This is a genomic window from Nonomuraea coxensis DSM 45129, assembly GCF_019397265.1.
GTDB classification, from domain to species: Bacteria; Actinomycetota; Actinomycetes; order Streptosporangiales; family Streptosporangiaceae; genus Nonomuraea; species Nonomuraea coxensis.
This window is the reverse complement of sequence record NZ_CP068985.1, coordinates 3,096,348-3,150,995: the sequence shown is the minus strand read 5'-3', so window position 1 is coordinate 3,150,995 and position 54,648 is coordinate 3,096,348. Positions and strand designations below refer to the sequence as shown.

Sequence of the window (54,648 nt, the reverse complement as noted above, 5' to 3'; positions counted from 1 at the left end):
GGCCATCGGCAGGCGGCCCGCGGCGGACGTCCCCCTGGTCGAGATCGTGGAGTGCGCCACCGAGCCGAAGGTCCACCAGTGGCTGGGGTCCGGGGAGATCGACGTGGCCGTCCTCGACGGCGAGACCCAGCCCGCCGGCGGCATGGGCGTCTCCCGCCAGGCCAAGGACGAGGTCTACGACTGCCCGCCGATCTGCCTGCTCATCGCCCGCCGCGACGACCGCTGGCTGGCCGAGTGGTCCAAGGCCGACGCCGTCGTCCCCCAGCCCCTGGAGCCCATGGTGCTGGCCGACACGGTGGCCGACCTCATGCGCCGTCGCAACTCCACCCGACTCAACGCTAAGTAGGTGCCCATGGACTCCCGGACGACCTGGCCCGCCCTGCTGTCGGCTCTTCTCGCGGGAGAGCACCTCACCTCGGACGAGACGGCCTGGGCGATGCGGGAGATCATGTCCGGCACCGCGACGCCCTCGCAGATCGCGGGGTTCGTGACCGCCCTGCGCGCGAAGGGCGAGTCGGTGTCGGAGGTGGTGGGCCTGGCCCGCACCATGCTGGAGTTCGCCACGCCGCTGCGGGTCGAGGGGCCCGTGGTCGACATCGTCGGCACCGGCGGCGACCGCGCCCACACCGTCAACGTCTCGACGATGGCCGCCATCGTCACCGCGGCGGCCGGCGCGCGCGTGGTCAAGCACGGCAACCGGGCCGCCTCCTCCTCGTGCGGGGCCGCCGACGTCCTGGAGCACCTGGGCATCCGCCTGGATCTCACGCCCGAGCAGACGGCGCGGGTGGCGAGCGAGGCGGGCATCGCGTTCTGCTTCGCGCCCGTCTACCACCCCGCGCTGCGCTTCGCCGGTCCCACCCGCAAGGAGATCGGCATCCCGACGATCTTCAACTTCCTCGGCCCGCTCACCAACCCGGCCCGGCCCACCGCCCAGGCCATCGGCGTCTACGACGCCCGCATGCTGCCCGTGCTGGCCGGCGTCTTCGCCGAGCGCGGCGTCACCGCCCTCGTCTTCCGCGGCGACGACGGCCTCGACGAGCTGACCATCGCCGGCACCTCCACCGTCTGGGTGGTCAGGGACGGCGCGGCCACGCAGACCACGTTCGACCCCCGGGTCCTCGGCATCCCGCGCGCCGACGTGGGCGCGCTGCGCGGCGGCGACGTCGCCTTCAACGCCCAGGCCGTGCACGACGTGCTGGGCGGCGCGAGCGGCCCCGTGCGCGACGCCGTGCTGCTCAACGCCGCCGCGGCCCTGGTGGCCCACGAGGGCCCCGGGGACGACCTGGACGCCTCCATGAAGGCCGGCTACGAGCGCGCGGCCCAGGCGGTCGACTCAGGGGCGGCCAAGGCCGTCCTGGAGCGCTGGGTCGAGGTCAGCGGCTCGTTCTGAGCCCCCGGCTCGCTCTGAGCCCCCGCACGACCGGGCCGCGGGCTGAGCCCGCACCTGAGCCCGCACGGCGAAGGCGCGCCCCCGCGCGAAGGAGGGCGCGCCTTTCTCGTGCTCAGAACGTGATGGTCGGGCCCGCCTTGAGCGTGCTCCACTTCAGCCACTCGTGCCACTTCTCCTGCCAGTGGCCCCAGCCGTTCGTCGGCTCCAGCTTGCGCGGCGTGCCGGTGATGATGATCGGATCGCCGATCAGGGTGTTCTTGATGAACCAGGCGGCGTTCTCCGGGCTGACGTTCACGCAGCCGTGGCTGACGTTGGAGTTGCCCTGGGAGCCGACCGACCATGGGGCGCTGTGCACGTACTCGCCGCTGTTGGAGATGCGCACGGTGTTGTAGACGGTGAGCTGGTAGTAGCCGGACTGGCCGGGTCCGATGCCCGGCGAGGTCATGACGGTGACCGGCTCACGGGACATCGCCAGGTGGATGCCGGAGGTGGTGTAGTACTTCCACTGGCCGCCCTGGCCGGCGCTCATCGGCATGGTCCTGACGCGCTTGCCGTCGCGGCGGACGTACAGCACGTGCTCGTCGGTGCTGCCCTTGGTGATCTGCGAGCGGCCGATCTTGAAGTCGAGCTTCACGTCGCGCTTGCCGTACAGGCCGGGGGCGCCGCGCACGCCGGCCAGCTTGGCCTCCAGGCGGACCTTCGTGTGGGCCGGCCAGTACTCCTTGGGCCGGAAGTCCACGTGCGAGGAGTCGAACCAGTGCCAGGCGCCCTCGACCGGCTTGCTGCTGCGCACGATGAGGTTGCGCTCGATCGAGACGCGGTCGGTGACCGGCTTGTCGAAGGTGATCATGATGGGCATGCCGACGCCGACCGTCAGCCCCGTGTCGTTCTTGTTCGGGGTGATGTTCGCGATGTCGAAGGTGCCCTTGGCCTTCACCGTCGTGAACGTGCTGGTGGCCTCGCTCCGCTTGCCCGACGGGTCCACGGAGACCGCGGTGACCGTGTAGGCGGTGCCGGGGCGGGCGGTGGCGGTGCTGCGCCAGCGGGTGCCGTCGGAGCTCAGGACGCCCGGCAGCTTGCCCGCCTTGCCGCCGTCCACGCGCACGCCGGTCAGCTTGCCGCCGGTGGCCGAGACGACCACGGGCTGGTCGGTCGGCACCTCCGCGCTCTTGTCACGCGGGGAGAACGCCACCGAGGCCGTACGAGCCCCACCGGCCATGGCGGTCGTGTCCTTCCCGCCGTCGCCCGCCGAGCACGCCGAGCAGGCCGCCAGCAGGGCCACGGCCAGCAGGCCGGCCGTTCCATACGCTCCGCGCTCCACGAATGACTCCCTCGCCCAAGGTCGGTCCGCTTCTGCCTCCTTTATTACCCTGAGTGACCGAATAGGCGCATCCGGACACTGGTAAAGAACGCCAAAAAGCGGACGCCATCCCCCAAGAGGGAGGGCGCCCGCTCAGCGGCCGGGCCCCGCTCAGTGCGAGAAGTTGCCCCGGTAGTACTGGAAGACGAACCCGATCATGGCCAGGATGACCAGGAAGACGCCGATCAGGAACATCCAGAAGCCGATCACGAACCCGGCGAAGGCGAAGGCCGCCGCCAGGCACAGGAACAGCGGCCACCAGCTGCTCGGGCTGAAGAAGCCGATCTCGCCCGCGCCGTCGCTGATGTCGGCCTGCTTGTTGTCCTCCGGCTGGGCGCCGATGCGCCGCGCGGTGAACATCAGGTAGTAGCCGACCATGAACGCGAAGCCGACCGAGATGGCCATCGCGGTGGTGCCGACCGGCTCACCCTCGCCCGTCGCCGCCTTGGTCCAGAACCAGTAGGCGACGTCGACGCCGGCGAAGAACAGGCCGCACAGCAGGAACAGCCAACCCTGGACCTTCATCAGGCCTCGACCTCCCCGGCCGGCTTGTCAGCCTTGGCGTCGCTCTTGTGGGACGAGTTTGCGGACGTGTGCGGGAAGCGCAGGTCGAACGCGGGACGCTCGGACCTGATGGGCGGCAGCGAGGTGAAGTTGTGCCGCGGCGGCGGGCAGGAGGTGGCCCACTCCAGCGAGCCGCCGTAGCCCCACGGGTCGTCCACGGTGACCTTGGGCGCGCTGCGCCAGGTCTGCCAGACGTTGTAGAGGAACGGCAGCGTGGACAGGCCGAGGACGAACGCGCCCACCGACGAGATCATGTTGAGGTCGGTGAACTTGTCGGCCGCGCTGTAGTCGGCGTAGCGGCGCGGGAAGCCCGCCACACCGAGCCAGTGCTGCACCAGGAACGTGGCGTGGAAGCCGATGAACAGCAGCCAGAAGTGCAGCTTGCCCAGCTTGTCGTTGAGCATCCTGCCGGTGAACTTGGGCCACCAGAAGTAGAAGCCCGCGAACATGGCGAACACGACGGTGCCGAAGACCACGTAGTGGAAGTGGGCGACGACGAAGTAGGTGTCGCTGATGTGGAAGTCGAGCGGCGGCGAGGCCAGGATGACGCCCGTCAGGCCGCCCAGGAGGAACGTGATGAGGAAGCCGACCGAGAACAGCATCGGCGACTCGAAGCTCAGGTGCCCCCGCCACATCGTGCCGATCCAGTTGAAGAACTTCACGCCCGTCGGCACCGCGATGAGGAACGTCATGAACGAGAAGAACGGCAACAGGACCTGTCCGGTCGGGAACATGTGGTGCGCCCAGACCGTGATGGACAGACCCGCGATCGCGATGGTCGCGCCGACGAGGCTGATGTAACCGAAGATCGGCTTACGGCTGAAGACCGGCAGGATCTCGGTGACGATGCCGAAGAACGGCAGCGCGATGATGTAGACCTCGGGATGCCCGAAGAACCAGAACAGGTGCTGCCACAGCAGCGCCCCGCCGTTCTCGGAGTCGAAGATGTGCGTGCCGAGCTTGCGGTCGGCCTCCAGCGCGAGCAGCGCGGCGGCCAGCACCGGGAAGGCCATCAGCACGAGCATGCTGGTGAGCAGGATGTTCCAGGTGAAGATCGGCATCCGGAACATCGTCATGCCGGGGGCGCGCATGCAGATGATCGTGGTGATGAAGTTGACCGCGCCGAGGATCGTGCCGAGACCGGACAGCGCGAGGCCCATGAGCCACAGGTCGCCGCCGATGCCGGGCGAGTTGATCGCGTTGGAGAGCGGCGTGTAGGCGAACCAGCCGAAGGAGGCCGCGCCGCCGGGGGTGAAGAAGCCGCTCACCGCGATGATGCTGCCGAACAGGTAGAGCCAGTAGCTCACCATGTTGAGGCGCGGGAAGGCCACGTCGGGGGCGCCGATCTGCAGCGGCATGAGCTCGTTGGCGAAGCCGGCGAACAGCGGCGTCGCGAACATGAGCAGCATGATCGTGCCGTGCATGGTGAACAGCTGGTTGAACTGCTCGTTGCTGGTGAACTGCAGCCCCGGCTGCGCCAGCTCCGCCCGCATGATCAGCGCCATCACGCCGCCGATCAGGAAGAACACGAACGACGTGATGAGGTACATGTGCCCAATGATCTTGTGATCAGTGGACGACATCCACTTCGCGATGATCTGGCCCTTGGTGACGGGCCGGATGACCGGTGTGCGGACCGGTGGATCTTGGATGGCGGTCACTGGGCGCTCCCAGCCTGGTTTGTCGCGATGTACTGGTCGAACTCTTGCTGCGAGACGAGCTTGACGGAGAACAGCATGCGGCTGTGGTCGACACCGCACAGCTCGGCGCAGCGCCCGGCGTAGACGCCCGGCTTGTTCAGGGTCGTGATCTGGAACTTCCGGCCCGGGTTGCCCTCGGGGATGCCGGGGATGACGTCACGCTTGAACAGGAACTCCGGCACCCAGAAGGAGTGGATGACGTCGTCCGTCGACAGGTCGAACTCGACCTTCTGGTTGACCGGAAGGACGAGCTGCGGGCCCTGGTTGTAGTCGTGCACCGGCGTGCCGGCGACCGGCTTCGACTCCTTGCCGTTGAACGTCGTCGTGAAGCGCCAGCTCCACTGGAACGCCTCCACCTTGACCTTGACCGGCGCGTCGCCGTCCACCTTGGTCAGGGCCTCGCTGTCGCGCGCGGTGAAGAAGAAGAACACCGACACCATGACCAGCGGGATCAAGGTGTAGAGCATCTCGATCGGCAGGTTGTAGCGCACCTGCGGCGGCAGGTCGGCCTTGGCCCGGCGCTTCCGGTGGAAGAAGGAGGCCCACAGAATCAGGACGATGACGACGGCGCCCGTGGCGAGCGCGGCGATCCAGGCCCCGTTCCACAGGGACTGGACTATGCCGCCCTGCACGGTGACGTGGTCGGGAAGCAAGCCACGAGACCAGTCGGCCTCGGGCACGTCATTAGCACACGCCGTAGCAGTGGCCAGCAGCAACGCCAGAGCGGCGGCGCGTGGCACCCTGCGCCGGGCCAACGAACGCCGCGTACGGCGAGTCGGACTCACGGATCGCCTACCCCACAGATGAAGCCCAAGGGTCTTTCCCTCGGGTGCTCGTATTTCCCATGCACAACTGAATGCAGAACACATTAGCGTGCAGGTGGCCCGCCCCCCCGCGCGACCCCTCGGTGGGGTCGCAAGTGGGACGATTGGTCTCGTGGCGTATTTCGACGCGGCCTCGAGCGAGCCGCTCCACCCGCAGGCGCGCGAGGCGCTGCTGGCGGCGATCGACGTCGGCTGGGCCGATCCCGCGAGACTGTACGGCCAGGCCCGCCGCGCGCACCTGCTGCTGGAGCAGGCCCGCACGGAGGTCGCCGAGGCGCTCGGCGCGCGCGCGGACGAGGTGTCGTTCACCGCGTCCGGCACGCAGGCCGTGCATCTCGGCGTCCTCGGCACCCTACACGGAAGGCGCAGGGCCGGACGCCACCTGGTGGTCTCGGCGGTCGAGCACTCCAGCGTGCTGCACGCGGCCCAGCTGCACGAACGCGAGGGCGGCACGGTCGAGACCGTGGGCGTCGGAATCACCGGCAGGGTCGATCCCGCCCGGTTCGCCGAGGCCGTGGCGGGGCCGGGCACCGCCCTCGCCTGCCTGCAGACGGCAAACCACGAGGTGGGCACGACGCAGCCGGTGGCCGAGGCCGCCGCGGCCTGCCGCGAGCACGGCGTGCCCCTGCTGGTGGACGCCGCCCAGACGGCGGGCCGCATGCCGGTCCCCGCGGGCTGGTCGGTGCTCACCGCCAGCGCCCACAAGTGGGGCGGCCCGGCCGGGGTGGGCGTGCTGGTGGTGCGCAAGGGCACCAGGTTCCGCTCGTTCCTGCCGGAGGACGAGCGGGAGCGGCGGCGGGTGCCGGGCTTCGAGAACGTCCCCGCGATCGTGGCCGCGGCGGCGGCGCTGCGCGCGACGGCCGCCGAGGCGGCGGAGGAGCAGGCGCGGCTGTCCGCGCTGGTGGACAGGATCAGGGAGACGGTGCCGGGGATCGTCCCCGACGTGGAGGTGATCGGCGACCCGGTGGACCGGGCGCCGCACATCGTCACCTTCTCCTGTCTCTACGTCGACGGCGAGGCCCTGCTCACCGAGCTCGACCGGGCGGGCTTCGCCGTGTCGTCCGGGAGTTCGTGCACCGCTAGTACGCTTCGTCCATCGCACGTCCTCGAAGCGATGGGCGTGCTCACGCATGGCAATGTCCGGGTGTCACTGCCCAGGGGCGCTTCGGCGGCCGAGGTCGACAGGTTCCTCGGCGTGCTGCCCGAGCTGGTGCGCCGCATCCGCCAGGACGCAGGAGTCGCATGACCGAGGTTACGCAGCCGGCTTTGACGATCGACGCGCTCGGCAAGAAGTGCCCGATCCCGATCATCATGCTCGCCGAGCAGATCAACGCCGTGCCGCTGAACGCGGTGGTGGCGGTGCTGGCCGACGATCCGGCGGCCTACAACGACGTGCCGGCCTGGTGCCGGCTGAAGTCGCACCGCCATGTGGGGTCGTACGAGCTGCCGGGGGGCGGCTGGGCGATACACGTGAGGCGAAATTACTGATTTATCCGGTTTGGCTGGGTAGGGGCTCCTGGTACGCAAGCCGATCGACCGGGGGTGAGCCATGACCGGCGGACACGAGACCGCCCGCGACGTGATGAGCACGGGAGCCGAGTGCATCGGCGCGCACGAGACGCTGGACCGGGCGGCGCAGATGATGCGCTCCCATGGCGTGGGCGCGCTGCCGGTGTGCGGGCCGGACGAGCGCGTGACGGGCATCATCACCGACCGCGACATCGTGGTGAAGTGCGTCGCGGCCGGCCACGACCCCGCCCGGGTGACGGCCGGCGAGCTGGCCACGGGCCTGGTGTGGGTGACGGCGGACACCAGCGTCCAGGAGGCGCTGACGCGCATGGAGGAGCACCGCATCAAGCGGCTGCCCGTGATGGACGGCGACCGGATCGTCGGCATGATCAGCGAGGCCGACCTGGCCAAGCACCTGCCGGACGACCAGCTCGCCGAGTTCGTGCACCGGGTGTACGGGCACGACTGAGCGGGCGCGCGACGACGCCCCCGCCCTCGGGCGGGGGCGTCTCTCGTGTCCGGGGGGCTGTAGCGCGGCTACGGGTGGTGGCAGCGCACGTGCGCGCCGACCTCGGCCGCGGCGTCGGCGCCGTACGCGGCGGCGAAGCGCTCCAGGAAGGCCGTCTGGCCGAGCTCGTACTCCTGGCCGCCGACCCGCTCCAGCACGTGCGTGGCGGTGAGGTTGCCCACCTGGCCGCAGCGCTCCAGCGACAGGCCCCAGGCCAGCGCGGCCAGGAACCCGGCGCGGAAGGCGTCGCCGACGCCCGTGGGGTCGGCCTTGCCGCGCTCGGGCGAGGGCGCGACCTGGATGGAGGGCTCACCCCGGCGGTCGATGACGGCGCCCTTGGGGCCGAGCGTGGTGATCCGGACGCCGACCCTGGCCAGGACCTCCTCGTCGGACCAGCCGGTCTTCTGCTCGATCAGGCCCTTCTCGTAGTCGTTGGAGAACAGGTAGGCCGCGCCGTCGACGAGCTGGCGGATCTGGTCGTCCTCCATGCGGGCGAGCTGCTGGGAGATGTCGGCCGCGAACGGGATGCCGCGCTGGCGGCACTCGTCGGTGTGCCGCAGCATCGCGTCGGGGTCGTTGGGGCTGATGAGCACGAGGTCGAGCCCTCCGACGCGGTCGGCGACCGGCTTGAGCTCGATGAGGCGCGCCTCGGCCATCGCCCCGGTGTAGAACGAGGCGATCTGGTTGTGGTGCTCGTCGGTGGTGCACAGGAAGCGCGCGGTGTGCTGGGTCTCGGAGATGTGCACGGAGTCGCAGTCGACCCCGTGGCGCTCCAGCCAGGACCGGTAGTCGGCGAAGTCGTTGCCGACGGCTCCCACCAGGACGGGCCGCAGACCGAGGCAGCCCATGCCGAAGGCGATGTTCGCGGCGCAGCCGCCGCGCCGGATCTGCAGATCGTCGACCAGGAACGACAGCGACACCCGGTCGAGCTGCTCGGCGATGAGCTGCTCGCCGAAACTGCCGGGGAATGTCATCAGATGGTCTGTCGCGATGGAGCCGGTTACGGCGATGCGCACGGGATTCTTCTTCCTCGTTGTCAGCAGGCCAATGAGCCCCCCGAGAATACGCGAAGGTCCCGCCCGCACAAAGGCGGACGGGACCTGGGCGGCGCAGGCTAGTTGAACGAGTCGCCGCAGGCGCAGGAGCCGGTGGCGTTGGGGTTGTCGATGGTGAACCCCTGCTTCTCGATCGTGTCGACGAAGTCGATGGTGGCGCCCATGAGATAAGGAGCGCTCATCCGGTCGGTGACCACGCTGACGCCGCCGAACTCCGACACGACGTCGCCGTCCATGGAACGATCGTCGAAGAAGAGCTGGTAGCGCAGTCCGGAGCAACCGCCCGGCTGCACCGCGACCCGAAGCTGCAGCCCTTCCTCACCCTGCTGCTCCAGCAGGCTCTTGACCTTCGCGGCGGCCGCGTCGGTCAGGTGCAGGCCCTGCGTCGTGGTCTCGCTGCTCTCAACCGTCATCTCGCTGACTCCCTAACTGGGCTGTCTGTTCTCGACGTCCTATGTATGACGCTACCAACACCCGGCCCATGCCACACATTCCCGGGTCCCTCACCTCCGGGAACAACGGGCTTCCCCGGTGTGTCATAGTGAGTATCGTCTTTCTGACGATAAGTGCCTCATGAGGGGAGTGTGGCCATGACCACCGAGACTGGGCTTCCGCTCTTCGTGCTCGGCCGGGGCGCCGATCCGCACAGTGAGCAGGGCGTCGACTGCCCCGGCGAGCTGCCGCCCGCCTCGGACCCGGGACTGGTGGAGCGCGCCCGCAAGGCCAAGGAGGCGCTGGGCGAGCGGCTGTTCGTGCTCGGCCACCACTACCAGCGCGACGAGGTCATCCAGTTCGCCGACGTGACGGGCGACTCCTTCAAGCTCGCCCAGCAGGCGGCGGCGCGGCCGGAGGCCGAGTACATCGTCTTCTGCGGCGTGCACTTCATGGCCGAGTCGGCCGACATCCTCACCGGCGACGCCCAGAAGGTCGTCCTGCCGGACCTGGCGGCCGGCTGCTCGATGGCCGACATGGCCACCTTCGACCAGGTCGAGGAGTGCTGGGAGGCGCTGGAGGACGCCGGCCTCGCCGGCCGGGTGGTGCCGGTCACGTACATGAACTCCAGCGCCGACATCAAGGCCTTCTGCGGCCGCAACGGCGGCGTCGTCTGCACCTCCTCCAACGCCCGCCGGGCCCTCGACTGGGCCTTCGAGCGGGGCGAGAAGGTGCTGTTCCTGCCCGACCAGCACCTCGGCCGCAACACCGCCGTGCTGGAGATGGGCATGACGCTCGACGACTGCGTGGTGTGGAACCCGCACCGGCCGGACGGCGGCCTGACCCGCGAGCAGCTCGAACGGGCCAGGATGATCCTGTGGCGCGGCCACTGCTCGGTGCACGGCCGCTTCACCGCCGAGTCGGTGGACGACGTCCGCGCCCGCATCCCGGGCGTGAACGTCCTGGTGCACCCCGAGTGCCGGCACGAGGTCGTGCTCAAGGCCGACCAGGTCGGCTCGACCGAGTACATCATCAAGACGCTGGAGGCCGCCCCCGCCGGGTCGAGCTGGGCCGTCGGCACCGAGCTCAACCTGGTCAAGCGGCTGGCGCAGATGTTCCCCGACAAGAACGTCTCGTTCCTGGACCGGACCGTCTGCTACTGCTCGACCATGAACCGCATCGACCTGCCCCACCTCGTGTGGGCGCTGGAGTCGCTGGCGCTGGGCGAGGTCGTCAACCGGATCACCGTCGACCCCGCCACCGCCCACTGGGCGCGGGTCGCCCTGGACCGGATGCTCGCCCTTCCGTAAGGCCGCGCCGGTCCGTCACCCTGCGAAGTCGTAGCCGACCCTGACCGTCACCGCGAGGCTCTGCCGGCCGGGGGCGAACGAGGCCCGGTCCTCGGCGACGGTCGCGGCGGCGAGCGCCAGCGGCTGCGGGCCGCCCCTGACGTCCTCGGCGACCGACACCACCCGGCCGAGCGGACGGCCCGCCAGCTCGGCGTAGCGGGCGGCCTTGGCGGCCGCGTCGCGGAAGGCCCGCGTCCTCGCCTCGGCGAGGGCGGCGGCCGGGTCCGACACCTCGAACGCCACCCCGTTCAGCCGGGCCTCCTCGCCGATCCCGGCGACCGTGTCGATCACCCGGTCGGCCCGCGCCAGGTCGCGTACGACGACCTCGACGCCCTGCGCCGCCCGGTAGGCCGACACCGTCGGGTAGGACTCGTACTCAGGGCCGAGCGACAGCTCGACGGTGCGCACGTCCTCGTCCGCGACGCCCTCCTCGCGCAGCGCCCCGGCCAGGCGGGCGGCGGCGGAGCGGGCCGCGGTGAACGCCTCCGCGGCCGATCGCCTGCGGGCCTCCACGCCCGCGTACAGGCGCAGGACGTCCGGCGCGGCCAGGACCACGCCCTCCCCGACGACGGTGATGTCCACGATGGCGCCCTCCCAAGGACTCCGGCTCCCCCTCATCATCGCGCGCCGCTCATCCCGTCGCCAGGACCGCGTCCACGATCATCCGGGGGTCGCGGAGCTGGAGCCGGCGGCCGGCATGCGGCGCGCGGACCAGCCGGCCGCTCAGCTCCGCCGCCAGCCGCCCGGCGCAGCCGTCGTCGCGGCCCGTGGCGAGGACGGTCACCGGCACCTCGGGCAGCGGCTTGTCCGCGCGGAGCCGGCGCAGGTCGGCGGCCATGCCGCGGCGGGCCAGCCACTCCCCCGCCACCGCGGCCGGCACCTTGCCCATGCGGTAGACGTCGTGCGGGTCCGGCACCCCCGCCAGCCGCCGGTGCGCGGCCGGGCCGGTCAGGCGGGCCAGCACCGCCGCCCCCCACGTGCCGCCGAGCGCGGGCAGGACCCGGCCGAGCGCGTGCGCGCCCGCGGGCGGCTGCCGCCCGTCCGGGCAGACCGGCTCGACGAGCACGAGCGCCGCCACGCACAACGGGTGCAGCCGCGCGAACGCCTCCGCGTGCCAGCACGCCACTCCCTGGGCGACGACGGTGACCCGTTCCGGGTGCGCGGGCGCGAGCGCGGCCAGGCGGGCGGCCTCCGCGTACAGGCTGGGCGGGGCCGGCGAGCGGGGGCTCAGCCCGAGCCCCGGCCGGTCGAAGCGGATGACCCGGCGGGCGCCGGCCAGCCCGCGCGCCACCGCGTCCCAGTGGAACCAGGCGCCGCCCGGCCCTCCCGTGACGAGCACCGCGGGCCCCTCCCCCTCCTCGACCACGTGCGGGGGGCCGTGCCCGGTGACCGGTCCGTCGGCGACGAGCAGGCGCAGCGCCACGTACACCAGCCAGACGGCGACGAGCGTGAGCAACAGGCGGTCGGCGAGGCCCGCGCCGCGCCCCGCGGCCAGCGCGACGCCGACCAGCGCCGTGGCGGCGACCGCCAGCCCGGTCATCACCCAGGCCGCGCCCGCCCGCCACCGCGCCGCGAGCAACGCCATGGCGGCCAGGGCCGACGCCGTGCACAGCGCTCCGGCCGTGAGGTGCGCGAGCCGGCCCGGCGACGGCCCCGTCTCGCCGCAGACGGGATCGCTGAGCACCGCGCAGTCCAGCGGCAGCGCCGCCCCCACCGCGACGAGCAGCCCGTACGCGGCCAGCGCCGCCCACCCCGGCCCCTCCCCCGGCACGCGCGGCACCAGCGCCACGCCGAACAGGCAGGTCACCCCCGCGAGCGCGTCGCTCATCCGGAACAGGCGCGTCCATGGCTGGTCGAGGGCGGCGAGCTCGCTGACGTAGCCGTTGGCACGGTCCACGGCCGGCGTGGTGAACTGGCCGGTGATCCAGGCGCTGCCCAGCACGGCCGCGACGATGAAGGCCGCGGCCGCGAGCACGCACAATCGTCGCTCCACGTGACGATTAGACCACTTAGTGCGATTACAGCCCGGGGGCACCCCATACCGGGAACCATCGGCCGAGATCGGACTCCAGCGGCAACTCGCCGTCCAGCACCCCTCTGACCTGGAGTTCGAGCGCGTTGTCGCGTTTCTGGCCGGGCAGCGGGGCGAACGGGTAGAACGTCCCGCGCTTGTAGAGGTAGACCACGGCGAGCCGGCGCCCCTCGGGGTCGGCGAAGGACACCAGCGAGCACAGCAGCGACGCGCCGAACCCGGCCCCCTCCAGCGAGGAGTTGACCGCGTGCAGCTCGGTGACCAGGTCGGCGACCGCCTCCGGCGGCCGGTCGACCAGCAGCCACGTGTAGCCGTAACCGTCGTCGCTCTGCGCCACGCGCTCGCCGAGCAGCGCCTTGACGTCGCGTTCGAGCGTGGCGAAGGCGCCGCCCTCGGCGGCGCGGAACGCCACCGAACCGAGGCCGGTGGGCGCCAGCCCGGTCGCCGCCTGCAGCGTCACGGCCGCGGACGGCAGCGCGAACAGCGCGTCGAGATCGGGCTTGGCCGGCTTCGACCGGCCGAGCAGCGCGTCGAGCCAGCCCATGCGGCTCAACCCCTTCCAAGCTGCGCGGAGATGCCGGCGAGCTGCTCCAGCCGGCGCTCCAGCGATGGGTGGGTGGAGAACAGGGCCGCGATCGACTGGCCGCCGGACAGCGCCGGGGCGAAGTAGAAGGCGTTGAACGCCGACGCCTCGCGCAGGTCGCGCGTCGGGATCCTGGCCATCTCACCGCTGATCTTCGTCAGCGCGCTGGCCAGCTCGGACGGGCGCTGGGTGAGCAGCGCGCCCGCGCGGTCGGCGGCCAGTTCGCGGTAGCGCGACAGGGCGCGGGTGAGCAGGAAGCTGACGGCGTAGACGAGGACCGAGACGAGCAGGATGATCGCGCCGACCGGGACGCCGCCCTGGCCGTTGTTGCGCCGGCCGCCGAGCCCGCTGTAGAGCGCGAAGCGGGTCATGAGGCCGGCCACGATGCCGAGGAACGACGCGATCGTCATGACCGCCACGTCGCGGTGCGCGACGTGCGACAGCTCGTGCGCGAGCACCCCTTCGAGCTCCCGCGGCTCCAGGCGCCGCAGGATGCCGGTCGTCACGCAGACGACCGCGTTCTTCTGGTTGCGCCCGGTGGCGAACGCGTTGGGGACGTCGGAATCCGCGATCGCCACTCTCGGCTTGGGCATGTCGGCCAGCGCGCACAGCCGGTCGATCATGCCGTGCAGCTCGGGGGCCTCCTCCGGCGAGACCTCCCGTCCGTGCATCGCGAACAGGGCGATGCGGTCGGACAGGAAGTACTGCGCCAGCAGCAGGAGGCCGGCCACCACCAGCACGGTCAGCGCCTGGACGCCCAGGGCGATCAGGACACCGACGAACACCACGTAGAGCAGCCCGAGCAGGAACATCGTCACGACCATCCGGCGGGTGAGGCCGCGGTCGGCCGCGAAGCGCGTGCGCATGGCGCTCAGCCCGGGATGAGGCCTTGGTCGCCCAGCATCTCCCGGACCTCCTCGATCGAGGCGTCCGCGGGGGGAAGGATCAGCTCTGACGGCTCAAGGCTGTCGTCCGGCAGGGACTTGCCCACGTGGCGCACCTTGTCGAGCAGCGCGTGCAGCTTGACGCGGAACGCCTTCTCGTCGCCGGTCTCGATCGCGGCTTCGAGCTCGCTGTCGAGCTCGTTGAGCACGGCGATGTCGTCCGCCGAGATCTCGATCTGGCCCTCGCCCATGATTCTGACGATCATGCGTTCTCCCCCGGCTGACGCAGGTGCTGGGTCTGGCCCTGGCCCTGCTGGTGCGGCGCAGCCTGCTGGTGCGGCTGGGCCTGCTGCTGGGGCTGACCCTGCTCGATCGCCGACTGCGGGGCCGAGCCCTGCCCGAGCTCGGCCTTCATCCGGGCCAGCTCCAGCTCGACGTCCATGCCGCCGCCCATGCGGTCGAGCTCGGCCTGGATGTCGTCGCCACGGGTGCCGGTGACGTCGTCGAGCGCGCCGCTGGCCAGCAGCTCGTCGATCGCGCCCGCGCGGGCCTGCATCTGCGCCGTCTTGTCCTCGGCGCGCTGGATCGCGAGGCCGACGTCGCCCATCTCCTCGGAGATGCCGGAGAACGCCTCGTTGATGCGGGTCTGGGCCTCGGCGGCGGTGTAGGTGGCCTTGATGGTCTCCTTCTTGGTGCGGAAGGCGTCCACCTTGGCCTGCAGGCGCTGGGAAGCCGTGGTCAGCTTCTCCTCCTCCGCCTGAAGGTTGTCGTGCTGGACCTTGAGGTCGGCCATCTGGCTCTGGATGCCGGAACGCCGCTGCAGCGCCTCGCGCGCGAGGTCCTCGCGCCCGACCGACAGCGCCTTGCGCCCCTGCTCCTCAAGCTTCCTGGCGGACTGCTCAAGGCCGTTGAGCTGCAGCTCAACCCGCTTGCGCGACGTGGCGACGTCGGCCACACCCCTGCGCACCTTCTGCAGCAGCTCCAGTTGCCGCTGGTAGGAGTAGTCAAGGGTCTCGCGCGGATCCTCCATCTTGTCCAAGGCCTTGTTGGCCTTGGACTTGAAGATCATCGAAAGTCTCTTCATCACGCTCATGCGCGTCGGCCGTCCCCTTCTAGGTCGTGCTGGTGTTCACCCAATGCAGCGCAGCCGCCTTGGGATTACCCTACGCATAACGCACGAGGGCGTCACTAAGTTGCAGTCCAGGTAGGGTTGAGGTCGTGTTGCGACGCCGTTCCCAGACCTCAGTGGACGACACCCCCGTCCCCGTTGACGATCCTAAGCCCCAGGGTAAAGGACGTCCCACACCCAAGCGCCGCGATCAGGAGAGCCGCAGGCGCCAGCCCGTGCACGCGCCGAAGGATCGCAAAGAGGCCTACCGGCAGATGCGGGCCAAGCAGGCCGCCGAGCGCGACCGCGCCCGCAAGGGCATGCTCGCGGGCGACGAGCGCTACCTCCCGGCCAGGGACAAGGGCCCGGCGCGCAAGTTCGCGCGCGACTGGGTCGACTCGCGGCGGCTGCCCAGCCAGTACTTCCTGCCGTTCTCGCTCCTGATCCTGCTGGCCACCTGGGTGCCGTGGCCCATCGAGATCCGCGCGGCGGTGCTCAACATCGTGATCGCCGTCGGCTGGCCGATCATGATGATCGGCGTGGTGGTCACCGGCGTCTACGTCGCCTGGAAGGTGAAGCGGGAGGTCGCGAGCAAGCTGCCCGGGGAGAGCGTCAAGGGCGTCGGCTTCTACGCGGCCATGCGGGCGCTGCAGATCCGCAAGCTGCGCTTCCCGCCGCCCACGGTGCGGCCCGGCGGCAAGCCGGTCCCCCCGAAGAAGTAGCGGTCCGCACAGGGGCCGCCCCTCGTCGGGGCCGCCTCCTGGGCGTGCACACCCCATCGCGCCTCATCCTGGGCACGGCCCTTCGGCCTGCCTCGTCCAGGGCACACCCCCTCGGCGTGCCTCATGGTGAGCATGCCCGCCATCGGGGCACCTCAACGTGGCCGCTCAGAGGGCGCGCTCCGGCCGCCGCGCGACGTGCCGGGCTCTTCCCTGTCGCCTCGGGCGCTAGCCCCGCGGGGTGCTCCCGGTCTCCCAGCGCAGGACGCCCCGCGCCACGACCGGTCGCCGGCCGTCGAGCGGCGTGCCCTGTTCCAGGGCGTCGGCGACGGCTCGTACCAGCGCGTAGTAGGACGGCATGCGCGGCGTCATGACGCCGTCCTCGCCCTGCCAGGAGAGACCGCCGCCGGCCGAGTCGGCCACGGCGTACGACGACGCGGGCGTGACGGGGTCCGTCGTGACGAGGAACGGGATCCACGTGCTCGCCCAGCCGCCCGCGGCGGGCGGGCGGCACAGCAGCCGCCACGAGTCCCTGATCTGCCGGACGCCGAGGTTGGCGGACCCCTCCGCCCAGAACCCGAACCCGAACGCCCACCTGCCCCGCGAGCCGTTGTGGCGCAGGAGGGAGGCGCGCAGGTCGTCGGGGAAGTCGACGCCCATCTGGGCCTCGGCGACGGCGATCGTCCGCGCCCGGCCCGGGGCGCCGAGCGTCCGGTAGGTGCGGGGGGCGTTCGCCCTGAGCCAGCGCTCGACGCGCCGCCACTGCCGGTTCACGGCCCGCCGGACGTCCGGGTCGATCGGCCGGACGGCGACCGGCCGGGAGGCGGGCGAGCACGCGCTCCCGCCGCCCTGCGGCGTCGGCGTGCCCGGCGGAGAGGCGGGGACGGCCGTGACGTCGGGAGCGCCGGGCGCGCCCGGGGCGGCCGTGGCGGCGAGAGGGGTCTGCGGGACCGACGTGACGGCCGGCGGAGTCCGCGGGGGCGATGTGATGGCCGGCGGGGTCTGCGGGGACGATGGGGCGGCCGGCGGGGTCTGCCGGGACGACGCCGCGCCCAGGGGCGCTCCGGGGATCAGGGCGAGGGCCAGGACCAGTGTCACGAGCGCCGCGATGCCCGCCCAGACCAGGCCCATCCGCGCGCTCCGCACGGACCCGGCCCCGGGCGTGACCGAAGGCTCCGTCCGCCGTCCGGGCAGGCGGGCCCGGCGGCGCAGCCGGATCGCGATCGCGGTCAGGACTGCCGCCGTCAGCGCCAGGCGTACGAGCTTCAGCACGTCGCGCACCCTATCCCGAAACCGATCACCCCATGCGCCGGGATTAAGGTCGGACCTATGGAATTCCGACACCTCGGTCGCAGCGGTCTCAAGGTCAGTGAGATCAGCTACGGCAACTGGCTCACGCACGGCTCCCAGGTCGAGGAGGACGCCGCCAAGCAGTGCGTGCAGGCGGCTCTCGACGAGGGCATCACCACGTTCGACACCGCTGACGTCTACGCCGCCACCAAGGCGGAGGAGGTGCTCGGCCGGGCGCTGAAGGGCGTGCGCAGGGAGTCGCTGGAGATCTTCACGAAGGTCTACTGGCCGACCGGCCCCGGCCAGAACGACCGCGGCCTGTCCCGCAAGCACATCACCGAGTCCGTCAACGCCTCACTGCGCCGCCTCCAGACGGACTACGTCGACCTCTACCAGGCGCACCGCTTCGACTACGAGACGCCTCTGGAGGAGACGCTCAAGACGTTCGACGACCTCGTCCGCCAGGGCAAGGTGCTCTACGTCGGCGTCAGCGAGTGGACCGCCGACCAGATCGCCCAGGCGCTGAAGATCGCGGACGAGATGGGCTTCGACCGCATCGTCTCCAACCAGCCCCAGTACTCGATGCTCTGGCGGGTCATCGAGAGCGAGATCGTGCCCCTGAGCGAGAAGGAGGGCGTGGGCCAGATCGTCTGGTCGCCGATCGCGCAGGGCGTGCTGACCGGGAAGTACCGGCCAGGTCAGCAGCCGCCGGCGGGCTCCCGGGCCACCGACTCGGCGGGCGGCAGCGCGATGATCGCCCGGTTCATGAACGACGACGTGCTGACCCGCGTACAGGATCTCCAGCCGATCGCCGCCGACCTGGGCCTCAGCATGGCGCAGCTGGCGATCGCCTGGGTGCTGCAGAACCCGAACGTCTCCAGCGCGATCGTCGGCGCGACCCGTCCCGAGCAGGTACGCGACAACGTCAAGGCGGCGGGCGTCAAGCTGGACCAGGACGTGCTGCGGCGCATCGACGACGCGCTCGGCCCGATCGTCGAGCGCGACCCGGCCAAGACGACGAGCCCGAACCCGCGGGCGTGACCTCCGTCACACGCTGAGTCCGTCACACGCTGAGAACGACGAGAACCCCTTGGGCCGCGGCCGGGCCCAGGGGGTTCTCGTGTCAGGTCGGCGCTCACTCCTGGCGCAAGGACAGTCCTGTGTACTCGACGCGGTCCTCGTCGAGCAGGGCCACCTGTTCGACGCCCGACTCGAGCAGGTCACGCCAGTTCTCGCCGAGCCAGGACTCCGCGTCCGCCTGGCTGGGGAACACCTCTCGCGGCAAAGGGCGGTCGGTCACCTCATCACCGCTCGCGTTCTCGTAACGCCACCGCCATGTCATGCCACACGCTCCTTATCCGCACGTTCGCCGGCGCGCCTTCCGACGGCAATGGAACCCTACTCCGAGGCCGGGTCGCGGAGGGTGACCCGGCGCGGGCGGCGCCGGGCGGGCTCTCTGTACGCTCGGGCGGTGCAAGTGCTTCTCTCCGGCACGGCGGGCGGGACGGGCCGGCCCGAGCCCGGCTGCCGCTGTGCCTCCTGCGTCTCGTGCTCCGGGCCGTCCGCGGGCCGCCGCCGCCCGTTCGGGGTCGTGGTGGACGGGCGCGTCCCCTTCCTCTTCGCCGACGTGCCGGCCGGTTACCTGGCCTGGGGCGGCGGGCTCGGGCTGAGCGGCCCGGACGGCGGGACGCTGCTGTGCGTGCCTCCGGGGCGGGAGCCTCCCGCGGACCTGCCGGACCGGCTCGACCTCGTCCTCATCGACCTGCTGGACCGGCCGGAACGCCTCGGCCGGCTGCGGCGTACGCATCCGGAGACCGTGGCGGTCGCCGTCGGGCTCGACCACCGGATCCGGTCGGAGGCGGAGCTGGACAGGCGGCTGCGCCTGTGGGGCGCCCTGGCCGTGCCGGACGGGACCGTGCTGCGGACGTCGGCCCCGGGGGCGGGCGGCGGCGCGGGGAGCGGGGGGCGGCGGGCGCTGCTGCTGGGCGGGTCGCGTTCGGGCAAGTCCGCCGAGGCCGAGCTGCGGCTGGCGGCGGAGCCGTACGTGACCTACGTCGCGACCGGTCCCAGCGGCGCGGGGGACGGCGAGTGGGCGGCCCGCGTACGGGCGCATCGGGAGCGCCGCCCCGCGCACTGGGACACCGTCGAGACCACGGACCTGGCCGCGGCCGTCTCCGGGGCCACCATGCCGCTGCTCGTCGACGGTCTCGGCACGTGGCTGGCGGCGGTGTTCGACGAGCACGGGGCCTGGGAGGGCGACCGGGAGCCGGTCCTGCGGCGGTGCGACGAGCTGGTGGCCGCCTGGCGGCAGGCGCCGCGGCCGGTGGTGGCGGTGTCGGACGAGGTGGGGATGGGGGTGGTGCCGGCCACGGCCAGCGGGCGTGCCTTCCGCGACGCGCTCGGGCGGCTGAACGAGCGGCTCGCCGCCGAGTCGGAGTACGTCGCCCTCGTCGTCGCGGGCCGCGTCCTGGAGCTCTGAGCCCTGCCGGAGCCCGGGAGCGCGGGAGCCCGGGAGCGCGGGCCGGGGTCAGGGGCGGAGGGCGCGGGCGTACCAGCGGCCGTCGAGCCGGTCCACCTGCAGGGGCCGGCCGAAGCACTCGGAGAGGTTGGCCGAGGTGAGCACGCCGGCCACCGGCCCGGCGGCCAGCACCCTGGCGTCGCGCATGAGCATGGCGTGGGTGGTCGTCGCCGGCACCTCCTCCAGGTGGTGGGTGACGGTGATGGTGGTGAGGACGGGCCGGGTGGCGGCGAGGTCCTCGACGGCGGTGATGAGGTCCTCGCGGGCCGGCAGGTCGAGCCCCGCGAACGGCTCGTCGAGCAGCAGCACCGCCGGATCGGCCATGAGCGCCCTGGCCACCCGGATCCTGGCCCGCTCGCCCTGGGAGCACACCCGGAAAGGCCGGTCGGCGAGGTCCTTGCAGCCCAGGTCGGCGAGCAGCCGGTGGGCCCGGTCGCGCTCGGAGTCGCCGTACTTGTCCCACAAAGGAACGCTCGTCCCCGTGTGGCCGGTGAGCACCACGGTGAGGGCGGTCGCGCCCTCCTCCTCCATCAGCTCCTCGTCGACGAGCCGCTGGCTGGCCGCGACCAGGCCGAGGTGACGGCGCAGCTCGCGCAGGTCGACCCGGCCGAGCCGGTGCCCGAGCACCTTCACCGTGCCCGCGCTGGGGTGCCGTACGGCGCCGGCCAGCGAGAGCAGCGTCGTCTTGCCCGCTCCGTTGGGGCCGAGGACCACCCAGTGGTCGCCGTAGTCCACCTGCCAGTCCACACCGTCCAGCAGCGTCTTGCCGGTGACCCGGACCGCTACGCCTTCGAGTTCAACCACGTGCATCCCGCCACCCTAGTGGCCCTAGGATCGTCCGTTATGCGGCGCCTCACGGACGGACTGCGGTTCGCGGCCGGCACGCTCAGCGTCTTCCCCGTGCGTGTCGAGCGGGTCGACCGGCAGGTCGCGGGGCAGGCGATGACGCTGGCGCCGGTCGTCGGGCTGGTGCTCGGCGCGGTCGCCGGGCTGCCGCTGTTCCTGCCCGTTCCCCCGCTGCTCGGCGCGGGCCTGGCGGTGGGCCTGCTCGCGCTGCTGACCCGTGGCCTGCACCTGGACGGGCTGGCCGACCTGGCCGACGGCCTGGGCAGCGGCAAGCCCGCCGACGAGGCACTCGGGATCATGAAAAAGTCGGACATCGGGCCGTTCGGTGTGATGACGCTGCTGCTCGTGCTGCTCGTGGACGTGGCGGCGCTCGCGGGCACCGGGTACGCGGCGCTGGTGACCGCCTGCGTGGCGGGGCGGCTGACGCTGACCTGGGCCTGCCGTCCGGGCGTGCCCGCCGCCCGGCCCGAGGGGCTGGGGGCGGCGGTCGCCGGGTCGGTACGCCCGGCCGCCCCCTGGCTCGTCACCCTGGCCGCCCTGCTCGCCTGCGCCGGCCTCGGGCTGAGCATCGACGCCGGCACGTGGGACGGGGCGCCACGGACGTGGGCGTCGGCCGCCGCCGAGTGGCTGACCGGCGCCGACGAGCGGGCACCCGAGCCCGGCCTGGCCTACACGAGGCTCCACGACTACGCCGAGAGCGTCATGGGGACAGGGAACGGCTCCAGGTGGGATCTCTGGTGGCAGCACGGGGCGATGTCGTCCGACGGGATCGTCCTCGCCGAGGCGACCGTGGGATACGGGCTGGGCATGCCGGCGTTCCTCGCCCTGCCGATCGCCCTGCTCGCCGGTCTGCTGGCCGCCCTGGCGCTGCTCCGGCAGGCCCGCCGCCGCCTCGGCGGGATCACCGGCGACGTCCTGGGCGCACTGGTCGAGACCGCCACGGCGGCGACGCTGGTGGCGTACGCCGTCGCGGGCTGAGCAGCCGGCTCGCACGGCGCGCCGAGGCCGCGGCCCTGGACAGAGGGCTCGGGCAGGGCTCGGGCAGGGCTCAGACGGCGGGCTCGGTCGTGGGGGCGGGTTCGCGTGGCGCGGGCGGGGCGGGCGGGCGGGCCGGGGCGAAGCGGAGCAGCAGGGCGCCGACCACCGCGAGCAGCACCCATCCCACCAGCCCGGTGATCCCGACCAGCACCTCGTTCGGCGGCGAGGCGGGGTCGCCGAGCAGCAGGACGCCGGGGGCGACGGCGTTCAGCGACCCATGGGCGACCACGGCGGGCCACACGCTCCCGGTGCGCAGCCGCAACCAGCCGAACAGCACTCCGGCCAGCACGCAGAACCCGACGAAGTACAGCGCCGCCCAGGACCCGAGCCGCGGGTAGTTGTAGCCGAGCAGGGTGAGCGGCGCGTGCCAGAGCCCCCAGATCACGCCCGACAGCAGGAGCCCGGGCAGGACCCCCTTGGCGGCGACGAGCCGGGGCAGCAGCCAGCCGCGCCAGCCCCACTCCTCGCCGAGCGCGGGGATGGCGTTGAGCAGGGGGCCGGCCACCGCGCCGAGCACGAACTGCAGCGTGAGCACCTGCCCGAGGTCGCCGGGCACGGGCGCGCCGCGCGACTCGTACGCCTCGCGCAGCAGGCCCAGCCCGTCGAGGTCGAGGGTCATGAGCCCGGCCGCGACGCTGAGCACCAGCGCCGCGAGGATCAGCAGGGGCACCCCGATCCAGGTGCCGAGGACGTACCGGCCGGTGCGGCCCTTGCGCTCGCCGAGGGTGAGCCCGGTCTCCCTGGCCCACTGCCGGAACGGCGCGCGCGTGAGCGCCCACGCCCCCAGCACGCCTGCGGTGGGCGTGAACATCATCAGCGTGGCCATCCCGGTGGTCAGCGGCGAGCCGAGCCCGCCGCCGAACCAGAGGGGCAGCGCGACCGCCCAGGACAGCCCGAAGGCGAGGACGAGGAAGACGACGAGTGGTTTTTTCATGAGTCGACCCGCTCCGCGATGAGGGCGTTGATGAGGGAGGCGCCGCGCGCCGCGTCGTCGACGCTGACGGCCAGCCGGCCTCCCGACCGGTAGCCGATGACCAGGCACTCGCCGCCGCGCAACATGATGGTGGCCCCGCCGGGCAGCCCGCGGAAACCCCATCCGCCGACCTGGCTGGGGTAGCGCTCCTCCGACCAGGCCGACTCGATCTTCGACAGCGGGATCCGGCGGGCCGGCACCCTCAGCACCCCGATGCCGATGACGACCCGGTCGCCGCCGACGCGCACCGACGCCTGGGTGGTCAGCAGCCCGACCACCAGGACGATGAGCAGGCCGGGCAGGATCGGGCCTGCCACGCTCCCGTCGGTCACGCCGAGCAGGTGAAGGACGCCGAGCACGAGGAGCGCGGCGGCGGCGGCCACGGTGATCATGGTCAGCCAGGGGTTGGAGACGTGGCCGACCCAGACGGCCCGCTGGCCGGGACGCAGGCGCAGGCGCGGCGGCTCCCGGCGCTCGTCGCCGGCGTCGTCCGGCTCTCCCCTGCCCAGGTAGCCGGCGAGCAGGGCGGCGGCGAGCGCCGCGGCGATGACCAGGAGCGGGTGCACGAACCCGAGCGCGGCCGTCGTCCAGTCGGTGACGTCGAGGTTGGCCGTGACGGTGGAGACGTTGATGCCGGCGGCGAGCACGCCCAGCCCGAACAGCGCGCCCCACCAGACCATGCGGCCCTGCCTGCGGGCCAGCGTTCGCCCTCCGGCGGCCGTGACCAGCGCCACGATCCAGGGCACCACCCAGAACAGCGTCACGGTGAGCACGTAGGCGGTGAACGACTGGGAGCCGTCGGGGCGGTCGCCGGGGCCCCAGTGCGTGGCCAGGGGGTCGGGCAGCCGGTCGCGCAGCGCGAGGGGCAGCCCGATCTGCGCGGCGGTCACGAGCAGGCCCCAGGCCGTCGCCGTCACTCGGGGGTTCATGGGAGCTCCTCCAGGATCGTGATGAGGTCGTCACGGCCGTAGCCGTATCTCCGGGCCTCCTCCAGCAGCTCGCGGGCGCGCTGGACGAGCAGCGCGCGGCCCGCGACCTGCTCGGAGGCAGGTCCCGCGACGCTGACGCCCCGGCCGCGCCGGAACTCCAGCAGGCCCTCGTCGCGCAGGTCGCGCAGCGCGCGCAGCACGGTGTTGGGGTTGATGCCGAGCGCCTGGGCGAGGTCCCTGGCGGGAGGCAGGCGGTCTCCCGGGAGGCAGGAGCCGTCCCCGATGGCGCGGCGGATGGCGCCGGCGACCTGCTCGTGCAGGGGCCGGGCGTCATTGAGGTCGAGCGTCAGCAACATGATGCTAATGACACTAGCACCATGTCTCAGAAAACGACAGCCGCCACTGATTTGTAGGATGAACCCCTGTTTGTGAGTAGCCAGAAGACGTGGATAGCATCGGTTTACGTGACCACTGTGCGGCTGAACTCAGCAGATCCCGTCTCTCTCGACACCGACGCGTTGATCGTCGGCTTCACGACGGGCCAGGACGGACCGACCCCCGCCGCGGGCGCCGAATCCCTCGACGCGGCCTTCGGCGGCAAGCTGGCCGCCTCGCTCGGCGCGGTCGCCTTCACCGGCAAGAGCGGCGAGCTGGCCAAGCTGCCCACCTTCGGAGCGGTCACCGCCCCGCTGCTGGTCGCGGTCGGCCTCGGCGACTCCTACGACGCCGAGGCCCTGCGCAGGGCCGCGGGTGCCGCCGTCCGCTCGCTGGCCGGCACCGCCCGCGCCGCGCTCGCCCTGCCCGCGGCCACGCCCGAGGAGGCCGAGGCCGTCGCGCTCGGCGGCCTGCTCGGCGCCTACTCCTTCGGCCGCTACCGCACCACCGGCGACCAGAAGGAGCCGGTGGCGGAGCTGACCGTGCTCTCCGGGCAGCCCGGGTCCGCGGTCGAGCGCGCCCAGGTGCTCGCCGCCTCCGTCACGCTCGTCCGCGACCTGGTCAACACGCCGCCCTCCGACCTCTGGCCGGCCAAGTTCGCCGAGATCGCCGAGCAGGTGGGCGGCGAGGCCGGGCTGAGCGTCGAGGTGCTCGACGACAAGCAGCTGCGCGACGGCGGCTACGGCGGCCTCATCGGCGTCGGCCAGGGCTCGGTCAACCCGCCGCGCCTGGTCCGCCTGTCCTACACGCACCCCGAGGCCACCAAGACCCTCACGTACGTCGGCAAGGGCATCACCTTCGACTCGGGCGGCCTGTCGCTCAAGCCGTCCGCGGCCATGGACTGGATGAAGTCCGACATGGGCGGCGCGGGCGCGGTGTTCGGCGCGCTGGTCGGCATCGCCCGCCTCGGCCTGCCGGTCAACGCCGTCGGCTACCTCTGCCTGGCCGAGAACCTCCCGAGCGGCACCGCGCAGCGCCCCTCCGACGTCATCCACAGCTACAGCGGCAAGACCGTCGAGGTGCTCGACACCGACGCCGAGGGCCGCCTGGTGCTGATGGACGGCATCGCCCGCGCCGCCGAGGACGACCCCGACCTGATCGTCGACGTCGCCACCCTCACCGGCGCGCAGATCGTCGCGCTCGGCTGGCGCACGGCCGGCGTCATGTCCAACGACGACGCCGTCAGGGAGCTGGTCGTCGAGGCCGCGGGCGCCGCCGGCGAGAACGCCTGGGGCATGCCGCTGCCCGAGGAGCTGCGCAAGGGCCTCGACTCCCCGATCGCCGACATCGCCAACCTCCACCCCGAGCGTTTCGGCGGCATGCTGACCGCCGGCATCTTCCTCAAGGAGTTCGTGCCGGACGGCGTCCGCTGGGCCCACATCGACATGGCCGGGCCCGCGTTCAACAAGGGCGAGCCGTACGGATACATCCCCAAGGGCGGCACCGGCGCGGTCACCCGCACCCTGATCGGACTCGCCGAGCGGCACGCGAGCATCTGAAACAGATGAAAAGATGAGCCATCACGAACACCCCGACCAAGGAGCCTTCCTGTGGCCTACGACATCGTCGTCCTAGGTGGCGGCAGTGGCGGTTACGCCTGCGCGCTCAGGGCCGCCGAGCTGGGCAAGTCGGTCGCCCTGATCGAGAAGGACAAGATCGGCGGCACCTGCCTCCACCGGGGATGCATCCCCACGAAGGCGCTGCTGCACTCGGCCGAGGTCGCCGACGAGACCCGCGAGAGCGCGTCCTACGGCGTCAGGGCCCGCTTCGAGGGCATCGACGTCCAGGGCGTGCACGCCTTCAAGGACAAGATCGTCACGCGGGCCTGGAAGGGCGTGCAGGGCCTGCTCAAGGGCGCGGGCGTGACGATCGTCGAGGGCGAGGGCCGGCTGGCCGGCGCCAACCGGGTCCAGGTGGGCGAGGAGGTCTACGAGGGCCGCAACCTCGTCCTCGCCACCGGCTCGGCCCCGCGCTCCCTGCCCGGCCTGGAGATCGACGGCGAGCGCGTCATCACCAGCGAGCACACGCTGCGGATGGACCACGTGCCGAGCTCCGTGATCGTCCTCGGCGGTGGCGTGATCGGCGTCGAGCTGGCCAGCGTCTACCGCTCGTTCGGCGCCGAGGTGACGATCGTCGAGGCGCTGCCGCACCTGCTGCCCGCCGAGGAGGAGTCGAGCTCCAAGCTGCTGGAGCGGGCCTTCCGCCGCCGCGGCATCAAATACGAGCTGGGCGTCTTCTTCGACGGCGTCAAGACCACCGAGACGGGCGTCGTGGTCACCCTGGCCAACGGCAAGACGCTCGACGCCGAGCTGCTGCTCGTCGCCGTCGGGCGCGGCCCGGTCTCGGCCGGCATGGGCTTCGAGGAGCAGGGCATAGCCCTCGAGCGCGGCGCGGTCGTCGTCGACGAGCACTGTCGCACCTCGGTGGCCGGCGTCTACGCCATCGGTGACCTGATCCCGACGCCGCAGCTCGCCCACGCCGGCTTCGCGGAGGGCATCATGGTGGCCGAGCACATCGCCGGCCTCAACCCGCCGCCCATCAACTACGACGGCGTGCCGCGCATCACCTACTCCGACCCCGAGGTGGCCTCGGTCGGCATCACCTCGGCGCAGGCCGCCGAGCGCGGCATCGAGATCGTCGAGCAGGTCTACGACCTCGCGGGCAACCCCAAGAGCCAGATCCTCGGCACCTCCGGCGCGGTGAAGGTCATCGCCCAGAAGGACGGCCCGGTCGTCGGTGTCCACATGGTGGGCCGGCGCATCGGCGAGCTCGTCACGGAGGGCCAGCTGATCTACAACTGGGAGGCGCTGCCCTCAGAGGTCGCCCAGCTCATCCACGCACACCCGACCCAGTCCGAGGCGATGGGTGAGGCGATGCTGGCCCTGGCCGGCAAGCCGTTGCACGTACACAACTAGTCCAGCCCTCGAGATCAGAACGCGAGAGAAGAATAACGATGCCGGTCTCCGTACAGATGCCCCAGCTCGGCGAGAGCGTGACCGAGGGCACCGTAACCCGTTGGCTGAAGAAGGAGGGCGAGCGCGTCGAGGCCGACGAGCCGCTCCTCGAGGTGTCCACCGACAAGGTCGACACCGAGATCCCGTCGCCGTCCGCGGGCGTCCTCACGAAGATCGTCGTCGCCGAGGACGAGACGGTCGAGGTCGGCGCGGAGCTGGCCGTCATCGACGAGAACGCCCAGGAGGGCGCGGCCGCCCCGGCCGCCGAGGCCCCGGCGCCGCAGGCCCAGCCCGAGCCGGAGCCCGAGCCCGAGCCGGCCCCGGCTCCGCAGGCCAGCTCCATCCCGCAGCCGGCGCCCGCGCAGGCGACGCCGCCGCCCGCTCCGGCCCCGCAGCCCGCCCCGCAGGCCCAGGCGCCCGCCCCGGCTCCGGCCCAGCCGGCCGCCGAGCCTGCGCCGATCCCGTCGTCCGGCGAGAGCCCCTACGTCACGCCGCTGGTGCGCAAGCTCGCCAACGAGCACGGCGTCGACCTCGACGCGATCAGCGGCACCGGCGTGGGCGGCCGCATCCGCAAGCAGGACGTGCTGGAGGCCGCCAAGGCGCAGCGCGAGAAGGCCGCCCCGGCTCCCGCCGCCGCTCCGGCCGCTCCCGCCGCCCAGGCCCCGGCCGCGCAGGCGCCGGTCGCCGCGGCGCCCGAGCCGGTCGAGGTCGACACCACGCTGCGCGGCCGCACCGAGAAGATGACGCGGCTGCGTCAGACCATCGCCAAGCGCATGGTCGAGTCGCTGCAGACCGCCGCGCAGCTCACCTCGGTCGTCGAGGTCGACGTCACCAAGATCTCGCAGCTCCGGGCGCGGGCGAAGGACGACTTCTTCCGCCGCGAGGGCGTGAAGCTGACCTTCACCCCGTTCTTCGCGATGGCCACGGTCGAGGCGCTCAAGCAGCACCCCAAGCTCAACGCCACGATCAACAACGAGACCAACGAGGTCACCTACTTCGACGTCGAGAACCTCGGCATGGCGGTCGACACCGACCGTGGCCTGCTCGCGGCGGTCGTCAAGAGCGCCGGCGACCTCAACCTCGCCGGTCTGGCCCGTAAGATCACCGACCTCGCCGAGCGCACCCGCAACAACCAGGTGACGCCCGACGAGCTCACCGGCGGCACGTTCACGCTGACCAACACCGGCAGCCGCGGCGCGCTGTTCGACACCCCGATCCTCAACCAGCCGCAGGTCGGCATGCTCGGCACGGGCGCGGTCGTCAAGCGTCCCGTCGTGCTCGACACGCCCGAGGGCGAGGTCATCGCGGTGCGCTCGATGGTCTACCTCGCGCTGACCTACGACCACCGCCTGGTCGACGGCGCCGACGCCGCCCGCTTCCTCACGACGATCAAGCGTCGGCTGGAGGAGGGCCGCTTCGAGGCGCAGCTCGGCCTCGCGTAAGGCTCCGCCCAAGGCTCCGCGCGCGACGGCCGGGCGTTCCCCTCGGGGGCGCCCGGCCGTTCCGTGTCCTATCCGGGGGAGCGGCGCCCGCGGGCGTAGTGTGAGGTCATGGCGATCATCGTGACGGGGGCGTCGGGGCTGCTCGGGACGGCGCTGACCGAGGCGCTGCGCGCGGAGGGGCGCGAGGTCGTGCGCCTGGTGCGCAGGCCGGCCCGCGACCCGGGAGAGGTGTCCTGGCGGCCGGGCGAGCGGCTCTCCTCCCTGGAGGCGCTGGAGGGCGCCGAGGCGGCGGTGCACCTCGCGGGCGCGTCCATCGGCGACCGGCGCTGGAGCGAGGCGTACAAACGCGAGCTGGTCACCAGCAGGGTCGACGGCACCCGCACGCTGGTCGGCGCGCTGCGCGAGCTGTCCAGCCCGCCCGAGGTGCTGCTGTCGGCCTCCGGCGTCGACTTCTACGGCGACACCGGCGACCGGGAGATCGACGAGAGCGCGGGCAAGGGCACCGGCTTCCTGGCCGACCTGTGCGAGCGGTGGGAGGGCGAGGCGCTGCGGGCCGAGGAGGCCGGCGTCCGCACCGTGCTGCTGCGCAGCGGGCTCGTGCTGAGCAAGCGGGGCGGGGCGCTCGGCCGCGTCCTGCCGCTGTTCCGGATGGGCCTCGGGGCGCCGCTCGGCACCGGCCGCCAATACTGGTCGTGGATCACCGTGGCCGACTGGGTGGGCGCGGTGCTCCACCTGATCCGGCAGCGGGAGGTGCGCGGGCCGGTCAACCTCACCTCGCCCTCCCCCGTCACCAACACCGAGTTCACCCGTACGCTGGCGAAGGCGGTCGGCAGGAGCGCGATGCCGATCCCCGTGCCCGCGGTCGCGCTCTCGCTCGGCCTCGGCGAGTTCGCCCGCGCGGGGCTGCTGCCGAGCCACCGGATCGTGCCGGGCAGGCTCGTGGGCAGCGGCTACCGCTTCGCCCATACCCGACTCGACGAGGCGCTGCGCGCCGTACTCTAGTGGCCGTTCGTTTCTCTGCAGGTGGGGAGTTCCCGAGATGACACGGTCAGGCCAGTCGCACATTCTCGCGATCGGGGGCGGCTCGTTCCGCCCGAGCCCGCGCTACTCCTTCGTCGAGGCGAGCGGGCTGCTGCGCTACGGGCTGGACCTGACCGGCCAGGACCGCCCCAAGCTGGGCCTGCTGGCGACCGCGATGGGCGACGACTCCGCGTGGATCCTGAAGATGTACGGCGCGTTCGCCGGCTGGGACGTCGAGGTGAGCCATCTGACGGTGTTCCCGATGCCCAATGTGCCCGATCCGAGAGCCTGGTTGCTGGAACAGGACATGATCTACGTGAGCGGCGGCAGCGTGGCCAACCTGATGGCGCTGTGGCGGCTGCACGGCCTGGACGAGGCGCTGACCGAGGCGTGGCGGGCCGGGGTGGTGCTGTCGGGGCAGAGCGCGGGCGCGCTGTGCTGGCACGTGGGCGGCAACACCGACTCCTTCGGCCCCGAGCTGCGCGTGTGGGCCGACGGCCTGGCCCTGCTCCCCTACTCCTGCGGCGTCCACTACGACTCCGACCCGCAGCGCCGCCCGCTGCTGCAGCAGTCGGTGGCGAGCGGCGAACTGCCCGGCGGCTACGCCGCCGACGAGGGCGTCGGCCTGCACTACGTGGGCGCCGAGTTCATCCAGGCGGTGAGCGTCTCGCCCGGCGGCTACGCCTACAAGCTGGAGCACGACGGGGCGGGCGGGGTCAAGGAGTTGCGGATCGAACCGCGCGTGCTGACCCCCTGAATTACCCTTCAAGGGTGAGGGAACGGCACAATAGGCTCATGCGCCCCATCCCCGGGGACGATCCCCACGCACTGGCCATCGTCCGACTCGGCGTCGACGTCCCCTACGAGCAGGCCTGGTCGCTCCAGCGCTGGGTGCACGGCAAACGGGCGGCGGGCGAGCTGCCCGACACCGTCCTGTTCCTGGAGCACGCGCCCGTCTACACGGCGGGCAGACGCACCGCGCCCGCCGAGCGTCCCTCCGACGGCACCCCGGTCGTCGACGTCGACCGGGGCGGCCGGCTCACCTGGCACGGCCCGGGGCAGCTCGTGGCCTATCCGATCGCCGCCGTCACCGACGTGGTCGCCTTCGTCTGCCGCCTGGAGGAGACGATGATCCAGGTGTGCGCCGACTTCGGCGTCTCGGCCCGGCGGGTGAGCGGGCGGGCCGGGGTGTGGGCGATCGGCGACCCCGCGCTGGGGCTGCCCGACCGGCAGCTCGGCGCGGTCGGCATCAGGGTCGCGGGCGGCGTCAGCATGCACGGCTTCGCGCTCAACTGCGCCAACGACCCCCGCTGGTTCAACCGCATCGCGCCGTGCGGGCTGCCCGACGTGGGCGTCTCCTCGCTGTCGGCCGAGACCGGCCGCCGCATCGTGGTCGAGGAGGTCCTGCCGATCGCGGAGAAGCGGCTGGCCGAGGCGCTCGGCAAGGAGGGCTTCGACCTGCACGAGGAGGACCTGCTCCGGCGGTGACCCGGGCCGGCGTCGCGCCGGTCCCGCGAAGCGGTGACCGAATCGCAGCCGAGGACCGACGAAATCCTGACGTTCCCGGATTTACCATCGCCCATGTGAAGCGCCTCATCGCTCTCGTCCTCGGGCTGCTGGTGCACCTGATGACGCTGACCTTCGCCGCGCTCGGCGTGTGGGCGATCGCCGCCCACGTCACCTCGCCGCTCGCCTGGCTGCTCGGCGGGCTGAGCCTGGCGGTCGCCTGGGTGCTGCGGCCGCGCCTGCGGACCATGGCGGGCGACGCCGAGGTCCTGGAGCGCGCGGCGGCGCCCGAGCTGTACGCGCTGGCCGACCGGGTCGCCGACCGCGTCCGGGTGCCCAGGCCGCGCGAGGTCGCGGTGCGCGACCTCGCGACCGACACCTGGTACGGCCGCGTGGGCCCGCTCCGCCGCCCGGTGCTCGTGGTGGGGCTGCCGCTGTGGCTGGCGCTGCCGGCCAGGCAGCGGGTGACGCTGCTGGCGCTCGCGTACGCGCGGGTGCCGACCCGCGAGGAGCTGGTGGTCGGCGGGGCCTTGGAGACGCTGGAGGCCTGGCGCGACGCGCTGATGGAGGCCGGGCCGCTGCGCGTGCGGGAGGAGGCCCAGACGAAGATCACCGCCTCGTCGCTGGGGATCGCCGACCAGCCGGGCACCGCGTACGAGGTGGCGGGCTTCTTCGGCCGCCTGCTCGGCCGGGTGCTCGGCGGCCCGGTGCTGCTGGCCCGGTACGCGCTGGCGCGGCTGGCCCCCGCCAGCGAGGCGGCGTCCCGGCGACGGCAGCGGGAGCTGGCCCTGCGGGCGGCCTCGCCGAAGGACCTGGCCGAGCTGGAGGAGCTGGCCGCCGGCCGCGGCTACGTGGCGCCGATGCAGGCGGCGGCGCTGCGCGGGGAGAGCGTGGCCGCGATCAGGGAGGGCGCGCTGTCCCGCTTCCTGCTCACCGACGACGGCGTGCTCACCTCCGCGCCCGACGGCGAGCTGCTCGACGGCGCCGCTTCCGGCCGGATCGACGAGGAGCTGCGCGCCCATTACGCGCGGGCGATCCGCGGCTTCGGCCTCATCTCCTGACCCGCGGCCGGGCGAGTCGGGCCGCGGACGTAAGCTGGGGACGTGACCGTTGCTCCTGAAGGCCGAAAGCTCCTCCGCCTGGAGGTGCGCAACGCCGAGACCCCGATCGAGCGCAAGCCCCCGTGGATCAAGACCAAGCTGAAGACGGGCCCCGAATACACCGAGCTGAAATCGCTCGTGCGCCGCGAGGGCCTGCACACGGTCTGTGAAGAGGCGGGCTGTCCCAATATCTACGAGTGCTGGGAAGACCGCGAGGCGACGTTCCTCATCGGCGGCGACCAGTGCACGCGCCGGTGCGACTTCTGCCAGATCGACACCGGCAAGCCGAAGGAGTACGACCGCGACGAGCCGCGCAGGGTCGCCGAGTCCGTCCAGCAGATGGGCCTGAAGTACGCGACCGTGACCGGCGTCGCCCGCGACGACCTGCCCGACGGCGGCGCCTGGCTCTACGCAGAGACCGCCCGCCAGATCCACGCGCTGCTGCCCGGCTGCGGTGTCGAGCTGCTGGTGCCCGACTTCAACGGCGACCGCGGCCAGCTGGAGGAGGTCTTCTCCAGCAAGCCCGAGGTGTTCGCCCACAACGTCGAGACGGTGCCGCGCATCTTCAAGCGCATCCGTCCCGCCTTCCGCTACGAGCGCTCGCTCCAGGTGATCACGATGGCCCGCGAGGCCGGGCTGGTCACCAAGTCCAACCTCATCCTCGGCATGGGCGAGACGCGCGAGGAGGTCGTCGAGGCCATGCGCGACCTCCACGCGGCCGGCACCGACCTGCTGACGATCACCCAATACCTGCGGCCGACGCCGCGCCACCACCCGGTGGAGCGCTGGGTCAAGCCGGAGGAGTTCGTCGAGCTGCAAGCCGAGGCCGAGGCGATCGGCTTCGCCGGGGTGCTGTCCGGGCCGCTGGTCCGCTCGTCCTACCGGGCGGGCAGGCTCTACCAGCAGGCCATCGCGGCGCGTCAGAGCGCCTGAGAACGGCTGAGGCCGGGGCCAGGAGCGCGGCTCCTGGCCCCGGCCTCGTCTACCATGGCGGCACCACCGACGACGGGGGTGACCGACCATGGGGGTGCTGGTCCGCACCAGCGAGTTACCGGCGTCGCGACGCCACGAGGTGTGGCGGAGCGTCGTGTGCGACACGCTCGGGCCGCTCGACCTGCGCATCGACCCCGACGCGCCGCTGCGGGGCGAGATCGAGGTCGGCAGGCTCGGCCCGGTGGGGGTGGGCGGCGTGCGCACCTCGACGCCGCACAGCGTGCACCGCACGGCCGGCCTGATCGGGCAGGGCAACCCGGAGCTCTACCGGGTGGTGCTGGCGCTGTCCGGCAGCCCGCGGCTGGCGCAGGGCGACCGCGCCACCCAGCTCAGCCGGGGCGAGTTCGCGATCTACGACTTCACCCGGCCCTACGAGCTGGCCTACGACAGCGCGGTGCGCCTCGCGGTGTTCAGCTTCCCGCGCGACCTGCTCGCCCTGCCGGTCGACGCCGTCGCCAGGCTGGCCGCGGCCCCGATCGGCACGGAGTCGGGCGCGGGGGCTCTGGCCGTGCCGCTGCTGCGGCGGGTGGCCGCCGACCACGCCACCTACACGCCGGCCAGCGCCGCGCGGCTGTCGACCGTGGTGATGGACCTGGTCGGCGCCGCGGTCGCCGAGCGGCTGGAGCTGGCCCGCACGCTGCCCGAGGACTCCCGGCAGCGTACGCTCCTGCTGCGCGTGCACGCCTTCATCGAGGAGCGTCTCGGCGACGCCGGCCTCGATCCGGCCACGATCGCCGCCGCCTGCCACATCTCGGTCCGCTACCTGCACCGGCTGTTCGAGCCGGAGCAGACGACGGTCGCCGCCTGGATCCGGCAGCGGCGGCTGGAACGCTGCCGGGCGGAGCTGGCCAAGGGCGGCACCGAGCCGGTGAGCGCGGTCGCCGCCCGCTACGGGCTGCCCGACGCGGCGCACTTCAGCCGGCTGTTCCGGCGCGCGTACGGGATGTCGCCGGCGGAGTACCGGCGCGCCTCGGAGGTGCGCTGAGCGTCAACCGGCCCGGCACGCAGACGCAAGACCGGCGCCTCCCGTCCCGGCAGAATCGAGGAGTCAAGCCGATTCGTCAGTGAGGATCCGGAAAAATGCAGCTCTTCGTGAACCTGCCCGTCAAGGACCTGGACCGGTCGAAGGAGTTCTTCACCGGTCTCGGCTTCACCTTCTTCGGCATGGCCGAGGGCATGGCGTCGGTGGTCATCAACCAGGAGACGCAGGTGATGCTGCTGACCGAGCCGGTGTTCTCCACGTACGTCGCCAAGGAGATCGCCGACGCGGGCAAGGCCACCGAGGCGATCCTCGTCCTCGGCATGGAGAACCCCGAGCAGGTGGACGCGCTGGTGGACAAGGCGCTGGCCGCGGGCGCGACCCCGGCGGGCGTCAAGCAGGAGGACGGCGTGCGCTACCAGCGCGGTTTCGCCGACCTCGACGGCCACCACTGGGAGGCGCTGTGCCTGGTGCAGCCGGCGTCCTGAGCGCCACGGTCGTCTCCGCCGACGGCACCCCCATCGCCTACGACCGCTACGGGTCGGGCCCGGCGGTGGTGCTCGTGGCAGGGGCCATGATGGAGCGCGCGCACCCCACGATGGCGGGCCTCGCCGAGGCTCTGGCGCCGTGGTTCACCGTGCTCAGCTACGACCGCAGGGGACGGGGCGGCAGCGGGGACACCGCCCCGTACGCGGTCGAGCGGGAGGTCGAGGACCTGGCGGCGGTGGTCGAGGCGGCCGGGGGGAGCGCGAAGGTGTTCGGCGGGTCGTCGGGGGCGGGGCTGGCGCTGGAGGCGGCCACGCGGCTGCCGGGCGTGCGCGAGCTGGCGCTGTGGGAGCCGCCGTACCACGTGGACGACTCCGCGCCGCCGCTGCCCGGCGACTTCGCCGAGCAGCTCGCCGCCCTGGTGGCGGCCGGGCGGCGGGACACGGCCGTCGAGCGGTTCATGGTGGAGGCGGCCGAGGTGCCCGCCGAGGCCGTGGCCGGGATGCGGGCGGAGCCGTTCTGGGCGGCGGCCGAGGCCGCGGCGCACACGCTCGCGTACGAGGCCGCCGTGATGGGGCCGGGCAACGCGCTGCCGGCCGCGCGGCTGGCCCGGATCGACCGGCCGGCGCTGGTGCTCAACGGCGAGGACAGCCCGGCCTGGATGCGGCGGGCGGGCGCGGCCGTGGCCGCCGCGCTGCCGTGCGCGGCCCACCGGGTGCTGGAGGAGCAGACGCACGCGGTGACGGTGGAGGCGCTGGCGCCGGAGCTGCTGGAGTTCTTCGCCAGGAGCTGAGACGTTGCCACACCGGCGGGGCGGGCGAGCCTGGTGGGCGGCGTGTCGTCTGGTGAACACTGGCGGCGTGGACTTCGACGCGCTCATCGCCCGGCTCGACCTCGGGGCCAAGGTACGCCTGCTCACCGGAGCGGACATGTGGTCGCTTCCCCCGATCCCCGAGATCGGGCTGGACCGGATCGTCATGAGCGACGGCCCCATCGGGGTCCGCGGCGAGCGGTGGAGCCCGGGCGACCCGTCGATCGCGCTGCCCAGCCCCACCGCGCTCGCCGCCACCTGGGACCTCGACCTGGTACGGCGGGCCGGGCGGCTGCTCACCCAGGAGGCCCGGCGCAAGGGCGTGCACGTGCTGCTCGCGCCCACGCTCAACCTGCACCGCTCGCCGCTCGGCGGCCGGCACTTCGAGTGCTGCTCGGAGGACCCGTACCTGACGGGGGAGATCGGGGCGGCGTACGTCGAGGGCGTGCAGGAGGGCGGGGTGGCGACCACGCCCAAGCACTTCGTGGCCAACGACTTCGAGACCGACCGCTTCACGGCCGACGTCCGGGTCGGGGAGAAGGCGCTGCGCGAGGTGTACCTGCGGCCGTTCGAGCGGGTGGTGCGGGCCGGGGCTTGGGGGCTCATGACCGCCTACAACGGGGTCAACGGCACCACGATGACCGAGCACGCCGAGCTGGTCCTCGGGGTGCTGAAGGGCGAGTGGGGCTTCGACGGGCTCGTGGTGTCCGACTGGACGGCGGTGCGCTCCACGGAGGCCGCCGCGCTGGGCGGGACCGACGTGGCCATGCCGGGGCCGTACGGCCCCTGGGGCACCAAGCTGGAGGAGGCGGTGCGGGCGGGGCGCGTGCCGGAGCCGGCGATCGACGACCGGGTGCGGCGCGTCCTCCGCCTCGCCCACCGCGTCGGCGCCCTCCGCGCCCCGGGGCCGGCGCCGGCCGGCACGGGCTCAGGCCAGGCCACGGAGATCGACGGGGTGGCGCTGGCGCGGGAGGTGGCGGCGCGGGGGTTCACGCTGCTCACCAACGACGGCCTGCTGCCGCTGCGCGGCGCGCCGACGCTCGCCGTGATCGGCGCCGCCGCCGCCGAGGCGCGGATCATGGGCGGCGGCAGCGCCCAGGTCTACCCCGGCCGGGTGGTCTCACCGCTGGAGGGCCTGCGCGCCCGCGCCGAGGTCCGCCACGCCGTGGGGGCCGACCCGCGCGTCCGCCTGCCGCCGATCCCCTCCCCCGCGAGGGCCCTGTTCCTGAACGGCGACGGGTCCGTGCTGGCCGGCCATCCGCTGCCCACGGCCGAGGCCCGCTGGATCGGGCAGCTCCCGCCCGGCGTGGACGGCGAACGGCTGCGCGCGGTCCGGCTGGTGACGACGTACACGCCGGACGTCTCCGGCGAGCACACCCTCTCGGTCGCGGGCACGGGCGCGTTCACCATGACCGTGGACGGCGGGACCGTCCTCGACGAGACCGTCGAGGCGCCCGGCGACCCGGCGGCGGCGTTCCTGTCGCCGCCCGAGCGGCGGGTGACCGTGCCGATGACGGCGGGCCGCCCGTACGAGGTGGCCCTCACCTCCCCTGCCGGGACGATCGGCGGCCTCGCGTTCGTGGCGTTCACGCTGGGCCACGCCGCCCCCGGTCCCGGACCGGACGAGCTGCTGGCCGAGGCCGTGCGGGTGGCCGCCGCCTGCGACGTGGCCGTGGTGGTGGCGGGGACCACGCCCGAGGTGGAGAGCGAGGGCTTCGACCGTACGGGGCTCGCGCTGCCCGGCCGCCAGGACGAGCTGGTCCGCGCGGTGATCGCGGCCAACCCGCGCACGGTGGTCGTGGTCAACGCGGGCTCGCCGGTCGAGATGCCATGGGCAGAGGAGGCGGCGGCGGTGCTGCTCATCTGGTTCCCCGGGCAGGAGGCGGGCACGGCGCTGGCCGACGTGCTGTTCGGCGACGCCGAGCCGGGCGGGCGGCTGCCGACGACCTGGCCGCGCCGCCTCGCCGACGCGCCGGTGTCCGCCGTGACGCCCGTGGACGGGGTCCTGGCCTACGACGAGGGCCCGCGCATCGGCTACCGGGCGTGGCGGGGGGCGGGGGCCGAGCCGGCGTTCTGGTTCGGGCACGGCCTGGGGTACACGACGTGGTCGTACGACCAGATCGCCGCCGAGGGCGCGCACAGCGCGATGGCGGTGACGGTGGCGGTCACCAACACCGGTGACCGGCCGGGCCGCGAGGTCGTGCAGCTCTACGCCCACCCGTCCGGGGAGCCCGGGGACGTGCGGCTGGCCGGGTTCGACGTGGTCGAGGCCGAGCCGGGGCGGACCGTGCTGTCCACCGTGTTCCTCGACGAGCGGGCCTTCCAGGTGTGGGACGGCGGCTGGCGTACGGTGGAGGGCGAGCACGTGGTCACGGCGGGGCGCGGCGTCGCCGATCCGCGGCTGTCGATCACGGTGGAGATCCGGCCGGAGATGTAGCTCATCGCGAAATCGGCGGCCGCGTTTTCCATTGTCCACCAGTTGGTTTGTATCCTTCAGAGCATGGCAAAGTCCGAGGACCCAGAGAAGCCGGGGCGCATCAAGCAGCTCCGCATGATCGCGCAGATCATCAAGCAGGCCAACCCCAAGGGGATGCCGATCGTCTTCCTCTCCGCGATGGGCACGCTTGCCGTGATCGTCGTGATCGGCCTGGTCACGGACTATCTGTGGTATTCGCTGTTCATCGGCGTGCTGGCCGCGGTCACGGTGGGTCTGGTGGTCTTCGGGCAGCTCGCCCAGAAGGCCCAATACTCGATCCTGCACGGCCAGACCGGCGCCGCCGCGGCCGTGCTGCAGGGCATGCGGGGCAACTGGCAGGTCACGCCCGCCATCGCGGTCAACCGCGACCAGGACCTCGTGCACCTCGTGGTCGGCCATCCCGGCGTGGTGCTCGTGTCGGAGGGCCCCGGCAACCGGGTGGCGAAGATGCTCGCGGCTGAGAAGAAGCGGGTCGCGCGGGTGGTGCTGGGCGTCGAGATCTACGACGTGCAGTGCGGTGACGGCGAGGGGCAGGTGCCGCTCGGCAAGCTGCAGCGCCACCTCATGAAGCTGCCGCGCAACCTGAAGAAGCCGGCCGTCAACGAGGTGAAGGACCGCCTGCGCTCGCTGCCGCGCAACATGCCCCTGCCGAAGGGGCCGATGCCCAAGGGCGCCCGCATGCCGCGCGGCCCCAAGATGCGCTAGTGCTGTCCGTCTCTTCGCGGGCCAACCGCTGGTGGTGGGACGGCAACGCCGACGACTACCAGGTCGAGCACGGCGGGTTCCTGCGCGACACGGGGTTCGTGTGGTGCCCTGAGGGGCTCGACGAGGCCGAGGCGGGGCTGCTGGGCGAGGTGCGCGGCCGCCGCGTCCTGGAGATCGGCTGCGGCGCCGCCCAGTGCGCGCGCTGGCTGGCCGCCCAGGGGGCCGAGGTGGCCGCGTTCGACGTCTCGCACCGGCAGCTCCAGCACGCCCGGCGGATCGACCTCGACACGGGGCTGCGCGTCCCGGCGGTGCAGGCCGACGCCGAGGCGATGCCGTTCGCCGGCGCGTCGTTCGACGTGGCGTGCTCCGCCTTCGGGGCGCTGCCGTTCGTGGCCGATCCCGGGGCCGTCTTCCGTGAGGTGCGCAGGGTGCTGCGGCCGGGCGGGCGGTTCGTGTTCTCGGTGAGCCATCCGGTGCGGTGGGCGTTCCCCGACGATCCGGGGCCGCGCGGGCTGACGTCCGACCGGTCCTACTTCGACCGCTCCCCCTACGTGGAGCGGGACGAGCACGGCACGCCCACCTACATCGAGCATCACCGCACGCTGGGCGACTGGGTCGGCCTGCTGGTGGCCTCGGGGCTGACGATCACCGGGCTGCTGGAGCCGGAGTGGCCCGAGGGGCACGACCGGGTGTGGGGCGGCTGGAGCCCGCTGCGCGGCCGGCACCTGCCCGGTACGGCGATCTTCAGCTGCGCGCGTACCTAGCCGCCATGGCGTGGAAGATCTCCTTGGGCTCCCACCGGGTGTCGCCGAGCATCCGCACCACGCCGTAGGAGCCGAGGTCGGCCGCGCCGGTGCGGTTGTAGGCGGCGTAGGTGAACCATACGGCGGCGTCCACGCCCTCCCGCTCGAAGACGTCCATGAGCTCGTGGAAGTAGCGGACCTGCTCGCCCTCGTCGCGCACCGCGCCCTCGGGCACCACCCACGCCGAGCCGCCGCGATCGCCGGCGCCCGCGTACGGGCAGGTGCCGAACTCCGTCACCGCGACCGGCTTGCCGTGCTTGAGGTGGGCGCGCAGCTCGTCGACGTAGTCGTGGGCGTTGTGGGCGGCACGGTAGGCGTTCACGCCGACGAGGTCGAACGGCGCCCAGTCCACCGGCTCCCAGGCCCCCGAGGCGTAGGTCAGGGGGCCGCCGAACAGCGGCCGCACCGTCTCGGCGACCCGCGCCAGATAGGCGTTGAAACGCGGCATGACCTGCATGAGCTCCATCCACCAGGCGATGTCGCCGGTCATCATCGCCCGCAGCCGGTCGCGGTAGCCGTCCCCCTCGATGAACCCGTGGCCGAAGGCGGACATCTCGCAGCCGGCGACGAGCACGACCGCGGCGCCGGTGCGGCGGACCGACTCGGCGCGCTCGGCCGCGTCGGCGAGTAAGGCGATCGTCTCGTCCGGCCCGAGGTCCACGGGGGCCGGGGAGAACCAGACCTCCAGGCCCGCGGCGGCGGCCCGCTCGGCGGCCACGGCGATGCGCGCGGGGTCGCGGCCGTAGACGCGGACCAGGTCGCAGTGCAGGTCCCCGGCGATCACCCGCATCTCGCGGGCGACCTGGTCGGGGTCGAACGCCTTTCTGGACAGGTCGTCGCCCGGCAGGAACCCGGTGTCGTAATTGATGCCCTTTTTCACGAATTTTCCCCTTTTATATGTGAGAAGCCGTGCTCCAGCAGGGCGAAGCCCAGCTCGACGTCGTCCGCCAGCCGCCGGCCCGCCTCCTCCAGCCCGGCGCCCCCGGCGACGCGCTGGAAGAACGCCTCCTGGAGGGTGCCGATGACGGCGGTGATCTGCGCGGCCATGAGCTGCGCCGCGAGATCCCCTCCGTCCCCCGGAGCCGCCCCCTCGCCGTCAGGTCCCGGTGCGCCCGCGAGCGCGGCGGCCAGCTCGTGGCGCTCGCTCATGCGCACCGCCTGCAGCGCGCCGATCAGCGCCGGGCTCGACGCGATGACGCGCACCTTGGCCAGCAGCGCCTCGACGTCCATCTCGCCCGTGCCCTGGGCGGCCATCGACAGGAAGTGCGCGCGCAGCGCGTCGAGCGGCGCGCGCCCGTCCCGGCGCCCGGCTGCCACGACGGCGGCCAGGTCGTCCTTCACCCCGTCGGTGACCAGGCACTCCTTGGTCGGGAAGTAGCTGAACAGGGTCACCTTGGCGACACCGGCCGCCTCGGCGACCTCGTTGACGGTCACCGCGTCGTAGCCCCGCTCGTCGAACAGCCGCAGCGCCACCTCCGCGATCCGCCGCCGCGTCTGCTCCTTCTTCCGCTCCCTGAGTCCCGCCATCATCATGCGGACAGCATAAACCGTACCGGGTACATTTTTGAACCCGGTACGCTTTTTATCGGGAGAACGTCACATGCGGACGACCATCGTGTTGGACACCCGGTCGTGCAGGCCGCGGTGGTCGCGGTCCCAGATCAGCGCGGGCACGGCCAGGCAGAGCAGCACCGTACGCACCAGCACGGGCAGCAGGCGGGGGCTGCCGCCGTCCATCGCCGCGACCCTGATGCCCATGAGCCGCTGCCCGAACGTCTGCCCCATGAGCGCGACGAGCAGCAGATACTGGACGGCGAACACCGTCACCACCGCCCACGGCGCATCCGCCGGGTTCATCCGCAGCAGCAGCTGCACGACCACCCACGTGCAGATCATCCAGTCGATGACCAGCGCCACGATGCGGCGGCCCCAGCCGGTGACCGATCCGCTGCCCTCCTGGGGCAGCCCCAGGCGCTCCCCCGGATATCCGAGGTCGATGCCGGCGGACCTGACCCCGCCGAGCCACGTCTGCGTCCACCGGGGCTCCTTGCTGCTCATGCCTTCAACGGTATCCGCCCGGGCGGCCGGTCCGCGTCGTGACCCAACCGCGTCATGGACCCGCCACCATGGACCGCATGCCACAGGGGGACGACCTCGACCAGCGCTTCAACGAGCTGGTCGGACAGATAGACGAGGGTGAGCGGCGCCGCATGCGCGCCGAGGCGACCAGGGCCGCCAAGGAGGCCGGAAGCCGCAGGGAGCGGGCTCGCCGTACCCGCTCGCCCGGCTCCGGGACCGCTTCGGGAACGCCGCGCCCCCGAGGCGGCGGACGGGGCGGTGGTGGCCGGCGCTGGTGGTCGTGTCGGCGGTGGTCGCCGCCGCGGGGCTGGTCGTGACCTTCCGGCCCGGCCTGCTGGCCCCGCCGGGAGCGCTGGTCGAGGAGGCCGTCGCACCGGTGGTGGACGCCGTCTCCTCCGACCCGTACGCCGGCTCGCCCGCCGCGGACTACGCCGACGGGATCGCGGGCTTCGTCCTTCCCGAGGCCAGGGCGATGGGCGGCCTGTCGCGCAAGGACGTGGCCAAGGGGCTGGAGCGCGTACGCGACCTGCTGGCGGCGGCGTACCTCGACAGGAGGACGCTGGAGGGCGGCGACCCGGACGCCTTCGTCGCCGCCCTCGACCGCGACCAGCGCCGGACCTTCAGCCTGGACCCGGGCGCGGACGGCCTCGGCAGGGAGGCGGTCAACAGCTTCGCCCCGGGCACCGCCGTGCCGGCCACCGACGTCGTCAAGGTCAAGGGTGAGATCACCCTCGGGACGTTCCACGAGGACGGCCTGCGCGGGGTGGAGGTGAAGCTCAACCACCTCGTCGTGTACGCCGTGCATCGGCCCGGTCAGCCGCGGACCGTCATCCGGGTCGTCACCCACCCCACCGGACGGGTGCTGCTCCACCGCGACGGCGGCCGGCTGGTCGCCTGGGTGAGCGACTGGGGCGCGAGCGCCACGCCCGCCCGCTGCGACACCGACGACGGCTACATCCACCCCGTCTACGACGACCTGCCGCCCGGCACCGTGGCGCCGACGGGCGTGCCGCACGACCCCTACGTCCTGGACGAGGAGCCCTTCGATGAAGGGTGCAGGGCGTCGCAGGAGACCTGACCCTGCGTAACATGTGCGAAACAGTCGGGACACCATGCGGAAACGCCCTAGCCCTAGCGTCGCAATGATGGCCAGTCCCCAGGGAGGTTCGAGAGTGTTCAACTCCGCCGACGACGTCCTGAAGTTCATCAGTGACGAAGGGGTGCAGTTCGTCGATGTCAGGTTCACCGACCTGCCGGGGACGACGCACCACTTCACCTTCCCGGTAGAGAACTTCGGCGCGAGCGTCTTCACTGACGGGCTCATGTTCGACGGTTCGTCGATCCGTGGTTTCCAGCAGATCCACGAGTCGGACATGCTCCTGCTGCCCGACCCGGCCAGCGCCGTCCTGGATCCGTTCCGGCAGCACAAGACGCTCAACATCAACTTCTTCGTGCACGACCCGCTGACCGGCGAGGCCTACAGCCGCGACCCGCGCAACGTCGCCCGCAAGGCGGAGGAATACCTCAAGGGCACCGGCATCGCCGACACGGTCTACTTCGGCCCTGAGGCCGAGTTCTACATCTTCGACGACGTCCGGTTCGAGACCCGCCAGAACGCCGGCTACTACTACATCGACTCCATCGAGGGCGCCTGGAACACCGGCAAGGCCACCGAGGGCGGCAACCTCGGCTACAAGCCGCGCTACAAGGGCGGCTACTTCCCGGTGCCGCCGATGGACCACTTCACCGACCTGCGCTCGGAGATGGTCCGCAACCTCATCGAGTGCGGCATCGACGTCGAGATGCAGCACCACGAGGTGGGCACCGCCGGGCAGGCGGAGATCGACTTCAAGTTCGGGACGCTGCTCAAGACCGCCGACAACCTGATGCTGTACAAGTACATCATCAAGAGCACGGCGATGGAGTTCGGCCACACGGTCACGTTCATGCCCAAGCCGATCTTCGGTGACAACGGCTCCGGCATGCACTGCCACCAGTCGCTGTGGAAGGACGGCTCGCCGCTGTTCTACGACGAGGTCGGCTACGCGGGCCTGTCCGACACCGCCCGCTACTACATCGGCGGCCTGCTCAAGCACGCCCCGTCGCTGCTGGCCTTCACCAACCCGACGGTCAACTCCTACCACCGCCTGGTGCCGGGCTACGAGGCTCCGGTCAACCTGGTCTACTCGCAGCGCAACCGGTCGGCCTGCGTCCGCATCCCGATCACGGGCTCCAACCCGAAGGCCAAGCGCATCGAGTTCCGGGTGCCCGACCCGTCGTGCAACCCGTACTTCGCCTTCGCGGCGATGCTCATGGCCGGCATCGACGGCATCCGCAACAAGATCGAGCCGCCGGAGCCGGTCGACAAGGACCTCTACGAGCTCCCGCCCGAGGAGGCCCGCAACATCCCGCAGGTGCCCGGCTCCCTCAGCGACGTGCTCAACGCGCTGGAGGAGGACCACGACTACCTGCTCGAAGGCGGCGTCTTCACGCCCGACCTGATCGAGACGTGGCTGTCGTACAAGCGGGAGAACGAGGTCGACCCGATCCGCCTCCGCCCGCACCCGCACGAGTTCGAGCTCTACTACGACGTCTGATCGGGGCAAGCCCCTGACTCAGGGCGATACAGGGCATCCGGCGTGAGGCCGTCGAGCGACCAGCCGTTCAGGGCATGCTCGGCGGCCTCACGCATGCGCTCGCCGGCCGGCTGCGACACAGCCGGCCAACGAGGCTACGGCGGCTGCGAGGTCAGGGGGCTCCTGGTTGAGATCCAGGACATGCACGTGGACGTGGATGTCCGAGTTCTTGATCCTGTACGGCTCCGCCGGCGGCGTCCCGGAGGCATAGACGAGGTGCCCTTCGGTGAGGCCCAGAGCGGTGCAGTAGGAGATCAGCTGGAACAGATGCTCCGTTGGCGGGGTGCCGCCCAGCGCCTGGTATTTCGCGTCCACGACCGCGGTGGGCCGCCCGTCGCGAGAGATGAGAATGTCCGGCCGGAAGACCGCCCGCCTCTGCTGATCGAGCCGGCGCCTCTGCTGGGCGGCACAGCGCAGGCTGTACGGCGAAAGCCCCGCGGCCAGTTGCCGGGTGAGGAAGCGTTCGAAGATCTGGGCCATGTCCAGGATGAACCCGTCGATCCGTATTGCCTGCTCGCCCTCCTGCTGGAGTGAGGCTCCGGAAAGGATCAGTTCAGCCAACCGGAGCGCAGGCACATAACGCTCGTTGAGCCGGGAGGGCCGCCACGGCGGCAGCGGTGCCCCGGGGCGAACGGGGACAACGCCAACCAGCCTCCCGCTCAGATGACGCAGCAGCGTGGCCGTGCTGTCCGCGACACCGGGGAGGGTCTGGGCGAGCTCGATCGCACCAAGGAGTATCCGGTTCTCGGAGATGTCGGCCAGGTAGTCGTCATAGGCGACCTCGATCGCGGTAGGCAGCCCCAACCGGCGGCTCAGCTGGGCGCTGGTCCTGATCCGGCCCCGTACGACGGTGAGAGCGTCCTCGCGGTAGACATAACCGTGCAGAACTCCGCTGCGAAGCACGCGCTCCGCCTCGCGGGCGAACACCGTGGCCAGGGCGGGCACGAGCAGGTCGTCGACGGCAGCGGTGATCTGTCGGTGTTGCCAGACGTTGTCGTCACCGAGCAGGCCGAGGAGCCGCCGGACGGGCATTTTCGGTTGGATGCGTAATTCGACGGCGCCGTCGTGGTGACCGAGCCGTACGATCCCGACACGCTGGCGTCCCGCGAGCCGCCATCGTCCGCCCACGGTGGGGGTGAGGGCCACCAGTTCGGGAACGGTGGCCAGCGTGGCGACCTGCGCCGCAGTCAGAGGCCAGGGCTCGCCGCCGCCGGCCTCGGCGAGGTCGAGATGCAGGGTCACGACGGAGTGTCAGCGAGCGCGGCGAGCAGGACCGGCAGGCCGTACTCGGCTTCGACGTCGTCGACTTTGCCGTAGAGCTGATCCTCCAGCAGGGGAAGGATCTCGGCCGCCCAGATGAGTTCCAGCCCGCGCCGGGTGGCCACATCGGGCGTCATCAGGTAGGAGGGGCCGACGGCGCGGTCCGGGTCGTTCAGCCGGCGGTTGACCTCCTCCAGCAGGAGCGCGGGTAGAAGGGGAAGTTGCTTGTGCTCCAGCCAGCGGCGTAGCAGCCCGTCGACCGGGGACCGGTCAGGGGCCAGGGCACGAAAGGCGAACCGGCGGCGCATGGCCGCGTCGATCAATGCCACCGAGCGGTCGATGGTGTTCATCGTGCCGATGATGAAGACGTTCTTGGGCAGTTTGAACGGCTCGTCCGGCGAGTACTGCAGCATGATCTCGTGGTTACGGTATTCCAGGAGAAAGTACAGCTCGCCGAACACCTTGGCCAGATTGGCGCGGTTGATCTCATCGATGACGAGGACATAAGGCCGGTCCGGTTCCTTCTCCGCGGCTTCCACGGCGTTCTTGAACGGGCCCGGCACCAGGTCGAAGCCGATCGTGCCGTTCTCGCCGAGCCGGGGGCGGAAGCCTTCGATGAAGTCCTCGTACCCGTAGGAAGGATGAAACTGCACGAGGCTGGTGCGATCGGGTCCGGCCAGCGCCTCACCGAGTTTGGTGGCCAGGTAGGTCTTGCCGGTGCCGGGCGGGCCGTAAAGGATCAGCTGCCGCTTGGCGGTCAGCAGGTCGGCGGTCTCCTGCAGCCAGCCGAGCGGCATGAGCAGGCCGTCGGCGAATTCCTGCGTGAGCGCCGGCACGATCAGGCCGCGGGTCTCGTCCTGGGCGAGCACCTCGTCGGTGACCTGTTCCTCCAGCCCGGCGCCGGTGGCCAGTGCCGCGATCACACTGGTCAGCTCGCCGATCGTCATCACGGTCTTGAGCTTGGCCTGGGCTTCCGCGGCAAGGGTCTGACGGCTCATAGGGGTGGGGTTCCACTCGACCGAACGGCGGCGCGCCAGGCCACGGCCGGCGGAATCGTCGTAGTACGCATCGCCGGTGATGGTGCCGACGTAGACGGCATCACCGTCGACGGTCGCGATGAGATCACCGGTTTGGAAGCCGCTGAGGAAACGCCACAGCTGCCCGGCCACGACATCCTTCTTGCCTTGTTTGGCATCGGGGAGCCCGGCGGCGACGGCGTCCTTGACCTGCTGCCGGGAGGCGCCTGCAGGGAGTTGTCCAACTTCGGAGAAGCTGACCGAGCAGAAGCCGTCGGCCAGCCACAGCGGGATCGCGTTGACGCCGTCGACGTTGGCCCCCCGTACCAGCCAGCCCTTCTGCGGCCGTGGCGGCGGAGGCGGCTCCCAGCGAGACCGCCAGGGCTCGTCATAGAAGCTGAACCGTCCACCGTGTTCTGCCTCGATCCGCAGGCGGATCGCGTGGATGTCACGATCGAGATCGCCGGTCGGCTCGGCCAGCCGATCGGCGAAGGCATCCCGGATGAGCTGCTTGTTGCGCTCGACGGACACCGGGGCGAACACGTCGGGGAACAGCAGGAACAGCAGCACGTGATACTGAGCACGGGCCCGTGACTTGCCGTCGAAGTCGGCGAGCACCGACTCGGCGAGGTCCCGGAAGCGCCACGGATCCTGCAGAACCGATTCCCGTTCGTCATGAGGCAGCTTCACCAGAAGCCGCATGAGGCGGATGAGGAACGCGAACTGGGCCCAGCGGTAGTTGAGGAACGCTTGGCCACCCTTCATGTATCCCGGTGAGGCCGCCGCGGCTAACGCGTCGGGCACCTTCACCTCGAAGGACGCCCACGACAGCACGCTGTCCAGAATCTCGAATTTGCGGTGGACGCCGATCGTGGCCGGGCTCAGCGGCATGAGGTTGAGATAGAGCAGTTCGGCGGCAAGAACGATCGCCTCGTCGCTGCTTTCGGAGATCTGCCGTTTGAGCTTGACCAGGAACTCGTCGGAGGACTCGTCGAAGTTCTCCACGAACCGGCGGAACAACTCGTCCGCGGCGTCTGGCGTCCACGCTCGCAGGCCGGGAGCGAAGGACGACTGCCCGCTCAGCACCCCGCGTTCGACCACCTCGCGTGCCGCCCGGCACACGATCACGCCCTGTTCCCGATCCATCAGGAATCCCTTCTGTATGAATTCCTTTCTACATCTTCCGGCAATCCTGCGTGACACGAAAGGGCAGGACCCGAAGGTGCGGCGAACTGCGACGAATTTCGTGCTATTTCGGCATATGTTACTTAAAGGGCGCTATTGGGTGGGAGCTGCAGCGAGCTCAGAGTGTTCTGCGGACGAGATCAGATGATCCGCATTTCGGCCCGTTCCCGGTGGCGCCGCGCATTCAGCGTCGAGGTGCCGCTGTTGACCAGCGGCGAGTACTGCTGGGCGCGTCAGGCGGTGGTGTCGAAGCGGGGGGTGGCCGGGGTGAGGATCGCCGGGCGTGGGGTGGCGGCGGGCCAGAGGGTGGTCAGGTCGGCCGCGAGCGCGGCCGTCAGGGACTCGATGTCGGCGCGGGCCGTCTCGTGCAGGGCCTCGGCGACGATGAGGACGTCGGTCGTGTCCGGGCGGACGGCGGACAGGCCGCTCTGGCGGTTCGTCCAGCGGCGCGCGTGGGCGCGGCCCTCGGCGTCGGCGAAGACGACCTCGCCGGGCGCCGGGTGCTCGCTGTCGCCGGAGAAGGTGAGGTACGTCTCCTCTCCGGTCGCGTACCTCACCTCCAGGTCGCCCGCGACGCGGGAGACGTCGAAGACGGCGACCGGGATCGCGTAGGCGACGGACACCGCGTTGCACAGGTCGATGAGGGGGTGCAGGCGGGGCAGGGCGCCCTCCTTGCGGAAGCGGCGCAGCAGCGACTCCGAGGCGCATCTGTACTGGGTGGGCTTGAGCCCCATCCGGGTGAACACCCGCCGCCAGGCCCGGATCTCCGGCAGCTCGCTCTCCGTGGCGGTGGCCAGGCGCTTGGCGGCGGCCTCGGTGTAAGGGACCAGCCGGTCGTCCACGGACACGCCGTCGTGCAGGCCGCGCGCGGCGAGGACGCCGGGCACCAGCTCAGGGAAGTCGCGCCACAGGGCCGCGGAATGCTGGAAACGCACAACCGTTCACGATACCCGGACCCGCCGGGCGCGGGCGGCAGCCAGGCCGTAGCAGGCGCAGGTGAGTGCGGTGAGGACGGCGGCGGCCAGCAGCGGACGGCCGATCACGCCCATGACGGCGACGCCGAGCGTGGCCCCGGCCTGGCGGAAGGCGTTGAGCACGCCGCCCGCCGTGCCCACCGTGCCCGCCGGGGCCCGGCCGGCCATCCCCGCCATGAGCGCGGGCAGCACGAACGACAGTCCGAGGCCCGTCACCACCAGCCACGGCGCGACGGCCTCGGTCAGGGCCAGCCCGCCCAGCCCGGCCGCGACGAGGGCGAGGCCGGCGAGGATGGGCGGGCGCGGCCCGTGGCGGGCGACGAGGCGGCCGGTGAGCAGCGGGTTCACGGCCATGGGGAGCGTGAGTGGCAGGAAGGCCAGCCCGGCCGCCATGGGGGTGAGGTGGCGGACGTCCTGGAACATCAGGGTGAGGACGAACAGTGCCCCGGAGAAGGCGAAGTTCGCGACCACGCCCGCCAGCAGCTCGGGCCAGGTGGCGGCGAGCAGGCCGCCGGGCAGGGCCGGGTCGGGGCTGCGGCGTTCGGCGGCCACGAGCGCCGCGAGCGCGGCCACCGCGAGGGCGCCCGCGACGGGCGAGGCGTCGATCACGGCCTCGGCCAGCAGCCCCAGGAACGCGCCCGCCAGGGCCTGCACCCGCCAGTCGATGCCGCGTACGCCGCGCGGGGAGGTCACCGGGCGGACGGCCAGCAGGCTGACGGCGGCGAGCGGCAGGTTGACGAGGAAGACGGCGCGCCAGCCGTACAGGTCCACGAGCAGGCCGCCGAGCAGCGGCCCGGCGGCCAGTGCGGTGCCGGTGAGCGCGGCCCACACGCCGGTCGCGCGGGCGCGGGCGGCGGGCTCGGAGTACATCTCGGCCAGCAGCCCGAACGAGCCGCCCGTGCAGAGCGCGGCGGCCACGCCGAGCAGCGCCCGCGCCGCGATCAGCACATCGAGGTGCGGCGCCGCGGCGCACAGCAGCGAGAGCCCGCCGAACGCGGCCACGCCGAGCTTGAACACGCGGGCCGCGCCGTACCTGTCGGCCACGGAGCCACCGGTGAGGAGGGCGGCGGCGAAGGCGACGGTGTACGCGTTCACGGCCCACTGCTGGCCGGCCGGCGAGCCGCCGAGCGAGTCCCGCAGGCCGGGCAGGGCGACGGTGAGCACCGTGGTGTCGAGCATCACCAGGAAGTACGCGAGGGAGAAGCCGAACATACGCATGCCGCCCAGCCTGCGGAAACCCGCATGTCCCGCTCAACAGGGACGTCCTGAGGGAGCGTTCGGGAGAACCGTATGCTGGCCGGCATGGATTTACGGCAGTTGCGCGGGTTTGTGGCGGTGGCGGGCGCGGGGACGGTCACCGAGGCCGCCCACGCCCTCGGCCTGGCCCCGGCGTCCGTGTCGGAGCAGGTGCGCCGGCTGGAGCGGAGCCTCGGCGTGACGCTCTTCGAGCGGACGTCCCGGGGGATGCGGCTGACGGAGCCGGGCGCGACGCTGCTGGCGCGGGCGCCGGCGTTGCTGGACCACGCCGAGGAGGTGCGCCGGGCGGTGACCGGCGGACGGCGCCGGGTCCAGCTCGGCGCGCTGGAGATGGTGGCGGCGGCCCGGCTGCCCGCGGTGATCCGCCGGCTGGCCGAGCGCCGTCCCGACCTGGACGTCGACGTACGCGCCCTGCCCCGGCGCGACCTGCTCGCCGGGGTGGCCGACGGGCGGCTGGACGCGGCGCTGCTGCTGGACACGGGACACCGGGTGGGCGGGCTCGGCTTCGACCCGCCGGACGGGCTCGACTTCCTGGACGTGGGCGAGGTGCGGCTGTCGCTCGTCGCGGCGCCCGGCGGTGACACCGAGCCGCTGCTGGTCAGCCCGCGCGGCTGCACGATCCGGCTGGCCGCCGACCGGCTGCCGGGCGCGGATCTCGTGCCGCGCAGGGAGCTGACCAGCATCGCGACCGCCCGCGAGTGGGCCAGGCAGGGACTCGGCAGCGCGCTGCTGCCGGACTTCGCCGTGGACGCCGATCTGACCGCCGGCACGCTGGTGCCCCTGGGCCCGCCGGCCGCCGGCGCCGGTCCGCCGTTCACGCTGGCGTTGCGGCTGGTGTGGCTGCGCGGGCGGGAGCCCGCCCTGCGCGAGGTGCTCTACGCCATGGCGTCCTGAACGTCCGGCGAGCCCTGCCCGAGGGCGGCGAGGAGGTGCGGGAGGCGGCCGGTGGCGGCGGCGACGCGCAGCGTGTCCTGGTACTCCCGCCAGTGCGCGACCTGCCCGTCACGCGCCCTGAGCACGCCGGCGAAGGAGGCCGAGCACCGCTCGCCGGTCCCCGGGAGGGCGGCGCCGAGCTCGTACTCGACGATGACGACGTCGGGGTCGGCGGTCTCGTGGACGGTGACCGCGCTCATCTCCAGCCGGAACGGCAGCGCGGCCCGTCCGGCGCGGGCATGGTCGAGGAACGCCGCCCGCCCCTCGATCTTGCGCGGCCGGCCGGGGGCGGCGAACGGCGTCTCCACGACGACGTCCTCGGCCCAGAGCTCCTCGTCGTCGTGCTCGCCGCTCAGGTAGCCACGCAGCCGGTCGAACACCTCGCGTGCGCCCATGGCGCCTCCTCGGCATCTAAGATGAGTACGCACTCATGTTGAGTGACGATAATGAGTGCCGACTCAGGTTGTCAACGAGAGAGGGAGGACGCCGGTGGCCCAGTTGCGTGCCGACGCCCGGCGCAACCGCGAGCGCATCCTGGCCGCCGCCGAGGAGGTCTTCGCCGAGCGTGGCGCGTCGGCGTCCACGGAGGAGGTGGCGGCCCGCGCAGGGGTGGCGATCGGCACGGTGTTCCGGCACTTCCCGGCCAAGGACGACCTGATCGCCGCCATACTCAAGGCACTGCTCGCCCGGCTGGTGTCCGAGGCCGGCGAGCTGGCGGCGAGTGGCGACCCGGAGACGGCGCTGTTCGCGTTCTTCACCCGTGTCGTGGAGGCGGCGGCGGCCCGCAGGACGGTGGCCGAGCTGCTCACGGGCGGCGGGGCGGACCTGCGGCTCGGCGGCGCGCTCCGGGCGCTGGACGAGCCCCTGGGCACGCTGCTGCGCCGCGCTCAGGAGGCCGGCGCGGTCCGCGAGGACGTACGGCTGGAGGAGGTCACCGCCCTGCTGGCGGCCGCCTCGCAGGCGGCCCTGCTGGCCGGCTGGACGCCGGAGCTGCAGGACCGCACACTGGAGATCATCTTCAGGGGCTGCCGGCCCTGAGCCGGTAGAGGACGTGCCGGCGCAGCGGGCTGTGCTCCGGCACGGACGGGTGGTCGAAGTCCTCGGCCGGGTCCCTGGTCATGCCGAGGCGCCGCATGACGGCCTGCGAACGCAGGTTGGTGGTGGCCGTCATGGAGATGACCTCCGTCAGGCCGGCCTCCTCGAAGGCGTACCTGAGCGCCCGCCTGGCGGCCTCCGTGGCGTAGCCGTGCCCCCAGGCGGGGCGGGCCAGCCGCCAGCCGATCTCGGCGGCGGGCAGGAAGGGAGCGTCGAAGGTCTGCCAGGCCAGCCCGGTGAAGCCGATGAACTCGCCGGTGCCGATGACCTCCAGCGCCCACAGGCTGTAGCCGCGCTCGTCGAACTGCCGCTCGATGCGGTCCACCATGATGTCGCTCTGCTCGCGCGTGAGCGGCGCGGGGTAGTGCTCCATGACGGCGGGGTCGGCGTTCATGGCCGCGAAGGGCTCGCGGTCCTCCTCGCGCCATCTGCGCATGATCAACCGTTCTGTCCTCATCCGAGCAACGATAGGCCCTCAGCGCCGGGACCTGATCCCCGTCACGCGGCGCAGGACATCCCACCAGAAGGGCGCCCCGAACAGCAGCGCCACGTACGTCAGCAGGAAGCCCGGCCAGTGGCTGGGCGTCATCAGGCGGTTCCACCAGCTGGAGCCGTTCCACTCGACGCTCGGCCCGCCCTGCTCCGGGAACGACACGCTGACCAGCGCCTGGCCGAGCATCCGCACCAGGGCAGGCCGGCTCATCGTCTCGGTGACGCAGTGCACGGGGTCCGCACCGGCGCACTGGGCCTTCAGCTCGCTGTACGCGTCGGGCCCGGCCTCGGACACGGCGGTCACCGAGGCGCGGAAGGCGTTGTCGCGCAGCAGCGTCTTGGCGTACTCCAGCCCGTCCATGGTGAACACCAGCGTCACCAGCAGGCTCAGCACGGCGAGCACCCATTTGACGTAGCGCTTGTAGAGCAGCGACAGCCGCTGCATCTCCCCGTCGAACCAGGTCTCGACGCCCTGCCGGAAGCGGCCGAGGTCGCGCTGGGCGGTCTCCCAGACGCCCTTCAGGTGGCCGTACAGCGGGCTGTCGGCGGCCTTGAGCTTGGCGAGGAAGCGCTCCACGTCGCCGTCCTCGCTCGTCGCCAGCTCCATGACCGCGACCGAGAAGCGGCCGGGCGGGATGTCGGCGATGCTGGTGCGCCCGCGCTTGGCATGGTCGATCTCGCGGACCCGCTCGTAGAGCAGCTTGATCACGGCGTCGTCGGCCTTGGCCCGGGGGTCGGGCACCACGCCGGCCTCGGGCGGGGCGGGCAGGTCGCTGTAGCGGGGCCGCGGGTCACGCAGGAACGGCAGCCGGGTGAAGACGTCGCGTACGCGGGCGGGCAGCCAGGACCCGTTCAGGTCGGCGCCGTCCAGCGTGTCCCTGAGGTAGGCCCACAGGAACTTGCTGCGGATGGACAGCAGCCGCACGACCGCCTCGTTGAGGCCGCTCACCAGGAGCGACAGCAGCAGGAACGACACGGCCAGGCCGAGGGCGAGATCCACGTAGACGGATAACATCGCGCCTTGATACACCCGCCGGGCGACGCCCATCAACCCTCGTAGAAGACGCGTTCCACCACCTTCCGGGCGCGGCGGGTGACGCGGCGGTAGTCGTCGAGGAAGTCCTCGGAGCCGTCGGGCGGGTAGCCGAGGGTCTGGGCGATGAGCCGGCGCTCGCCCGCGTCGCGCGGCACGCTGTCGCCGGGGCGGCCCTTGACCAGCATGAGCGCGTCGCGTACGCGGGAGACGAAGCGCCACGCCTCGGCCAGCACGGCCTCGTCGGCGGGGGCGAGCAGGTCCTCGGCGACGGCGGCGCGCAGCGCGTCGAGCGTGCGGGTGGTGCGCAGCGACGGGAGCGTTCCCGCGTGCCTGAGCTGCAGGAGCTGGGCCACCCACTCGACGTCGGAGAGCCCGCCGGGCCCGAGCTTGGTGTGCAGGGCCGGATCGGCGCCGCGCGGCAGCCGCTCGGCCTCCATGCGGGCCTTCAGCCGCCGGATCTCGCGTACGGCGTCGTCGGGCAGGCCGCCCCTCGGGTAGCGCAGCTCGTCCGCCATGGCGGTGAACGCCGCCCCCAGCTCCGCGTCGCCGGCCGAGAACCTGGCCCGCAGCAGCGCCTGGGACTCCCACGGCGACGACCAGCGCGCGTAGTAGGCCCGGTAGGAGGCGAGCGTGCGCACCAGCGGCCCCTGGCGGCCCTCCGGACGCAGGTCGGGGTCGACGAGCAGGGGCGGGTCGGGCGCGGGCAGCGACAGCAGCCTGCGCAGCTCGTTGGCGACCGCGAAGGCGGCGTCGGTGGCCTCGCGCTCGGCCACGCCGGGACGCGGCTGGTGGACGAACATGACGTCGGCGTCGCTGGCGTAGGAGCACTCCATGCCGCCCAGCCGGCCCATGGCGATGACCGCGAACGAGGTGACGTCGCCGGCCTTGCGCAGCGCGGCGTCGAGGGCGGCCTGGAGGGTCACGTCGTTGAGCGCCGACAGCGCGCAGCCCACGGTCTCGATGTCGATCAGGCCGGAGAGGTCGGCCACGGCGGTGCGGAACAGCTCCCTGCGGCGCAGCGCCCGCACGGCGGCCACCGCGGTCTCCGGGTCGCCGTCGGCGACGTGGCGGGAGCTCGCCGCCGCCGCCTCGCCGGCCAGCGACTCCGGGGAGCGTACGGCGAGCTCCTCGTCGGAGCCGAGCATGGCGACCGCCTCGGGGGCGTGCATGAGCAGGCCGGTGGCGTAGCGGCTGGTGCCGAGCACCTTGGCCATCCGCGCGGCCACGGCGGTCTCGTCGCGCAGCAGCCGGAGGTACCACGGCGTGGCGCCGAGCTTGTCGCTGACCTGACGGAAGCCGAGCAGGGCCGCGTCGGGGTCGGGGGTGTCGGCGAACCAGCCGAGCATGACCGGCAGCAGCGTGCG

57 protein-coding genes (2 of these 57 running past the window's edge) are annotated in these 54,648 nt (G+C 72.3%); 28 read left to right on the top strand and 29 right to left on the bottom strand.

Annotation, left to right across the window (positions count from 1 at the left end):
* Together Nocox_RS14665 and trpD are read left to right on the top strand one after the other, a co-directional pair.
* Nucleotides 1-346, top strand: the 3' portion of a protein-coding gene (locus Nocox_RS14665; protein WP_033408361.1) for a hypothetical protein. It extends 53 nt beyond the left edge of the window; 346 of the gene's 399 nt are visible here — the last part of the coding sequence; its start codon lies beyond the left edge, outside the window; its stop codon occupies nucleotides 344-346.
* Between the two features lie 6 nt (nucleotides 347-352).
* Entirely contained in the window at nucleotides 353-1,390 is a 1,038-nt protein-coding gene (gene trpD / locus Nocox_RS14660; protein ID WP_020541598.1) for an anthranilate phosphoribosyltransferase, read from the top strand.
* A 112-nt stretch (nucleotides 1,391-1,502) separates the two neighbouring features.
* Here trpD and Nocox_RS14655 read toward each other — a convergent pair whose 3' ends face one another.
* From Nocox_RS14655 to ctaC, 4 genes are all read right to left on the bottom strand, one after another.
* On the bottom strand, nucleotides 1,503-2,711 hold the full coding sequence (locus tag Nocox_RS14655) for a L,D-transpeptidase (protein ID WP_020541597.1): 1,209 nt from the start codon (nucleotides 2,709-2,711) through the stop codon (nucleotides 1,503-1,505).
* A gap of 150 nt (nucleotides 2,712-2,861) precedes the next feature.
* Nucleotides 2,862-3,275: a cytochrome c oxidase subunit 4 gene (locus tag Nocox_RS14650; RefSeq protein WP_020541596.1), complete on the bottom strand. Its 414-nt coding sequence runs from the start codon at nucleotides 3,273-3,275 to the stop codon at nucleotides 2,862-2,864.
* Nucleotides 3,275-4,975: an aa3-type cytochrome oxidase subunit I gene (gene ctaD / locus Nocox_RS14645; protein WP_020541595.1), complete on the bottom strand. Its 1,701-nt coding sequence runs from the start codon at nucleotides 4,973-4,975 to the stop codon at nucleotides 3,275-3,277. The genes Nocox_RS14650 and ctaD overlap by 1 nt, the downstream gene beginning before the upstream one ends.
* A complete protein-coding gene (gene ctaC, locus Nocox_RS14640) occupies nucleotides 4,972-5,694 on the bottom strand; it encodes an aa3-type cytochrome oxidase subunit II (RefSeq protein WP_485020629.1) in 723 nt (240 codons plus the stop codon). The genes ctaD and ctaC overlap by 4 nt, the downstream gene beginning before the upstream one ends.
* A 256-nt stretch (nucleotides 5,695-5,950) precedes the next feature.
* Between ctaC and Nocox_RS14635 the strand changes: the two genes are divergently transcribed.
* From Nocox_RS14635 to Nocox_RS14625, 3 genes are all read left to right on the top strand, one after another.
* On the top strand, nucleotides 5,951-7,084 hold the full coding sequence (locus Nocox_RS14635) for a cysteine desulfurase family protein (RefSeq protein WP_020541593.1): 1,134 nt from the start codon (nucleotides 5,951-5,953) through the stop codon (nucleotides 7,082-7,084).
* Nucleotides 7,081-7,326 (top strand): sulfurtransferase TusA family protein, encoded by a 246-nt coding sequence (locus tag Nocox_RS14630; protein WP_026214000.1) that lies wholly within the window; start codon nucleotides 7,081-7,083, stop codon nucleotides 7,324-7,326. The genes Nocox_RS14635 and Nocox_RS14630 overlap by 4 nt, the downstream gene beginning before the upstream one ends.
* A gap of 61 nt (nucleotides 7,327-7,387) precedes the next feature.
* Nucleotides 7,388-7,816, top strand: coding sequence for a CBS domain-containing protein (locus tag Nocox_RS14625; RefSeq protein ID WP_020541591.1), 429 nt, complete (start codon nucleotides 7,388-7,390; stop codon nucleotides 7,814-7,816).
* Between the two features lie 68 nt (nucleotides 7,817-7,884).
* Here the strand turns inward: Nocox_RS14625 and Nocox_RS14620 are convergent, their stop codons facing one another.
* The gene (locus Nocox_RS14620) at nucleotides 7,885-8,871 is read right to left on the bottom strand and encodes a carbohydrate kinase family protein (RefSeq protein ID WP_020541590.1); all 987 of its coding nucleotides are present in this window, start codon (nucleotides 8,869-8,871) and stop codon (nucleotides 7,885-7,887) included.
* Between the two features lie 98 nt (nucleotides 8,872-8,969).
* Nucleotides 8,970-9,323: an iron-sulfur cluster insertion protein ErpA gene (gene erpA / locus Nocox_RS14615; protein ID WP_020541589.1), complete on the bottom strand. Its 354-nt coding sequence runs from the start codon at nucleotides 9,321-9,323 to the stop codon at nucleotides 8,970-8,972.
* 177 nt (nucleotides 9,324-9,500) lie between these two features.
* Here erpA and nadA point away from each other — a divergent pair, with 177 nt between their 5' ends.
* A complete protein-coding gene (gene nadA / locus Nocox_RS14610) occupies nucleotides 9,501-10,652 on the top strand; it encodes a quinolinate synthase NadA (protein WP_026213999.1) in 1,152 nt (383 codons plus the stop codon).
* A gap of 15 nt (nucleotides 10,653-10,667) precedes the next feature.
* Here the strand turns inward: nadA and Nocox_RS14605 are convergent, their stop codons facing one another.
* From Nocox_RS14605 to Nocox_RS14580, 6 genes are read right to left on the bottom strand one after another with little or no spacing between them, the layout of a single operon-like run.
* Nucleotides 10,668-11,273: an SIMPL domain-containing protein gene (locus Nocox_RS14605; RefSeq protein WP_020541587.1), complete on the bottom strand. Its 606-nt coding sequence runs from the start codon at nucleotides 11,271-11,273 to the stop codon at nucleotides 10,668-10,670.
* A gap of 49 nt (nucleotides 11,274-11,322) precedes the next feature.
* On the bottom strand, nucleotides 11,323-12,684 hold the full coding sequence (locus Nocox_RS14600; RefSeq protein WP_157382871.1) for an alpha/beta fold hydrolase: 1,362 nt from the start codon (nucleotides 12,682-12,684) through the stop codon (nucleotides 11,323-11,325).
* 25 nt (nucleotides 12,685-12,709) lie between these two features.
* Complete coding sequence (gene pspAB / locus Nocox_RS14595) at nucleotides 12,710-13,267, bottom strand: PspA-associated protein PspAB (RefSeq protein ID WP_020541585.1); 558 nt, start codon at nucleotides 13,265-13,267, stop codon at nucleotides 12,710-12,712.
* Nucleotides 13,268-13,272: 5 nt separating this feature from the next.
* A complete protein-coding gene (htpX, locus tag Nocox_RS14590; protein ID WP_020541584.1) occupies nucleotides 13,273-14,172 on the bottom strand; it encodes a zinc metalloprotease HtpX in 900 nt (299 codons plus the stop codon).
* Between the two features lie 5 nt (nucleotides 14,173-14,177).
* The gene (pspAA, locus tag Nocox_RS14585) at nucleotides 14,178-14,456 is read right to left on the bottom strand and encodes a PspA-associated protein PspAA (protein WP_020541583.1); all 279 of its coding nucleotides are present in this window, start codon (nucleotides 14,454-14,456) and stop codon (nucleotides 14,178-14,180) included.
* Nucleotides 14,453-15,259 carry a PspA/IM30 family protein gene (locus Nocox_RS14580; RefSeq protein ID WP_020541582.1) on the bottom strand — a complete coding sequence of 269 codons (807 nt, stop codon included), beginning with the start codon at nucleotides 15,257-15,259 and terminating at the stop codon, nucleotides 14,453-14,455. The genes pspAA and Nocox_RS14580 overlap by 4 nt, the downstream gene beginning before the upstream one ends.
* A 275-nt stretch (nucleotides 15,260-15,534) precedes the next feature.
* On the opposite strand from Nocox_RS14580, the gene Nocox_RS14575 reads away from it, so the two are divergent.
* Nucleotides 15,535-16,020 (top strand): DUF3043 domain-containing protein, encoded by a 486-nt coding sequence (locus tag Nocox_RS14575; protein ID WP_020541581.1) that lies wholly within the window; start codon nucleotides 15,535-15,537, stop codon nucleotides 16,018-16,020.
* A 225-nt stretch (nucleotides 16,021-16,245) separates the two neighbouring features.
* Here Nocox_RS14575 and Nocox_RS14570 read toward each other — a convergent pair whose 3' ends face one another.
* Entirely contained in the window at nucleotides 16,246-17,289 is a 1,044-nt protein-coding gene (locus Nocox_RS14570; protein WP_157382870.1) for an SMI1/KNR4 family protein, read from the bottom strand.
* Nucleotides 17,290-17,346: 57 nt separating this feature from the next.
* Here Nocox_RS14570 and Nocox_RS14565 point away from each other — a divergent pair, with 57 nt between their 5' ends.
* The gene (locus Nocox_RS14565) at nucleotides 17,347-18,348 is read left to right on the top strand and encodes an aldo/keto reductase family protein (protein WP_020541580.1); all 1,002 of its coding nucleotides are present in this window, start codon (nucleotides 17,347-17,349) and stop codon (nucleotides 18,346-18,348) included.
* Nucleotides 18,349-18,442: 94 nt separating this feature from the next.
* Here Nocox_RS14565 and Nocox_RS14560 read toward each other — a convergent pair whose 3' ends face one another.
* Nucleotides 18,443-18,649: a hypothetical protein gene (locus tag Nocox_RS14560; RefSeq protein ID WP_020541579.1), complete on the bottom strand. Its 207-nt coding sequence runs from the start codon at nucleotides 18,647-18,649 to the stop codon at nucleotides 18,443-18,445.
* Between the two features lie 129 nt (nucleotides 18,650-18,778).
* On the opposite strand from Nocox_RS14560, the gene Nocox_RS14555 reads away from it, so the two are divergent.
* Nucleotides 18,779-19,786, top strand: a complete 1,008-nt coding sequence (locus Nocox_RS14555; RefSeq protein ID WP_026213995.1) for a bifunctional adenosylcobinamide kinase/adenosylcobinamide-phosphate guanylyltransferase — start codon at nucleotides 18,779-18,781, stop codon at nucleotides 19,784-19,786.
* A 48-nt stretch (nucleotides 19,787-19,834) separates the two neighbouring features.
* Here Nocox_RS14555 and Nocox_RS14550 read toward each other — a convergent pair whose 3' ends face one another.
* Complete coding sequence (locus Nocox_RS14550) at nucleotides 19,835-20,635, bottom strand: ABC transporter ATP-binding protein (RefSeq protein ID WP_020541577.1); 801 nt, start codon at nucleotides 20,633-20,635, stop codon at nucleotides 19,835-19,837.
* A gap of 33 nt (nucleotides 20,636-20,668) precedes the next feature.
* Between Nocox_RS14550 and Nocox_RS44155 the strand changes: the two genes are divergently transcribed.
* The gene (locus Nocox_RS44155) at nucleotides 20,669-21,649 is read left to right on the top strand and encodes an adenosylcobinamide-GDP ribazoletransferase (protein WP_020541576.1); all 981 of its coding nucleotides are present in this window, start codon (nucleotides 20,669-20,671) and stop codon (nucleotides 21,647-21,649) included.
* A 70-nt stretch (nucleotides 21,650-21,719) separates the two neighbouring features.
* On the opposite strand, the gene Nocox_RS14540 is transcribed toward Nocox_RS44155, so the two are convergent.
* From Nocox_RS14540 to Nocox_RS14530, 3 genes are read right to left on the bottom strand one after another with little or no spacing between them, the layout of a single operon-like run.
* Entirely contained in the window at nucleotides 21,720-22,643 is a 924-nt protein-coding gene (locus Nocox_RS14540; protein ID WP_020541575.1) for a CPBP family intramembrane glutamic endopeptidase, read from the bottom strand.
* Entirely contained in the window at nucleotides 22,640-23,611 is a 972-nt protein-coding gene (locus Nocox_RS14535) for an SdpI family protein (protein WP_157382869.1), read from the bottom strand. The genes Nocox_RS14540 and Nocox_RS14535 overlap by 4 nt, the downstream gene beginning before the upstream one ends.
* On the bottom strand, nucleotides 23,608-23,967 hold the full coding sequence (locus Nocox_RS14530) for a GntR family transcriptional regulator (protein WP_020541573.1): 360 nt from the start codon (nucleotides 23,965-23,967) through the stop codon (nucleotides 23,608-23,610). The genes Nocox_RS14535 and Nocox_RS14530 overlap by 4 nt, the downstream gene beginning before the upstream one ends.
* Nucleotides 23,968-24,075: 108 nt before the next feature.
* On the opposite strand from Nocox_RS14530, the gene Nocox_RS14525 reads away from it, so the two are divergent.
* The 14 genes from Nocox_RS14525 to Nocox_RS14460 all read left to right on the top strand — a co-directional run bounded on the left by Nocox_RS14525 (nucleotide 24,076) and on the right by Nocox_RS14460 (nucleotide 39,282).
* Nucleotides 24,076-25,545, top strand: coding sequence for a leucyl aminopeptidase (locus Nocox_RS14525; protein WP_026213994.1), 1,470 nt, complete (start codon nucleotides 24,076-24,078; stop codon nucleotides 25,543-25,545).
* 51 nt (nucleotides 25,546-25,596) lie between these two features.
* Complete coding sequence (gene lpdA / locus Nocox_RS14520; protein WP_020541571.1) at nucleotides 25,597-26,961, top strand: dihydrolipoyl dehydrogenase; 1,365 nt, start codon at nucleotides 25,597-25,599, stop codon at nucleotides 26,959-26,961.
* Between the two features lie 38 nt (nucleotides 26,962-26,999).
* Entirely contained in the window at nucleotides 27,000-28,442 is a 1,443-nt protein-coding gene (sucB, locus tag Nocox_RS14515) for a 2-oxoglutarate dehydrogenase, E2 component, dihydrolipoamide succinyltransferase (protein WP_020541570.1), read from the top strand.
* A 108-nt stretch (nucleotides 28,443-28,550) separates the two neighbouring features.
* A complete protein-coding gene (locus Nocox_RS14510) occupies nucleotides 28,551-29,444 on the top strand; it encodes a TIGR01777 family oxidoreductase (RefSeq protein WP_020541569.1) in 894 nt (297 codons plus the stop codon).
* Nucleotides 29,445-29,481: 37 nt separating this feature from the next.
* The gene (locus Nocox_RS14505) at nucleotides 29,482-30,219 is read left to right on the top strand and encodes a Type 1 glutamine amidotransferase-like domain-containing protein (RefSeq protein WP_020541568.1); all 738 of its coding nucleotides are present in this window, start codon (nucleotides 29,482-29,484) and stop codon (nucleotides 30,217-30,219) included.
* A 38-nt stretch (nucleotides 30,220-30,257) separates the two neighbouring features.
* Nucleotides 30,258-30,950 carry a lipoyl(octanoyl) transferase LipB gene (lipB, locus tag Nocox_RS14500; RefSeq protein ID WP_020541567.1) on the top strand — a complete coding sequence of 231 codons (693 nt, stop codon included), beginning with the start codon at nucleotides 30,258-30,260 and terminating at the stop codon, nucleotides 30,948-30,950.
* Nucleotides 30,951-31,045: 95 nt separating this feature from the next.
* Nucleotides 31,046-32,029, top strand: a complete 984-nt coding sequence (locus Nocox_RS14495) for a M48 family metallopeptidase (protein WP_020541566.1) — start codon at nucleotides 31,046-31,048, stop codon at nucleotides 32,027-32,029.
* 42 nt (nucleotides 32,030-32,071) lie between these two features.
* Entirely contained in the window at nucleotides 32,072-33,001 is a 930-nt protein-coding gene (gene lipA / locus Nocox_RS14490) for a lipoyl synthase (protein ID WP_026213992.1), read from the top strand.
* A gap of 88 nt (nucleotides 33,002-33,089) precedes the next feature.
* The gene (locus Nocox_RS14485; RefSeq protein WP_020541564.1) at nucleotides 33,090-34,046 is read left to right on the top strand and encodes an AraC-like ligand-binding domain-containing protein; all 957 of its coding nucleotides are present in this window, start codon (nucleotides 33,090-33,092) and stop codon (nucleotides 34,044-34,046) included.
* Between the two features lie 95 nt (nucleotides 34,047-34,141).
* Complete coding sequence (locus tag Nocox_RS14480) at nucleotides 34,142-34,528, top strand: VOC family protein (RefSeq protein WP_020541563.1); 387 nt, start codon at nucleotides 34,142-34,144, stop codon at nucleotides 34,526-34,528.
* On the top strand, nucleotides 34,504-35,319 hold the full coding sequence (locus tag Nocox_RS14475) for an alpha/beta fold hydrolase (RefSeq protein ID WP_020541562.1): 816 nt from the start codon (nucleotides 34,504-34,506) through the stop codon (nucleotides 35,317-35,319). The genes Nocox_RS14480 and Nocox_RS14475 overlap by 25 nt, the downstream gene beginning before the upstream one ends.
* Before the next feature lie 67 nt (nucleotides 35,320-35,386).
* Nucleotides 35,387-37,774, top strand: a complete 2,388-nt coding sequence (locus Nocox_RS14470) for a beta-glucosidase family protein (protein WP_020541561.1) — start codon at nucleotides 35,387-35,389, stop codon at nucleotides 37,772-37,774.
* A gap of 63 nt (nucleotides 37,775-37,837) precedes the next feature.
* Nucleotides 37,838-38,518, top strand: coding sequence for a DUF4191 domain-containing protein (locus tag Nocox_RS14465; protein WP_026213990.1), 681 nt, complete (start codon nucleotides 37,838-37,840; stop codon nucleotides 38,516-38,518).
* The gene (locus tag Nocox_RS14460; protein WP_020541559.1) at nucleotides 38,518-39,282 is read left to right on the top strand and encodes a class I SAM-dependent methyltransferase; all 765 of its coding nucleotides are present in this window, start codon (nucleotides 38,518-38,520) and stop codon (nucleotides 39,280-39,282) included. Before Nocox_RS14465 ends, Nocox_RS14460 begins: the two co-directional genes overlap by 1 nt.
* Here the strand turns inward: Nocox_RS14460 and Nocox_RS14455 are convergent.
* The 3 genes from Nocox_RS14455 to Nocox_RS14445 all read right to left on the bottom strand — a co-directional run bounded on the left by Nocox_RS14455 (nucleotide 39,263) and on the right by Nocox_RS14445 (nucleotide 41,379).
* A complete protein-coding gene (locus tag Nocox_RS14455) occupies nucleotides 39,263-40,201 on the bottom strand; it encodes a glycoside hydrolase family 113 protein (protein WP_020541558.1) in 939 nt (312 codons plus the stop codon). The two genes, Nocox_RS14460 and Nocox_RS14455, sit on opposite strands and share 20 nt — an antisense overlap.
* A complete protein-coding gene (locus tag Nocox_RS14450) occupies nucleotides 40,198-40,854 on the bottom strand; it encodes a TetR/AcrR family transcriptional regulator (protein WP_211212557.1) in 657 nt (218 codons plus the stop codon). Before Nocox_RS14450 ends, Nocox_RS14455 begins: the two co-directional genes overlap by 4 nt.
* 63 nt (nucleotides 40,855-40,917) lie before the next feature.
* Nucleotides 40,918-41,379: an RDD family protein gene (locus Nocox_RS14445; RefSeq protein ID WP_020541556.1), complete on the bottom strand. Its 462-nt coding sequence runs from the start codon at nucleotides 41,377-41,379 to the stop codon at nucleotides 40,918-40,920.
* Nucleotides 41,380-41,674: 295 nt separating this feature from the next.
* Here Nocox_RS14445 and Nocox_RS14440 point away from each other — a divergent pair, with 295 nt between their 5' ends.
* Nucleotides 41,675-42,478, top strand: coding sequence for a hypothetical protein (locus Nocox_RS14440; protein ID WP_020541555.1), 804 nt, complete (start codon nucleotides 41,675-41,677; stop codon nucleotides 42,476-42,478).
* A gap of 94 nt (nucleotides 42,479-42,572) precedes the next feature.
* Nucleotides 42,573-43,997: a type I glutamate--ammonia ligase gene (glnA, locus tag Nocox_RS14435; RefSeq protein ID WP_020541554.1), complete on the top strand. Its 1,425-nt coding sequence runs from the start codon at nucleotides 42,573-42,575 to the stop codon at nucleotides 43,995-43,997.
* Nucleotides 43,998-44,084: 87 nt separating this feature from the next.
* Here glnA and Nocox_RS14430 read toward each other — a convergent pair whose 3' ends face one another.
* The 4 genes from Nocox_RS14430 to Nocox_RS14415 all read right to left on the bottom strand — a co-directional run bounded on the left by Nocox_RS14430 (nucleotide 44,085) and on the right by Nocox_RS14415 (nucleotide 49,689).
* The gene (locus Nocox_RS14430; RefSeq protein ID WP_020541553.1) at nucleotides 44,085-45,278 is read right to left on the bottom strand and encodes an McrC family protein; all 1,194 of its coding nucleotides are present in this window, start codon (nucleotides 45,276-45,278) and stop codon (nucleotides 44,085-44,087) included.
* Nucleotides 45,275-47,458, bottom strand: coding sequence for an AAA family ATPase (locus Nocox_RS14425; protein WP_020541552.1), 2,184 nt, complete (start codon nucleotides 47,456-47,458; stop codon nucleotides 45,275-45,277). The genes Nocox_RS14430 and Nocox_RS14425 overlap by 4 nt, the downstream gene beginning before the upstream one ends.
* Nucleotides 47,459-47,730: 272 nt before the next feature.
* Nucleotides 47,731-48,432: a B3/B4 domain-containing protein gene (locus tag Nocox_RS14420; protein WP_020541551.1), complete on the bottom strand. Its 702-nt coding sequence runs from the start codon at nucleotides 48,430-48,432 to the stop codon at nucleotides 47,731-47,733.
* 6 nt (nucleotides 48,433-48,438) lie between these two features.
* Nucleotides 48,439-49,689: an MFS transporter gene (locus Nocox_RS14415; protein WP_157382868.1), complete on the bottom strand. Its 1,251-nt coding sequence runs from the start codon at nucleotides 49,687-49,689 to the stop codon at nucleotides 48,439-48,441.
* An 84-nt stretch (nucleotides 49,690-49,773) separates the two neighbouring features.
* Here Nocox_RS14415 and Nocox_RS14410 point away from each other — a divergent pair, with 84 nt between their 5' ends.
* Complete coding sequence (locus Nocox_RS14410) at nucleotides 49,774-50,622, top strand: LysR family transcriptional regulator (protein ID WP_026213989.1); 849 nt, start codon at nucleotides 49,774-49,776, stop codon at nucleotides 50,620-50,622.
* On the opposite strand, the gene Nocox_RS14405 is transcribed toward Nocox_RS14410, so the two are convergent.
* A complete protein-coding gene (locus Nocox_RS14405) occupies nucleotides 50,604-51,056 on the bottom strand; it encodes a nuclear transport factor 2 family protein (protein ID WP_020541548.1) in 453 nt (150 codons plus the stop codon). The two genes, Nocox_RS14410 and Nocox_RS14405, sit on opposite strands and share 19 nt — an antisense overlap.
* A 94-nt stretch (nucleotides 51,057-51,150) precedes the next feature.
* On the opposite strand from Nocox_RS14405, the gene Nocox_RS14400 reads away from it, so the two are divergent.
* Complete coding sequence (locus tag Nocox_RS14400; RefSeq protein ID WP_020541547.1) at nucleotides 51,151-51,699, top strand: TetR/AcrR family transcriptional regulator; 549 nt, start codon at nucleotides 51,151-51,153, stop codon at nucleotides 51,697-51,699.
* On the opposite strand, the gene Nocox_RS14395 is transcribed toward Nocox_RS14400, so the two are convergent.
* The 3 genes in view from Nocox_RS14395 to Nocox_RS14385 are tightly spaced (at most 32 nt apart) and all read right to left on the bottom strand, a layout consistent with a single transcriptional unit that may run on beyond the window.
* Nucleotides 51,680-52,213, bottom strand: coding sequence for a GNAT family N-acetyltransferase (locus Nocox_RS14395; protein ID WP_026213988.1), 534 nt, complete (start codon nucleotides 52,211-52,213; stop codon nucleotides 51,680-51,682). The genes Nocox_RS14400 and Nocox_RS14395 overlap by 20 nt on opposite strands.
* An 18-nt stretch (nucleotides 52,214-52,231) precedes the next feature.
* Nucleotides 52,232-53,263 (bottom strand): hypothetical protein, encoded by a 1,032-nt coding sequence (locus Nocox_RS14390; RefSeq protein ID WP_157382867.1) that lies wholly within the window; start codon nucleotides 53,261-53,263, stop codon nucleotides 52,232-52,234.
* A gap of 32 nt (nucleotides 53,264-53,295) precedes the next feature.
* Nucleotides 53,296-54,648, bottom strand: the final stretch of a protein-coding gene (locus Nocox_RS14385) for a bifunctional [glutamine synthetase] adenylyltransferase/[glutamine synthetase]-adenylyl-L-tyrosine phosphorylase (protein ID WP_020541544.1). The gene runs 1,575 nt beyond the window's last position; the window shows 1,353 of its 2,928 coding nt (coding positions 1,576-2,928); its start codon lies off the right edge, out of view; it ends in the stop codon at nucleotides 53,296-53,298.

Excerpts from the sequence above, each read along its gene's own strand:
- Nocox_RS14540 (WP_020541575.1), bottom strand. The coding sequence starts at position 22,643 with ATGAAAAAACCACTCGTCGTCTTCCTCGTCCTCGCCTTCGGGCTGTCC.
- Nocox_RS14535 (WP_157382869.1), bottom strand. The coding sequence starts at position 23,611 with ATGAACCCCCGAGTGACGGCGACGGCCTGGGGCCTGCTCGTGACCGCC.
- Nocox_RS14450 (WP_211212557.1), bottom strand. The coding sequence starts at position 40,854 with ATGATGATGGCGGGACTCAGGGAGCGGAAGAAGGAGCAGACGCGGCGG.
- Nocox_RS14405 (WP_020541548.1), bottom strand. The coding sequence starts at position 51,056 with ATGGGCGCACGCGAGGTGTTCGACCGGCTGCGTGGCTACCTGAGCGGC.
- Nocox_RS14425 (WP_020541552.1), bottom strand. The coding sequence starts at position 47,458 with ATGGATCGGGAACAGGGCGTGATCGTGTGCCGGGCGGCACGCGAGGTG.
- pspAA (WP_020541583.1), bottom strand. The coding sequence starts at position 14,456 with ATGATCGTCAGAATCATGGGCGAGGGCCAGATCGAGATCTCGGCGGAC.
- trpD (WP_020541598.1), top strand. The coding sequence starts at position 353 with ATGGACTCCCGGACGACCTGGCCCGCCCTGCTGTCGGCTCTTCTCGCG.
- Nocox_RS14560 (WP_020541579.1), bottom strand. The coding sequence starts at position 18,649 with ATGACATGGCGGTGGCGTTACGAGAACGCGAGCGGTGATGAGGTGACC.
- Nocox_RS14505 (WP_020541568.1), top strand. The coding sequence starts at position 29,482 with ATGACACGGTCAGGCCAGTCGCACATTCTCGCGATCGGGGGCGGCTCG.
- Nocox_RS14565 (WP_020541580.1), top strand. The coding sequence starts at position 17,347 with ATGGAATTCCGACACCTCGGTCGCAGCGGTCTCAAGGTCAGTGAGATC.
- Nocox_RS14480 (WP_020541563.1), top strand. The coding sequence starts at position 34,142 with ATGCAGCTCTTCGTGAACCTGCCCGTCAAGGACCTGGACCGGTCGAAG.
- Nocox_RS14465 (WP_026213990.1), top strand. The coding sequence starts at position 37,838 with ATGGCAAAGTCCGAGGACCCAGAGAAGCCGGGGCGCATCAAGCAGCTC.
- Nocox_RS14650 (WP_020541596.1), bottom strand. The coding sequence starts at position 3,275 with ATGAAGGTCCAGGGTTGGCTGTTCCTGCTGTGCGGCCTGTTCTTCGCC.
- Nocox_RS14630 (WP_026214000.1), top strand. The coding sequence starts at position 7,081 with ATGACCGAGGTTACGCAGCCGGCTTTGACGATCGACGCGCTCGGCAAG.
- Nocox_RS14445 (WP_020541556.1), bottom strand. The coding sequence starts at position 41,379 with ATGAGCAGCAAGGAGCCCCGGTGGACGCAGACGTGGCTCGGCGGGGTC.
- Nocox_RS14625 (WP_020541591.1), top strand. The coding sequence starts at position 7,388 with ATGACCGGCGGACACGAGACCGCCCGCGACGTGATGAGCACGGGAGCC.
- Nocox_RS14580 (WP_020541582.1), bottom strand. The coding sequence starts at position 15,259 with ATGATCTTCAAGTCCAAGGCCAACAAGGCCTTGGACAAGATGGAGGAT.
- Nocox_RS14410 (WP_026213989.1), top strand. The coding sequence starts at position 49,774 with ATGGATTTACGGCAGTTGCGCGGGTTTGTGGCGGTGGCGGGCGCGGGG.
- Nocox_RS44155 (WP_020541576.1), top strand. The coding sequence starts at position 20,669 with ATGCGGCGCCTCACGGACGGACTGCGGTTCGCGGCCGGCACGCTCAGC.
- Nocox_RS14390 (WP_157382867.1), bottom strand. The coding sequence starts at position 53,263 with ATGTTATCCGTCTACGTGGATCTCGCCCTCGGCCTGGCCGTGTCGTTC.
- Nocox_RS14415 (WP_157382868.1), bottom strand. The coding sequence starts at position 49,689 with ATGCGTATGTTCGGCTTCTCCCTCGCGTACTTCCTGGTGATGCTCGAC.
- Nocox_RS14510 (WP_020541569.1), top strand. The coding sequence starts at position 28,551 with ATGGCGATCATCGTGACGGGGGCGTCGGGGCTGCTCGGGACGGCGCTG.
- Nocox_RS14395 (WP_026213988.1), bottom strand. The coding sequence starts at position 52,213 with ATGAGGACAGAACGGTTGATCATGCGCAGATGGCGCGAGGAGGACCGC.
- lipB (WP_020541567.1), top strand. The coding sequence starts at position 30,258 with ATGCGCCCCATCCCCGGGGACGATCCCCACGCACTGGCCATCGTCCGA.
- htpX (WP_020541584.1), bottom strand. The coding sequence starts at position 14,172 with ATGCGCACGCGCTTCGCGGCCGACCGCGGCCTCACCCGCCGGATGGTC.
- sucB (WP_020541570.1), top strand. The coding sequence starts at position 27,000 with ATGCCGGTCTCCGTACAGATGCCCCAGCTCGGCGAGAGCGTGACCGAG.
- nadA (WP_026213999.1), top strand. The coding sequence starts at position 9,501 with ATGACCACCGAGACTGGGCTTCCGCTCTTCGTGCTCGGCCGGGGCGCC.
- Nocox_RS14485 (WP_020541564.1), top strand. The coding sequence starts at position 33,090 with ATGGGGGTGCTGGTCCGCACCAGCGAGTTACCGGCGTCGCGACGCCAC.
- erpA (WP_020541589.1), bottom strand. The coding sequence starts at position 9,323 with ATGACGGTTGAGAGCAGCGAGACCACGACGCAGGGCCTGCACCTGACC.
- pspAB (WP_020541585.1), bottom strand. The coding sequence starts at position 13,267 with ATGGGCTGGCTCGACGCGCTGCTCGGCCGGTCGAAGCCGGCCAAGCCC.
- Nocox_RS14530 (WP_020541573.1), bottom strand. The coding sequence starts at position 23,967 with ATGTTGCTGACGCTCGACCTCAATGACGCCCGGCCCCTGCACGAGCAG.
- Nocox_RS14550 (WP_020541577.1), bottom strand. The coding sequence starts at position 20,635 with ATGCACGTGGTTGAACTCGAAGGCGTAGCGGTCCGGGTCACCGGCAAG.